Genomic DNA, 54,526 nt, shown 5'->3' with positions numbered 1-54,526 from the left:
GCTGAGCTTCCGGCAGGCAGTGCCGGACGGGGGACCCGTCCGGCTGGGCGACGTGCCGCCCGTGCTGCTGGCGGAGGCCTGCCGCGACCTTCGTGTGGTTGCTGGGTCAGGCCGTCGCCTCCTGGAGTGAGCCGACTCGGCCGGCTGGGCGGGTCAGGCCGTAGTGGTCTCGGAGGGTGGTGCCGGTGTACTCCGTGCGGAAGAGGCCTCGTTGCTGGAGGATCGGGACTACCTGGTCGGTGAAGGTGACCAGGCCTGACGGGAGGACCGGGGGCATGATGTTGAAGCCGTCGGCGGCGTCGGCCTCGAACCAGGACTGGATGGCGTCGGCGACCTGGTCGGGGGTGCCGGTGAAGGTGCGGTGGCCGCGGCCTCCGCCGAGGCGGCCGATGAGTTGGCGGACGGTCAGGTTCTCGCGGCGGGCGAGGGTGACGATGAGGGTGTAGCGGGACTTGGCGCCCTGGATCTCGTCCTCGTCGGGGAGGTCGGCGGGGAGGGGCTGGTCGAAGGGGAGGTCCTCGGGCTCAACCCGCAGGGTGCGCGCCAGCTGCTGGCGGGCGTACTCCGGCTTGATCAGCTCGTCCAGCTCGCGTTCCAGCGCGGCGGCCTCGGACTCGGTGGAGCCGATGACGGGAACGATGCCGGGGAGGATCTTGAGCGTGTCGGGGTCGCGGCCGAGGGCGGCGGCGCGGGACTTGAGGTCGGCGTAGAAGGCCTGGGCGTCCTCGAGGGTCTGCTGGGCGGTGAAGACGGCTTCGGCGTACCGGGCGGCGAGGCCCTTGCCGTCCTCCGACGAGCCGGCCTGGACGATCAGGGGGTATCCCTGCGGGGAGCGCGGCAGGTTGAGCGGGCCGCGGACCTGGAAGTGCCGGCCGACGTGCTCGATCGGCTGCACCTTGTCGTTGTCGCCCCAGACGCCGGACTCCTTGTCGGCCAGCGTCGCGTCGTCCTGCCAGGAGTCCCAGAGCTTGAAGGCCACCTCGAGGAACTCCGCCGCGCGGTCGTAGCGTTCCGCGTGGGCGGGCTGGTCGGCCAGGTTGAAGTTCTTCGCGGCGTCCGGGCCGGCCGTGGTGACGACGTTCCAGCCGGCGCGGCCCGCGCTGACGTGGTCGACGCTCGCGAAGCGGCGGGCCAGGTTGTACGGATCGTTGTACGTCGTACTGGCGGTCGCGATCAGCCCGATCCGCGAGGTCGCGGCGGCGATCGCGGTGAGCAGCACGGTCGGCTCCAGCGACCCCGCCGGGCGCCGGCCGACGTCGCTGAACAGCACCGGCGAGTCGGCGAAGAAGATCGAGTCGAACTTGCCGCGCTCGGCGGTCCGCGCCAGTTCGCGGTAGTGCTCGATGTCGGTGTTCGCGACCGGGTTGCTCTCCGGCAGCCGCCACGACGCCTCGTGGTGCCCGGTACTCATCAAGAACGCGTTCAGGTGCAACTGCCTGCTCACAGCGAGACCCCCAGGGCATCGAGAAGTCGGGTACGGACGGCGGCGAACGACGGATCGGCGGAGTTGCGCGGCGGGTCCAGCTCGATCCGCTCCTCCGCGACCAGCCGGCCCTCGTCCAGCACGATCACCCGGTCGGCGAGCACGATCGCCTCGTCGACGTCGTGGGTGACCAGCAGTACGGCGGGCTGGTGCGCCTCGCAGAGCTTCCGCAGCAGGACGTGCATCTTGATCCGGGTCAGCGCGTCCAGCGCGCCGAACGGCTCGTCCGCGAGCAGCAGCGCGGGCTCCCGGACCAGCGAGCGGGCCAGCGCGACCCGCTGCTGCTCGCCGCCGGACAGCTCGTTCGGCCAGGCCTTCTCGCGACCGGCCAGTCCGACTTCCTCCAGACTCTTCCGGCCCCGATCGTCGGCGTCACCGGACCGCAGTCCCAGGACGACGTTGTCGAGAACACGGGCCCACGGCAACAACCGCGAGTCCTGGAAGACCACCGACACGTTCTCCGGGACGGCCAGCTCGCCGGTCCCGGTCACGTCGTGGTCCAGCCCGGCCAGCGCCCGCAGGAGCGTGCTCTTGCCCGACCCGGACTTCCCCAGCAGGGCAACGAACTCGCCGGGTGCGATGTTCAGGTCGAGGTCGGACAGGACCGCGCGGTCGCCGTACGAACGGATCAGCCCGCGGACCTCGACGGCCTTGCTCGCTACTAGTCCGCCAGTGTGCGTCGCCATGACAGTGCCTTCCTCTGGATCAGCCGGACGGCTCCGTCGGAGAGCAGCCCGAGTACGCCGTACAGGACCAGGCCGACGATGATGATGTCGGTCTGCCCGTAGGTGCGGGCCAGCTCCATCATGTAGCCGATCCCGCTGGTGGAGTTGATCTGCTCGACCACCACGAGCGACAGCCAGGCGCCGGTGACGGCGAACCGCAGACCGAGCAGGAAGCCCGGCAGCGCGCCCGGCAGAACCACCTTGCGGATGAAGGTCCAGCGGGACAGGCCGACGGTCTGCGCCAGTTCGACGTACCGGCTGTCGATCGTGCGCAGGCCGTTGTGGGTGTGGATGTAGATCGGGACGAAGACGCCGAGCGTGATCGTGGTGACCTTCATCGTCTCGCCGATGCCGAGCCAGAGGATCAGCAGCGGCAGCAGGGCCAGCGACGGGATCGCGCGCTTGATCTGGATCGGCCCGTCGAGCACGGCCTCGCCGATCCGGCTCAGACCGGACAGCAGCGCCAGGACCGTGCCGAGGAGGATGCCCAGGCCGAGACCGAGGAACGCCCGCTGGGTCGACGTGAGCAGGTTGGACTGCAACCGGCCGTCGGCGATCAGCTCGCCGGTGGTGGTGACGACGGTCCACGGAGCGGAGAGGATCCGCGGATCGAGCCAGCCGGCCGCCGATCCGATGCTCCAGATCACCAGCAGCAGCACCGGTCCGATCAGCGCACCGAAGCGAATCGGCTTGCCGGGGCCGAGCCGGCGGCGGACCGGCCTGGTCGTGGCGACCTGCTTGCGTTCAGCCCGTACGCCGCTGAGTGTCGCGGCCGAGCCGCTCACTTGGCCGCCGCCTTGATCGCGTCGGTGGCCACGGTCTGGAACCGCAGGTCGAACAGGTCCTCGGCCTTGATCGGGTCGTTCTTCGTCTCCTTGGCGAGCAGGTCGATGGTCTCCTGCTGCCGCTTGATCCCCTCGCTCCAGTCGGCGCTGATGTCGGGGTGCCCGGCGTTGTCGACGAGCCACTGACCGTCGGCCGCGGTGAGGCCCTGGTCCTTGACGTAGTAGCCCTCGATCCACTCCTTCGGGTGCGTGTCGATCCACACCTGCGCGACCGCCCAGGCGGCGACGTACGCACGGATCGCGGCGGCCTTGCCGCTGTCCTCCAGCGAGGAGGTCTGCGTGTACAGGTGCCCGGCGTCGTCCCGGATGCCGTGCTGGATCGTGGTCCCGCCGTCCTTGCCGTACTTGGTCAGGTAGCGCTTGATCGCCACCCCGCCGATCGGCGCGACCTCGACCTGCTTGGCGGCCAGCGCGGTCGGGTAGACGTCCCCGGTGCTCGGCAGCTCGACCAGCTTGACGTCCTCCTTGGTCAGCCCGGCCTTCTGCAGCACCTTCAGGATGAGCGCGCCCTGGGCCTGGCCCGGGCTGTACGCGATCTTCTTGCCCCGCAGGTCCTCCAGCGTCTTCACCTGTACGCCGGGCGCGATGCCCAGCTGGTAGACCGGGTGGTTGAGTGCGTCCTGGCGGTACTTGGCGGCGACGTTCTTGACCTTGAGACCGGTCCAGGTGGCGTGGATCGACGGGATCTCGGCGACCGAGCCGAGGTCGAGCGCCTTGGCGCGGAAGGCTTCGGTGGTCTGCGGACCGCCGCTCAGGTTGGCGAACTGAACGAACTTCGACACCTTGTCGATCTGTCCGGACAGCTCCAGCGCCTTCTGGGTGGCGGGATCGCCGACGACGATCTTGACGCCGTCCGGCACGGTGGTCGGCAGGGCCGCGTCGAGCGCGAGCTTCGGGCCGCCGCCCCCGGCCTCGGCGTCACCACCGCAGCCGGCCAGCAGCGAGATCGCGGCGGCGGCTCCGGCCAGTACGGCGAGTTTGTTCTTCAGCATGGCGATTCCTCTTCAGGGGCAGGGGGTTCAGGCGGTGGTGACGTACTGGCCGTCGTGGTAGAGCAGCGGGTCGTGCTCGCGCCGCTCGGCGTGGACGGCGAGCCGGGCCACGACGATGTGGTTGCCGCCGACGGCGAAGCGGTGCTCGACGAGCGCGCGCAGGTAGCTCGGGGCCTCGTCCAGGACGGGTTCGCCGGTGCGCAGCCGCGACCAGCGGGTCGGCTCGGCGAAGCGGTCGATCCCGCTGGTCGCGAACCGGCCGGCCAGGTCGTGCTGCCCGGCGTCCAGGAAGTTGATCACCAGGCTCTGGGTGGCCTGGATCGTCGGCCAACTGGACGCCGTGGTGGCGATCGAGAACGAGACCAGCGGCGGCAGCGAGCTGACCGAGACCAGTGAGGTGGCGGTGAAGCCGGCCGGGCCGTGGCCCGCGTCCGCGGTGATCACGACGACGCCGGCGGCGTGGCGGCGGAAGACGGAGCGGAACAGGTCGGCGTCGACGGTCCGCTCGTCCAGGTGGTCGGGCACGACGGTGAGCCCGGGACGGTGGTTCTGGGCAGGGTTGATCGCGTGGACGGACATGACACTCCCTCGGGGCAGGGGTGAACCCGGCGGCGGACCTCTTGCGTCGTTACCGCGACCGGTGTGGGTGGTGGTGCGTGGGCCTCGACGGGCCTCTTCGGCGGCGGCCCTGGTGGGCCGGTACGGCGGCTGTCAGCGACAGGTCGCGCTGGCCGTGCGCATCTGGTCGATGACGCGGCGGCGGGTCAGCAGACGGGTGGTCAGCACCGGCAGCGCGAAGGGGAAGTCGTCCCCTCGGCCGCTCGGGTGGTGCTGTCCGGTCGTCGTCATGTCAATTACTGTCTCATCTAAGTCGACTGGAAAACTAGACAATCTCGCCATCCGGGACAGGCGTCCAGGAACAGATTGTGGAGGGAGCGGTGGCTGGGGTCGGCGGCGATGCGGCCGGGAAGGTCGTGGGGGCTGAGGCCGCGGCGGCCGGAAAGAGGAAGAGAGAGGCGAAGGGGGTGTGGGGTTCGGGGGGTGTGGGGTTCGGGGGGTGTGGGGTCGGGGGGTGTGGGGTCGGGGGGTGTGGGGTCGGGGGGTGTGGGGTCGGGGGGTGTGGGGTCGGGGGGTGTGGGGTTCGGGGGGTGTGGGGTCGGGGGGTGTGGGGTCGGGGGGTGTGGGGTCCGGGGAGTGTGGGTCGGGGGGGTGGGGGGTGGGAGGTGGGGGCTGGGGCGGGCTCACATCTTCTGGGGGTGGTGCGTTCTACTGGCGTGATGGTTTCTACTCAGGCTGGTCTGCCGCCGTTTCAGGTGTTGGTGGATGAGCACTGGCGGGACGTGAGTCGGCTGGCTCGGGCGTTGGCGGGGCCGGTGGACGGGGACGATGTTGCGCAGCGGGCTTGGGAGAAGGCGTTCGCGGCGTACCCGAAGCTGACGTCGGCCAAGAACTTGCGGAGTTGGTTGCTGACGATCACGGCTCGGTGTGCGACCGACGTGCATCGGGCGCGCAGGCCGCAGCGGCCGCTGGACGAGGCGCCGCCGGATGCGGTGGACGGGCCCGACGCGGCGGACTGGCCTGATCCCGAGCTCTGGAAGGCGGTGAGCGCGTTGCCCGAGCGGCAGCGGTACGCCGTCACGTTGAAGTACGTCGGCGACCTCGACCACCACGGTGTGGCCGCCGCCCTCGACACCACCCCGGCCGCGTCGCGTCGCCTGGTCAGCGACGCGCTGGCCACCTTGCGCACCACCCTCGGAGTTGATGATGACTGACCTCGAACGACGCCTGAGCCGGCTCGACGAACCGAAGCTCGACCGATCGGCCGCCCGCCCGCCGGTCCTCCCGGCCGCAGACGTGTCCTACACGCTGCACGACACCCCGATCGGCACGCTCCTGCTGGCGACCGCCGCGGGCAAGGTCGTCGCCAGTTCCTTCGGCGACGAGGAGACGCTGACGCACCGGCTCGCGAAAGCGATCTCGCCGCGGGTCCTGCGCCAGCCCGCGCCACTGGACGACGTACGCCGGCAGCTGGACGAATTCCTCGCCGGGCGGCGCCGGACTTTCGATCTCGAGGTCGACCTGACCCTCGCGACGGAATTCCAGCGCCTCGTGCTGACGGACCTGCCACGCTTCACGGCCTACGGCAGCACCACGACGTACGGCGAACTCGCGGGCGACATCGACCGCCCCAAGGCGGCCCGGGCGGTCGGGACCGCGCTCGGCGCGAACCCCTTGTGCGTGGTGCTTCCCTGCCACCGGGTGATCGGGGCGAGCGGCGCGCTGACCGGCTACGCCGGCGGATTGGACGCCAAACGCTTTCTTTTGAATCTTGAATCGAAAAGCTGAGTTTTCCACTCACCGCGGCTAAACATTTACACTCGATGCAGTAAAGGAGCAGGCCCCCATTGTGGAGTGGGGACCTGCTTCTTTACTTTCCTGACGCGTCAGTTGTTCGGCTGGCGAATCTCGAGGATCAGCCGGCGCCGGCCGCCCCACTCGCGCTTGTAGACCGTGTAGTCCTTGATCCCCGCCGCCGCGCAGAGCCGGCCGTAGCTGGCCTCGTCGTGGATGAAGTGGATGCTGCTGGTGCCGTAGTGCTCGGTGGTGACGATCCGGTGCTCCGGCCCCTGCCGCAGGCCGTTCGCGATCTCCGACGCCGTCGCCGGTCCCCACACCGGCCCCTCGATGACGGCCAGGCCGCCCGGCTTGAGCACCCGGGAGATCTCCCAGATCGTCGACAGCTGCTCGTCCTCGCCGAACAGTTCGTGGAACGCCGTCCACAGGCAGATCACCGCGTCGAACGAGTCCGACTTGTACGGCAGGTCGGTCATCGACCCGATCGCCCAGTCGACCTTGAGCTCCTGCTCGGCGGCCTGGGCCTGACCGGCTTCGAGCAGGTTCGGCGAAATGTCGAGGGCGCGGACCACCTTGCCGGCCTTGCTCAGCGGCAGGGCGATCCGGCCGTAGCCGCAACACAGATCGAGCACCGACTCGCGGCCGTCGAGCAGTTCCTCGACGGCCTTCACGACGGCTGCGTCCCGCTCGGGCGTCGTACGCGCGGCCAGGGCCTCGGCGCCGATTTCGGCGTACTCGGCCCGGCTGCGCAGTGCGGAGTTCAGCATTGCGCAAGTATCCCGAAGACTTGTGTCACTGTCTCCTTTTGCGTCCGATCGAGCCGAAAGCGACCGCGGCGACCATCGAGACAACGATCGACGTGTACGTCGCGCCGAGCCAGCCCGGCACCGGGTCGCCGCCGAACACCGTGGCCTGGACGTCCAGCCAGAACGACGACCAGCCGCTGACCGTACCGGGGTTCACCAACTGGTACGCGACGAAACCGAAGACCCACGCGACCGCGGGCTGCCAGCGGAACGGCGCGGTGTCGCCGACGTTCCAGTTCATCCGGCTGACCACGAAGAAGTCCGCGATCGCGACCGCGAACAGCGGGATGAACACCGAACCGATCAGGTAGAGGAACTGCGTGTAGTTGCCCAGATCAACGAACAGCGCGAGACCGGTCGCCAGTACGCCGATGCCGACCGACAGCCAGCGCCGGTCCAGGTGGCCGACCAGGTTGTGCGCGGCCATCGTGGTCGAGTAGACGTTCGCGTAGGCCTCGTCCACCTCGTCGACCAGCAGCACGAACAGCGCGATCGCACCGGCCGGCAGGGTGACGAGCGCGGTGATCACGTCGGTGCTGTTGGTCTGCAGGGTCGCGACGGCCAGGACGCCGAGCGCGTAGTACAGGATCGCGGCCAGGCCGTAGCCGAGCGACGAACCGGCGAACGCGGCCTTGTTCGTGCGCGAGTGCCGGGTGTAGTCGGCGGCCAGCGGCGCGAACGAGACGACACCCGCCGCGGCCAGGTCGACGCCGGGCCAGAAGCCGAAAACGCTGTCCTGCGGGAGATCGTGGACCGGCTTGCTGAGCACCTGGACGAACAGGTAGATCGATGCCAGCAGCACCAACCAGACCATGAACTTGCGCAGCAGCTTCACGCTGCCCAGCGGCCGGACCGCCATCGCGGTCGCGATCACGCCGGCCAGGATCACGAACAGCCAGCGCCAGCGCTCACTCGTCACCGCGACCGCGGCCTGCGAGATCACGATGATCTCCATCGTCGCCCAGCCGATGTTCTGGGCGATGTTGAGCACGGTCGGCGCCATCGACCCGCGACGGCCGAACAGCCCACGCAGGCTGGCCATCGCGGGAGCACCGGTGTGCGAACCGAACACGGCCGCGCCACCGAGCACCAGCGCGCCGATGCCGCAGCCGACGACGACGGCCAGCAGGCCCTGCCACAGCGAGCCGGTGTACGCCGCGACGAGTGCGCCGGTGACCGGGCCGAACAGCGAGATGCCGAGATTTCCCCAGAGCGTGAACTGGTCGAAGAAGCCGAGAGTTCTCGGGGCGTCGGTGGTCAGGACGAGCGGTGCTTCGGTCGTCGTCCTGGGTTTGCGGACAGCAGTCGTGGTCATAGTGACCTGCTCCCTACGCCGGCATTACCCGGTCAGGTTCAGGCGGTCGGCGACCCGGCTGCTGCTTGTCGCCCTCTCAGCCCGCAATTCGGTGCGAGCTCCCGCGGAGGTATGTCGTTATCGCGTCAACTTTAACGCGTCATCCAGCTTTGTATACACCGGCTGCTCGGTGGATGAACGTGGCCAGGTCCCGGCCGTTGGTCAGGACCGGCATGTGCGAGCCGGTCGGCAGCGTCCAGGCCTCGCCGTCGGCCAGGTCGGCGAGCCGCTGGGCCCATGACGCCGGGCAGAGGTGGTCGTGCGGAGAGCGCAGCACAACAGTCGGTACGCCGACCTTCGGCATCGCCGCGGCCAGGTCGTAGTGGCGGGCGACCTGCTCGGCCTGGGCCATCCCGCGGAAGGTGGTCCGGAAGTACTGCTTGGCGAGGGTCGGGATCAGGTCCGGGCGCTCCCAGACGGCCGAGCGGACCCATCGGCCGGCGAGGGTGGGCCAGCCGGAAGCACGGACGTCACCGGTCGGGCCGACCAGGACAAGCGCGGAGACCAGGTCCGGGTAGGCGAGGGCTGTCGCGACGACGGTGTGGCAGCTGGCCGAGTGCCCAACCACGACCGTGCCGGGCTGCAGCTGCTTGGCCAGGCGATCGGCGAGGGCATCGACCTGGAGGTCGTCGTGGTCGATCGGTTCGCCGTACCCGGGGAGGGTGACGATGGTGGACGGGATCTCCAGGTGCCGCTGCGTCGGGGCGTACGACGCCGGCCCGAGCCCCAGTCCGGGAACGAGGACGACGGGCGCGGTCACTCCCACGGCGGCCGGTCCGGGGCCGCCTGGACGACCGGGTTGGACACCTCCGGCTTCAGCTCGCGGTATCCGAGCGCGAAGCCCAGAGCGAGCACGAGCAGGCCGAAGCCACCCCACCCGTACGCCGTCGGCAGGCGGTGCAACGAGTCGTCGATCGCGCCCAGGCCGGTGCTGAGGACCAGGCCGAGCCAGATCAGGATCGGGATCAGCGACAGCGCCACCAGGCCGAGGCCGCCGAGCTCGAACGGGTCCAGCTCGCGGCGCGCCTTCCGGCGTACCTGGAGATCGCGCAGCCACATCGCCAGGGCGGCGGCGCCGACGATGAGGACCAGCAGCTGGCCGATGGTGTCCAGGACGTCGGTGCGCAGCGGGTGGTTGAGCGGAGAGCCGGGTGCCTGGGAGATCTCGCGCAGGGAGACCCGCTGGACCGACACGACGAGCAGGCCGTAGACAGCAGCGATCACCGCGGCCAGCAGGACCACGCGGGCGGCTCTGGGGTCGCGGCGAGGCTCAGGCCCGTACGACGGGAGCTGGTGCGACTGCGGCGCGGAAGCCGCGCCGTACGGATGGCCGGGCCGGTAGGCGGGCGGCTGGTGGTGGTCCTGGGTGTCACCCGGCTGGCCGTACCCGTACGCCGGTGGCTGCTCGGCGGGGGGCTGCGGGTAGTTGTCGTGCCCGTACGGGACCGGCTTGGCGTAGTACTCGCTGCGGTCCGGCTCGTCCGGGTCGTCGCCACGGCCGTACGTGGGGAACTGGGGTGACGACATCAGGGCTCCCTCGGCTCGGTCTTCTCGTCAGACTCTCATGCCGGAGGGTGTTGTTCTAGGTTGCTTTGGTCGTCGGCCAGGCGTTCGGGAGACAGCCGCCGAGGCCCTTGGTCTGCTGCATCATGACCGGGGCCGGCGTGTTCGGCTGGTCGCAGTCGGAGTGGCCGTGGCCGAGCGCGTGGCCGACCTCGTGGTTGACCAGGTAGTTGCGGTAGAGGTCGACGTCGCCGTTGTAGGCGGGCACGGCGTACACCCAGCGCTTGGCGTTCAGCACGACGCGGTCCTCGACCCGGCAGGAGACCTCGCCGCCGGTCTCCAGCGGGAGGCAGAGCTTGTCGGTCAGCGTCGGCGTGGCCAGGATGATCCGCAGGTCGGAGTCGAGGCTGTCGGTCCGCTCGAAGCTGACCGGCTGCAGCGCCTGCCAGCCGCGCGGGTCGGTCAGCGTCTTGTGCACCGCCGTGGCGACCGCGGCCGCGTTCAGCGAGAGACCCTGCTCGATCTCGATCCGGTAGGTGAGCTTGCCGACGTTCCGAGTGGCCTTGGCCGAGCCCGGTACGACGCTGAGCTTGCCGCTCGAGACCGTCACGTTCGGCTTGGAGCCCTTCGGCGGCCGGGTCAGCGTCGGCGCCGGACGCTGCGGCTTGGTCAGCGTCGGCACCGCGGACGGCAGGTGCGTCGGTACGACGACCGGCAGCACCGGCGGCTGGGCGACCGCGTTCTGCTCCGCGAACGACGCCGCGAGACTCTGCCGCCCGGCGTCCGGGTGCACGACCATCACGGTCCCGAGCACCGCCAGCGCGGTCACCGAGAACCACTGCGCCTTGTACGACTTCTTCCGGCTGTGCCGCCCGCTGCTCTTGCGACGCCGCGCGGATCTGGACGCACGCGTGCCCGCGCGCTGGCCAGTCCGCCGGGTGGTCATGGAGCTTCACCCTAGCGACTCCCCGGTAATTCCCGAAAGGCCACCTCATGTCAGCTTCAGGTCAAGACTCCTGCCCTAGGCCGTGCGGGTCCTCAGGAACTTGCCGAAGTGGGGGACGGTGAAGGCGACGGTGCCGCGTTCGGCGGAGAAGACGAGGCCCTTCTTGATCAGGCCGTCGCGGGCCGGGGACAACGACTGGGGTTTGCGTTTGAGGGTGCCGGCCACCTCGGCGGTGGGGACCGAGCCGTCCGCGACGCCGACGCCGAGCTCGGCCATCGCGCGCATGTACTCGCGCTCGGCGGGAGTGGCGCGCTCGTAGCGGGAGCCGAAGAAGCCGACGGTCAGCTCGGCCGAGGCCTCGGGGCCGGCGACGGCGACGTCCTTGACGGTGATCGGGCTGGTGGGAGCGTGGTCCCAGGTGGCGTGCGCGAAGGCCTGGACGAAGTACGGGTAGCCGTCGGTCTGCGCGTACAGCTCGTCGAGGGCCTCCTCCTCGAAGTACACGTCCTCGGTCTCGGCCGGGATCATCAGCGCCCGGTCGCAAGCCTCACGGGCCAGCCGGTCGACCCGGATGTAGCGGAACAGCCGCTCCGAGTACGACTTGCTCGCCGACAGTACGGCGGGCAGGTGCGGCAGCCCGGCGCCGACCACGACCAGCGGCGCGCTCTGCTGGGAGACCTCGTGGCACGCGGCGCACAGCGCGGACAGGTCGTCGGCGGAGATGTCCTGCATCTCGTCGATGAACAGCCCGACCCCGACCGACAGGTCGCCGGCCAGGTCGGCGGCGTCCGCGAACAGCTCGATCAGGTCCATCTCGAGGTCGCCCGAGTCGGCCCGGCCCTTGGCGGCGGCCACGTCGACCGGCGGGTGCCACTTGATGCCCTTGCGGTCGTTCTGCGCGGTCCGCAGCGCGAAGGCCTTCAGGACGGCGCTGAACTGGTCGACCCGCTCGTCGTCGCGGTGCCGGTGGCCCAGCTCGCGCATCGCGGTGTGCATCGCCTGCGCGATCGGCAGCCGGATGCTCTGGTCCGGCCGGGCCTCGATCTTGCCGGTGCCCCAGGCCCGTTTGATGGCCTGGCTGCGCAGGGTGTTCAGCAGCACGGTCTTGCCGACGCCGCGGAGCCCGCTGAGCACCAGGCTCCGCTCCGGCCGGCCCGCCGCGACCCGTTCGAGCACCACTTCGAACTGCCGGACCTCGGTGTCGCGTCCGGCCAGCTCGGGCGGGCGCTGGCCGGCGCCGGGCGCATAGGGATTCCGGATCGGATCCATGCATTTCACTGTATGAGCGTGTCTAGGGTTTTCCTTAGATTTCGCTAGCGAGTCGCAGCGTCTCCTTTCTAGGGAAAACACTAGATTCTGCTAGACGCGCTTAGTGAGGCCTAGCGGACTATGGTCTGCGCATGAAGGGGGACTGGGCCGTGCAGGCGGCAGCGCAGTACGAACGCATGCACCAGCAGTACGTCGGCGGTGCCCGCAAGCTGGAGTCGCTGATCGACGAGCTGATCGGCGACGAGGAAGGCATCAACTACCTCAGCGCGACCGCCCGGGCCAAGGATCCGGAGTCGTTCCTGGCGAAGGCGTCCAAACCGCGGGCCGACGATCCCGACCGGCCGAAGTACGACGACCCGCTGGACCAGATCACCGATCTGGTCGCCGCCCGGATCATCACCTTCCTGGTCGAGGCCGTGGACCGGGTCTGCGAGGTGATCGAGGCCGAGTTCGAGATCGTCGAGCACACCGACATGGGCGCGCACACCCGCGCGCAGGGCGTCTTCGGGTACGCCAGCAAGCACTACCTGGTCCGGCTGAACGCGACCCGCCGCGAGCTGCCCGAGTACGCCGTCCTGCGCAACCTCGTGATGGAGATCCAGGTCCGGACCGCGGTCCAGCACGCGTGGGCCGAGTTCGAGCACGACATCCGGTACAAGCTGGACATCCCGCCGGACCGCAAGCCGGAGTTCGACCGGCGGTTCCTGCTCGCGGCGGCACTGATGGAGCTGGCCGACAACGAGTTCACCGAGATCGACCGGCTGTACCGCGAGCTGGCCGCGGCGGGGGACGACGAGACGCCGCGCGACCTGACCGCGGCGACGCTCACGACGTACCTGACCCGGCGGTACCCGGATGCGCCGCACGCCAAGACCAACCACTACGCGTGGATCCTGGGCATCCTGGCCGATCTCGGCGTGACGACCGAGGAGCAGCTGACCGAGTTGCTGCAGGGCATCGACAGCGCGGCGGTGCAGGCGGCGATGACACACCGCTTCCCGGCCGGCACGGTCCGGCGGCTCGACGACGACCTGCTCGCGGCGAAGGGTTCGGCGTACGTCGAGCTGTTCCCGGAGGAGGAGCGCCGGCAGAAGATCCTCCGCGGGCGGTTGAAGGCACTGGCCCGCGCAGGGATCAGCTGACGTCAGCGGGCCTGAAGGGGCCGGGTGATCCACCTGGCGAAAAGAGTTCGCGGGGGTGCGGCAGCACGCCTAGGCTTGGTCTATTCGCCTGCTCAGGTGCCCAAACCCCCTCCTACGCCTCTTGTGAGACGTCATGTCGTTGCGCCTTGTTCCGTTCGCCGACCCGGGTGTGCCCGACACCCGGTCCGGCCTCCGACTCATCCTCTGGCTCGAGCACCAGCAGCTGCGTGGGCAGTTGGCCGCGCTCGGCTGGGGGCTGCTCTTCTTCGGCGGGATCGCCGCCTCGCCGGTCGCGGTCGGGCTGGCCGTCCAGGCCGTGATCGACAAGTCCTGGTCGAAGCTGGCGCTGGCCGTGCTCCTGCTGCTCGCCTTCGGTGCGGCCAAAGCCGCGGCCGACTCCTTCTTCCACCGCGCGGTGGTGACGAACTGGATCAGTACGGCGTCCCGCCTGCAGCAGCTGCTGATGCGCAAGGCCGCGGAGCTCGGGTCGTTGCTGACCCGCCGGATCGCGGCCGGCGAGGTGGTCGCGGTGAGCAGCGGCGACGTCGAGAAGATCGGCTGGTTCGTCGAGGTGCTGGGCCGGTTCGCCGCCGCCCTGCTGACCTGCTTCGCGGTGGTGATCGGGCTGCTCTTCTACGAGCCGCAGCTCGGCCTGGTGGTCGCGATCGCCGTACCGGTCCTGGCGTTCTCGATCGTGCCGCTGATGGGTCCGGCCGAGCGTCGCGCCGACGCGCAGCGGGCCAAGGGCGGCCGGGCGACCGAGCTGGCCGCGGACACCGTCGCCGGTCTGCGCGTGCTGCGCGGCATCGGCGGGGAGCAGCTGTTCCTGGACCGCTACCGCTCGGCCTCGCAGGAGTACCGGCAGAGCGCGGTGCACAGCGCCCGGATGTGGTCGCTGATCGCGGCGCTGCAGGTGCTGCTGTTCGGGGTGTTCCTGGTCGTCGTCGTGTGGTTCGGCATCCGGCTCGTGGTGGCCGGCCGGATCTCGGTCGGCGAGCTGGTCACGACGTACGGGTTCATCACGTTCATGCTGGTGCCGCTGCACACCTTCGAGGAGACGGCCAGCGCGTTCATCTTCTCCAAGGTCTCCGCGCGCCGCGCGGCCCGTGTGCTCTCGCTGCAGCGGATGGACGACACCCGCGGCACCGGTGTGGCCCAGGTGCCCGAGGGTGACCTGTTCGACCCGGCCTCCGGGCTGGAGGTGCCGGCCGGGAGCTTCACCGCGGTCGTCTGCGGGAACCCGGACGCCGGTGGCCGGCTGGCCGACCACCTGGGCGGTCACAGTCCCGAGGCCGAGCCGGACGACGTCTCGGCGCTGCTGGACGGTGTCGCGCTCGACGACCTGCCGCTGGAGTCCGCCCGTACGGCGGTGCTGGTGCAGGACAAGGACCCGGTGCTGCTGTCCGGGACCGTGCGCGACCTGTTCGACGTACCGTCGAGCGGAGCCGTCACGGCCGAGCAGGCGCTGGAGGCGTCGCAGTGCGCCGACATTCTCGAGGTCCTGCGGCAGTCGCTGCCGGCGGGCGGCACCACCGACCCGATGCAGGCGATCCTGACCGAGCGCGGGCGGTCGCTGTCCGGCGGTCAGCGCCAGCGGATCGCACTGGCCCGCTCGCTGTACGTCGACCCGGCCGTGCTCGTGCTGGACGAGCCGACCAGCGCGGTCGACGCGCACACGGAGGCCCGGATCGCCGACGGCCTGCGGGCCCTGCGGGCCGGTCGCACCACCGTGGTGTTCACGTCGAGCCCGCTGATGCTGGACCGCGCCGATCGGGTCGTGTTCGTGCCGGACGGCCGGGTGGCCGCCGTCGGCGCCCACCACGAACTGGTCCACACCGACCGCGCCTACCGCGCGGTCGTCACCCGTGAAGACGAGCCTCTCGAGGAGATGGCGTGAAGCGCCCCGAGTACGACCCGGCCGCCCCGCAGGAGGCGGCCCGCCTCCCGGTGGCCGGTCCTGCGACGGTCAAGGCCTACCTGAAGATCCTGTTCCGCCGGCACCGCAAGGCGTTCGGCTGGCTGACCGCGGTCAACGCGATCGCGGCGCTGAGCGGCATGGTCGGGCCCTGGCTGCTCGGCAACGTCGTGGAGCAGCTGTCCGTCGGCGACACGGACGTCGACCTTCCGTACGTCGTTCTGGGCTTCGTGGTCGCGCTGCTGGTGCAGACCGTGTTCGTCCGGATCACCCGGCTGCGCGGCGCCGTCCTGGGTGAGGAGATGCTCGCGGACCTGCGCGAGGACTTCCTGGTCCGGTCGGTGGCACTGCCGCCGGGCGTGCTGGAGCGGGCTGGGACCGGTGACCTGCTGTCCCGGATCACCACGGACGTCGACCGGTTGTCGCACGCGATGCGCGACGCCGTACCGCAGCTGACGATCGCCGTGGTCTGGGCGGGCCTGCTGATCGGTGCGCTCGTGGTGACCGCGCCGGAGCTGGCGGTCGCGCTGGTGATCGCCGCGCCGGTGCTGATCGTCGGCGGCCGCTGGTACTTCCGCCGCGCGCCTTCGGCGTACCGGTCGGAGGCCGCCGGGTACGCCGCGGTCGCGTCGGCCCTGGCCGAGACCGTGGACGCCGGCCGCACGGTGGAGTCGCACCGGCTCGGCCGCCGCCGGATCGAGCTCGGTGACACCCGGATCGGGCAGTGGGTCGGCTGGGAGCGGTACACGCTGTTCCTGCGGATGATCCTGTTCCCGGTGATCAACATGACCCACGCGATCGCGCTGGCCGCGGTCCTGATGGTCGGCGGCGCGCTGTCCATCCAGGGCTGGATCACGGTCGGTGCGCTGACCACGGGCGCGCTCTACATCCAGATGCTCGTCGAGCCGGTCAACATGATGATCCGCTGGTACGACGAGCTGCAGGTCGCCCAGGTCTCGCTGGCCCGGCTGGTCGGCGTCCGCGAGATCGAGGCGGCCGCGGCCAGTGAGCAGGACGAGCCGGACGGCCGGACCGTGCTGGCCGACGAGGTCCGCTTCGGCTACCTGGAGGGCCGCGACGTGCTGCACGGCGTCACGCTCACCGTGCAGCCGGGTGCGCGGGTCGCGCTGGTCGGGCCGTCCGGTGCGGGCAAGTCGACACTGGGCCGGCTGCTGGCCGGCATCTACTCGCCACGGGTCGGCGACATCACCCTGGGCGGTGCCGCGCTGGGCGAGATGTCGGCCGAGCAGGTGCGCAGCCACGTCGCCCTGGTCAACCAGGAGCACCACGTCTTCGTCGGCAGCATGCGGGACAACCTGCTGCTGGCCCGGACGGGTGCGACCGACGCGGAGCTCTGGGAAGCACTCCGCTCGGTCGACGCGCACGCCTGGGTCGCCGGGTTCGAGCACGGCCTCGACACCGAGGTGGGCTCAGGCGGTACGACGCTGACGCCTGCGCAGGCGCAGCAGGTCGCCCTGGCCCGGCTGGTCCTGGCTGACCCGCACACGCTGGTGCTGGACGAGGCGACGTCGCTGATGGACCCGCGGGCGGCCCGCCACCTGGAGCGCTCGCTGGCCGGCGTACTGGAGGGCCGGACCGTGGTGGCCATCGCGCACCGGCTGCACACCGCGCACGACGCGGACGTGATCGCGGTGGTCGAGGACGGCAAGATCGTCGAGCTCGGCGGCCACGACGACCTGGTCGACGCCGGCGGTCCGTACGCCGCGCTCTGGCACTCCTGGCACGGCGACAGGTGACGCGGAGGGGTGGGTAGGGTCGGGGCATGCTGCCCGCTCTGCTCTCCCTTCCGTACCTGGTGGCCTTCGACATCGACCAGGAGGGACGGCTGCTGATCGGGTACGACGGCAGCGGCGTGCGCCAGCTCCACGAGGTCGGACCGGATGGCAGCTGGCGCACGCTGACCGCCACTGGCGAGCGGGTCGTCGCAGCTCGCTACGTGCCCGAGAGCCGGCAGGTGGTCGTCGAGCACGACACCGGCGGGGACGAGCGCGGTCAGCTGTCGCTGCTCGACCTGTCCGGCTCGGAGGTGCCGTCGGCCGAGGTGCTCGTGCACGACCCGGCGTACTTCCACCACCTGATCACCGCGCGGGCCGGGCGGGTGCTGTTCACCACCAACCGCCGCAACGAGATCGACTTCGACCTGGTCGCGCGGGACCTCGCGACCGGCGACGAGACCACGCTGTACGACGCCGGCGGGTTCGTCTACGCGGTGAACGCGTCGCCTGACGACCAGTGGGTCGCGGTGAGCCGCGCGGGCGGGCCGGCCAACACTGTCCAGGTGCTGCTGGTCGAGACCGCGACCGGCGAGGTCAGCGACGTCACGGCGTACGACGACGAGACGTCGGTCTACGCGGTGTCCTGGCTGCCGGACTCGAGCGGGTTCCTGCTGTCCGCGGACGTGGACCGGGACCGGATCGCGATCTTCGCGTACGACGTGGGCACGCGGGCCCTGAGTCCGTTGCTGGTGGACGACTCGCAGGACCTGATCGGTTCGGCCAGTCCGGACGGGCAGCACCTGCTCGTTGCCTCTAGCAACGATGGTGAGGTGACGCTGGCGCTGCACGGGAGCGACGGCGAGCTGATCGCGCCGATCGCGTTGCCGCCGGGTGGTTGCGGCGCGGTGCTGAGTGACTCGGCGCCGCACTGGTCTTCTGACGGTAGCCACCTGGTCATCACCTACAGCAGCCCGGTCGAGCCGCCGTACGTGTTCCGCTACTCGGTGGCGACCGGTGCACTCGTTGCTGTGCGGGAGGATCTGGAGCTGCCCCCGCTGCAGCACCCGACGTCGTACCGGGTGGAGTCGTTCGACGGTGAGCAGGTGCCGGTGTACGTGTACCAGCCGGACGGCGGTGGGGACGGCTCGGCGGTAGTGGTCGTGCACGGCGGTCCGGAGTGGCAGCACGGGAAGGTCTGGCACCCAGTGGTCGCCGGACTCGTTGCTGACGGCCACACCGTGCTGGTGCCGAACGTGCGCGGCTCAGCGGGCTACGGCAAGCGCTGGTACTCGCTGGACGACCGGGAGCTGCGGCTGGACTCCGTCCGCGACCTGGCCGCGCTGCACGCCTGGCTGCCGACCATCGGGGTCGACCAGTCGCGGGTGGCGTTGTGGGGCGGCTCGTACGGCGGGTACATGGTGCTGGCCGGGCTCGCCTTCCAGCCTTCGTTGTGGGCGGCTGGAGTCGACATCGTCGGGATCGCGTCGCTGGTCACCTTCCTGGAGAACACGTCGGCGTACCGACGGGTGGCGCGGGAGCGGGAGTACGGGCACCTGGAGACCGACCGGGCGTTCCTGGAGTCCGCTAGCCCGCTGACGCGGGTGGACGCGATCGAGGCGCCGCTGTTCGTGATCCATGGCGCGAACGACCCGCGGGTCCCACTGTCGGAGGCGGAGCAGATCGCGGCGGCGCTGGAGAAGCGGAAGGTGCCGTGCGAGCTGCTCGTGTACGGCGACGAGGGGCACGGGCTGGCGAAGCGCGCGAACAAGCTGGACGCGTACCCGAAGGCGTTCGCGTTCCTGCGGGAGCACCTCAGGCGCGCGTGATCCAGCCGCAGCCGCTCAGTCCGCGGTGATCTTCGCGGCCAGCTCGGTGATGACGCCCTGCCAGTGCTTGCGCTGGTGCTCGCGCTCGTCGGCGTTGGCCAGCCGTTCCTGGTGGACGACCAGGCGGGCCTTGGTGGGGCCTGTCGCGGTGACGGCGAGCTGGATCGTGGTCTCGTGAGGCCAGTCCTCCGGCTGCCAGGTGAGGCGGACGCGGGTGTTCTCACGGAAGCTGCGCAGTTCGCCGCGAGTGCCGTCCTTCGTCTCGTACTTCTCGGTGAGCAGGGAGGCGCCCTCGCCGAGCCAGATCGCGACGCCGGCCGGTGAGGTGACGAAGTCCCACACCTCGCCGACCGGGCGGTTGATCGTCTTCGAGACGCCGATCTGCCAGCCGGCGTCCTTGGTGCGGCCGACGTGCGACGGCTCCGCGGCCTTCTCGTTGTCCGGCGAGCTCACGGCGCGACCGCCGCGATCGCGCTGACCTCCAGCAGGGCGCCGGGGACGGTCAGGCTGGTGACGCGGATGCCCTGCACGGTCGGCGCCGCGCCTTCGAGCCCTTGGGCAGCGACCGGATAAGCCTTGGCCAGGTCGACCTCCTCGGCCAGGTAGATCGTCATCGACACCAGGTCGTGCACGGTCGCGCCGGCGGCGGCCAGCGCCGTCTTCAGGTTCTTCATCACCTGCTCGGTCTGCGCCGCGGCGTCATCGCCGCCGATCAGCTTGCCCTCGCCGTCAACGGCGTTCTGGCCGCCGACGTACAGCGTGGTCATGCCGGGCGGGACGACGGCGACGTGGGTGAACGCCGGGGAGTTCACGAGTCCTTCGGGGCGAAGCAGCGTTTTCTCGGTCATGGATCCAGCATCACGCACTACCCGGTCAGATACTGTCCGGGTTTGGGGGATAGTTGAGCCATGAGTACGACGAGCCGCCGTCTCGAGACGCTCGCGCTGCTGCAGACGCACCCGGGCATCTCCGCGCCCGCGCTGGCCGCCCGGCTCGGGGTGACCGAGCGGACTGCCCGGCGTGACATCGCCCAGCTGCGCGAGCTGGGCTACCGGATCGACGGCGCGGCCGGGCGCGACGGGGGCTACCGGCTGGCGCAGGGGCGAGCCATGCCGCCGCTGCTGCTGGACGCGGACGAGGTGGCCGCGGTGGCGCTGAGTCTACGGACGGCGGTGGGCGTGGAGGGGCTGGAGACCGCCGCGGTCACGGCGCTGGCCAAGCTGACGCAGGTAGTGCCGTCGCAGTGGCAGACGCGGTTGACGGCGTTGACCGACGTACAGGCTTATCCGGGGCGTTCGCCGCGGCGCGCCTCTGGCGACGTACTGGTTCAGCTGGCGCTGGCGTGCCGGGCTGGTGAGGCTGTGCGGTTCCGGCATCGGCGGCTGGGGGCTGCGGACGACCACGCGGTCGAGGTGCAGCCGTACCGGCTGGTGGCGTTGCGGCGGCTTTGGTACCTGGTGGCCTGTGCGCGGGGCGCGGACGAGTGGAGGGTGTACGCCGTCGACCGGATCTCTCAGGCGCAGGCCCTCGGCATCCAGCTGCCCGCGCCGGCGCCGCCTGACGACGCCGCGCAGCTGGTCGCCCAGTCGCTGGCGCACGGGCGGTGGCGGCATCAGGTGCGGGTGGCTGTGCACACGTCGGGCGATCTGGTTCGGGAGCTGGTGGATCCGAGTGTTGCGGCGGTCGTTGAGGTGGGTGACGAGTGCGAGCTGCGGTTCGGTACGGACGATCTGGACTGGGCCGCGCGGTGGCTGGCGTACTTGAACTTGGATCTGGATGTCATCGAGCCCGCTTCGTTGGCCGCGCGGCTGCGCGTCTTCGGCCAGTGGCTCGCTGAGCGCTACTGAAACGCGGGCTCCAGCGGCTGCAGTGATCCGTTGGTGGCGTCGAGTCTGACCGGCAGACCGAGCGGTACGGCGAGGTTGAGGTCCTCGTGCCCGATCGCGGCGCCGGTGACCATCGGGACCTGGAGCGGCTCGAGGCGTTCGTGGACGACATCGGCGACCAGTCCGCCGTCGTCGGCCTCGCTGAAGTCGCCGATCACCAGTCCGGTCACCTGCTCGAACCAGCCCGCGCGCAGGAGTTGGGTGAGCAACCGGTCGACGCGATACCCGTCCTCGCTGACGTCTTCCAGCACCACGATCCCGGCCGGCTTCGCCGCCGTCGGCGATCCGAGGCTGGCCGCGAGCAACGCCAGGTTGCCGCCGAGGAGCCGGCCTTCCGCCGTACCGGCGACGACTGTCTCGGCACCGCGCGGGTCCAGCAGGTCGACGACCTTCTCCGGTTCGAACAACAGGTCGCGCAGTCTTTCGCCGCCGGTCGCCAGCTGCTCGACGCCTGCCGCCATCGGGCCGTGCACGGTCACCAGGCCTCGCGCGTTCAGCGCCTCGTGCAGCGCGGTGATGTCGCTGAACCCGACGAACACCTTCTCCACCGCGGCCAACGCGTCGAGCTCCAGCAACGGCAGCATCCGCTGTACGCCGTACCCGCCCCGGCCGCAGAACACGGCCGCGAACCGGTCGTCCATCCAGGCGTTCGTGAAGTCCTCCGCCCGCGCCGCGTCACTCCCCGCCAGGTAAGGGAACCGCTCATCACGCGCCAGGGCCGAAGGCATCACCTCGACCTCCAGCCCCCACTCCCTCAGCCGCTGAGTACCCGCCTCCAGCCGCTCCCCCTTCAGCGGCCCAGCCGGCGCCACCACAGCCACCCGATCCCCAGCCTTCAACCGCTGCGCTTTCCTCACGTCAGTCACCCCCGAACGCTATCCGCTGTCCACCCTCCGACCAGCGGCGACCGCCCGCTGGGAGACCGTGAAAAGGTGAGGGCATGGCTCTCGAGATTGCGTTGATCGATGTGGTGGCCGGGCAGGAAGAGGCCTTCGAAGCGGCGTACCGGGAGGCCCGCCGGCAACTGACGGCAGCCGGCGCCCTCAGCATCCGAATGACCCGCGGCATCGAAACCCCCACCCGCTTCGTCCTACTCGTCGAGTGGGACTCGGTCGAGACCCACGAGGCTTTCCGCGCCGGCGAAGGCTTCCCAATCTGGCGCGGCCTGATCGGCCCCCACTTCGCCAACGCGCCGCACGTGGAGCACTTCAACGACGTCGAAGGGTGAACCGGCGGACCGCCCGGGTCTTCACCGCGGACAACGGGGCCCACGGCAACGAGGTCGCCGTCGTGCTGGTGGACAGGATGCCCGCGCCGAGCGAGCGGCAACGCCTGGCGACCGCCGCTGCCGAGCCGGCGACGGTGTTCGTGGCGAAGGATCTGCGAACGGTGCGGATTCACAACCGCCTGCTGGAGCGGCGGTTTGCTGGACATCCCCTGCTGGGCACCGCCGCCGTACTGCGTTCCCTCGGCATGCGCCGCCGGCGTTCACCACCGTTGCCGGGGATGTCGAGGTGTGGTCCGAGGACGGCGCCGAATGGCTGTTCGCTCCAGCGGAGTGGTCGCCGAATGCGGCCGAGGTTCGGTGATCCGGGTTCGGGGCGGGGTCAGGCTTGGGGGTCGGTGTGTGGTGACTGCAGCCGACTCAGTACGGCGGTGATGAAGGGGGCCTTGCCTGCGCGGTAGGCGGGGCGGTCCTGGTCGTTGGTGGCGGCTAATTCTTGTTTGAGGCGGGCGTATTCGTCGCGGTCTGTGGGGGTGGTTCTCAGGTGGTCGCGGAAGGCCAGCCAGGTGGGCCAGTTGGGTGAGGACTGTTCGACGATGTGTAGGTGGTGGGTGCGGTACTCGATGGACGGGTAGCACCAGGAGTGTTTGCGGGAGGTGGCGTCGCCTGGTTCGGGGGCGGGAAGCCAGCCGGTGGCTGACAGGGGGTCGAGGTCGACGGTGGCGTGGTCGGTGACCACGGCGAGCATGTCGATGATCGGCTTGGCGGGGAGGCCGGGGACTGCGGTGCTGCCCAGGTGTTCGATCGGGCGGGTCAGGTACGGCGACAAGGCCGCCTGGACTGGCCGGCGCTGCTCTTCGAACAGGGCCGGCCAGCGGGCGTCGTACTCGGTGATGGTGATGCGATCGAGGCGCATCCCACCAGGTTTACCAGTCGATGCGGATCCGTTGGGACTTCGTGGTGCCGTTGACGGTGACGGCCAGGTCGACCGTGCCGGGGCGGAGGGCGGTGAGGGTGCCGGTCTTGGGGTCGTAGGCGGCTGCGGCCCAGAAAGGCGCAGTACGGGCGGGGCCCAGGTGCAGGAAGGTCGAGCCGGTCCAGTCGGCTGAGACTGGGAAAGCTACTGGGACTCGACGGGTGTCCTGGACGACGGTGGCCGAGGCCGCGGCGGTTTGGCCTCGGCGGAGAGTCGCCGGGGCGGTGAGCTCCAGGCCGTCGACGTGGGGGCGGAGCTCGACCTGGAACCAGGAGCGTTCGGGCGCCGACCAGTGGCGTACGCCGGCGTCCGCGGCGCGGGCGTTCGGGTCGATGCCGACCAGCGCCCACCCGGTGAAGCCGCCCGCGTCGGGAGCGGCCGCCGGGCTCTTGCCGGAGTTGCCGGTGAGCGGAAGCAGTACGCCGTCAGTGCGCGTCGCGGCGAAAGTGCCCGCGTGAGCGGCCATGTACGCCGCACCCTTGCCGGTCGACGCACGGAAGTCGGCCAGCCAGCGGACCAGCAGCTCGGCCTCCTTGCGGTCTCCGAGCTGCGAGTTCGCGGTCGGCGACGGGTCGTCGATCGGGTGGTGGGCCATCACCACGACGTTGCGGATCGCCCTGTTCTTGGCCGCGTCGTCGAGCTGCTTGCGCAGGTCGAGGATCTGCGCGAACCCACCGGCCCGCAGCGACCCGAGCGACGAGTCGCGCAGCACGAACCGCGTGCCCTTGTGGTCGAACGTGCTGCTCGGCGCGCCGAACACCTTGGTCCACTCCGACAGGTCACCCGGGCCGTAGCTCTCGTGGTTGCCCGGCACGTAGTGCACCGGCACCTTCCCGGCGACCTCCTCGTCGATGATCCGCTGGGCCAGCGCGATGTCGTTCGCGAAGCCGCGGTCGACGAAGTCGCCGTTGATCACCAGGAACTCGGGCTTCTGCGCGAGCGCCTCGCGGATCGTCCGCCGGGCCTGCTGGACGAAGTCCGACTCCGGGTCGTCCGCGGTGAACTGGGCGTCCGACAGGACGGCGAACTTCCAGCGCTTCCCGTCGAGCTTGCCATCGGCAACCACCATCGGGTCGACCACCTTCGCGGGCGGCTGGACGGTGACCGGCGGAGCGCCGCGGACGGTCAGGTCGTCGACGACGATCCGGCCGGCGTACTGGCGGGTGGGCACGGTCTCGACGACGTAGATCCGCCAGAACTTCAGCGGCATCGTCAGTCCCGGCGGGACGTCGGCCTCGACGTACTTCCAGCCGGTCCAGTCGACGGCGGCCGCGAGGTTGAGCGTCTGCGCCGAACCACCGGCGCCGTCGTACGCGTTGGCCCGTAGCCACGCGCCCTTCCCGTCGCCGTACACCCACGCGCCGACCTTCTGCGGCTGCCCGGGCAGGATCTGCTGCGGGGTCATCGACAGGTACGCCGCGCGCGTGGCGGTGCTGCCGGTCAGCGAGTAGTCGAGCGCGATCGCCTGACCGCCGTCGTGGCCCTCGGCCGTCGACCGGGTCGCGGTCGCGGCACCGGCCGGTACGGCGTTCGCCTGCCAGCGGGTCAGGTCGTCGACCTCGTCGACCACCTCGCTGCTCAGCCCGGCGGTGATGCTGAGCTGGGTGCTGAGCGCGCCGACCTTCGCGGTGACGACCGTCGAGACCGCGTCGGCACCGAGCGCGGTCACCTCGAAGCCATTGCCCTTGGCAACCACGTTGACGAGGGTCTTGTCGTAGGTGAGCTTGACGTCGCGCGGCTCGACCCAGGTGGAGAACCCGTCGGCGTCGTACCCGGTGACGCTGAAGAAGCCGTTGGTGGTGGCGTTGGGCAACGACACCTGCTTGTTCGACGGCGCGAGCCGGGTGGGCTCGCCGAGCACGGTCATCGGGAAGCGGCCGTTCGCGCGGCCCTTGGCGGCGGTGATCACGACGTCGCCGGCGCGGCGGCCGGTGACGACGCCCTGGTGGGTGACGCGCGCGTTGCTGCCGGCCGACCAGTACGGCGTACCGGTGACGGGCGCGTAGGTCTCGTCGTGACCGCGGGCGGTGAGGACCCGGCTGAGGCCGGTCAGGACCTTCGCGCTGCGGGTGAGATCGGCGTCGGCCGGCTCGGCCGTCGTACCGGTGGCTTCGAGCCGGAAGCCCTTGAGCTGGCCGGAGCCCTTGACCGGGAGCAGGCCGAGGCCGTTCGGGGTGAGGCGCTCGGAGCCGTCGGATGGCTTGTTGACGACCTCGGGCGTGGCCTCGCCGGGCGAGCGCTTCAGCATCGTCGAGGAACCGCCGCCGTCGAGGTTGAGCACGTCGTCGGCGCCGAGGTCCAGCATCAGCCGGGCCAGTTCCTTCTCCGTCAAGCCGCGGGAGTCGACCATCCGGCCGTCGACGGTGAGCAGGATCATCCGGCGGCCGTCGGCCGAGAAGCCGATCGCCGTCCGGGGGTGCAGGGCGGTGTCGTCGACGTTGAGGATCTGACCGTCGCGGGCGAGCTGGATGTTGCCACTGAGCGCGACCGCGGCGTCGGCGGCGTCGGCGCGGGGGCCGTACTTCACCTCGACCTTGTCGCCGGGCTCGAACGCCTGGAGGGCGGTCGCGCCGGTCTCGCGGCCGATCAGGGCCTGCTCGTTCGCGGCGAGCGGGGTGGTCGCGGGGGTGGTGTTCGACGAGACGACGACGCCGTCGCGGAGGATGACCTCGCGGACGGTCGGGAGGCCGTCGACAGTCCGGGTGCGGGCGGCCTCGCCCCACTGCGGGGTGTAGAGGCCGATGCCGTTCGCGTTGACGGTCGGGGAGTTGAGGTTGGTCAGGTCGACCTTGCTCGCGTCGTCGTCGGTCGCGGAGCCTTCGAGGAAGACCTGCGCGATCCGGCCGAGGCCGTCGCTGCCGATCACCGCGGTCTCGTTGTGGCCGGTCGCCGGGCCGTTGACGACGCGGCCGGGGCCGCCGTCGGCGTCGCGTTCGATGCCGACGCCGAGCGGGGCGCCGGTGTCGTTGATGTCGAAGAAGTCGCCGTTGACGCCGGCGATCGCCTGCTTGCGCTGCACTTGCTGGCTGAGCACCTCACGGCCGGAGACGGTGCCGGGGTTGAGGTAGTCGACGGTGACACCTTGGCGGTCGAGGTCGGCGACGAGGATGTCACCGCGGAGCCAGCCACGCGCGTCGAGGCGGTCGAAGCTGGTGTAGTTCACGCCGGGTGCGACCGGGCTGTCGGTCCGCCGGGTGACGATGCCTTCCCCGGGCGGCGCGATCGCGACATCGGGGATGTCAGAGGCAGCCGAGGAACCCCGGTGCGCCTCGACGGGCTGGACGGGGTCGGCTGCCGCGGGCTGGATGCTTGTGAACAGCAGACCGCCGGCTGCGAGGCCTACGGCGAGGAGCCTGCCGGCGCGTAGGTGCCCGACCGCACACGCTGCGCGGGCGGCAGGTTCAAACAGGGGGTGCGCGCCCGAAGCGCCTGCGGCGGAGGGTGGCTCGGGGGTGAATCCGGCGCGGGAAGCGCCTGCGGCGGAGGGGGGCTCGGGGGTGACCGCGGCGCGGGACGCGCCTGCGGCGGGGGCCGGTACTGGGTGGCGGGGGTCAGGGGTGGGCGGGACGAGCGTGGACACGGAGCCTCCTGGCGGTGGACGGGCGTGGCCATCCGACGAGGCGTGTCCTGCTGCCGTGTGAGGTGCGGGTGTACGCCGATCGACCGAACGGTGACAAACTAACGTCTCCGTCGGTCGATCGGAAGATTTTCTACTCGATCAGTCCGTGGCGACCGGGCGGCCGAAGGACTGCCAGGCGTGCATGCCGCCGTCGAGGTTGATCGCTTCGCGGCCCTCGGACATCAGGTACTGGGTGGCGACGCCGGAGCGGCCGCCGACCGCGCACACGCAGATCACCTTCTGGCCGAGCGGCACCTCGCCGACCCGCTGCTGCAGCTGGCCGAGCGGGATGTGGGTCGCACCCTCGATGTGACCGCTGTTCCACTCGTCCGGCTCCCGCACGTCGAGCACGAAGGCCTCGGCCAGCAAAGCGTCGTCCACGTCGGCGACGACGACGGCGGGAATCATCGGGTTCTGCGTCATACCCCGATCATTGCAGCCCGGAGGTGAACCATCACACCCGGAGCGGTGGAATGCGGATGCTCAGCCGGTGGATCGCGCGTTGACAGGCCCCCGGGCGACGACGGATGGTCGGACGTACCAGCGAGTGGAGGCGCGACTTGGCGTTGGTCGAGGGGATCCCCGGCGAGTTCGGGCCGCAGCCGTGGGGTGAGGCGATCCTGCGGAACTGCGGAGTGCTGCTGCTCAGGATCACCCGCCGCCCGGCCGACCACGAGGTCCGGTTGCCGGGACTCGCGACCACACCGCGGCATGTCGTCGAGGAGCGGACCGGCAAGGCCCTCACCTGGCGTCGCGACGGCGACGACCTGGTCGTCCGGCTGCCCGGCTCCGACCAGTTCCCGGCGCTGACGGTGGTCAAGGTCGCGCTGCAGGGCAAGCTCAGGATCGTCCCGCCGGACACGACGACCGCCAACGCCGACGGCGTCTGGGACCTCACGCCGACGGCGCTGTCGAGGGCGACGTTCCACCTGGTCGCACGCCGTACGGCGGACGTCGGCGTCCGCCTGATCGGCCCGGCCGAGGCCGGGATGCGGCTGATCGAGGCCCTCGCGCCCGGCGGCGAGTTCCGGGTACAGGTCGGCGGACGCGCGTACGGCGTACCGGTGGCTGATGTCGTCGGCCAGGTCATCGGGCCGTTCCCGGTGCGAGCCGGCCGGGTCGTGCGGCTGTCCGTGGCGGGACTGGTGGCGACGCGCGCGCTGGTCGCACCGGTCGGGACCGTGCTGGCCTCGGTGCACCCGAAGCACGGTGAGCTCGAGGTGCAGGTGACGAACTTCGGCCGGACGGCGACCCGCGGATCGGTGCGCGTGCCGAGGCCCGCGGGATGGCACGGCGCCGAGGACGCGTGGGACTTCGAAGGGCTCGCTCCGGGAGCGACCATCGGCCGGAAGCTTCGGCTACGGCAGGGCGCGGGCGCCGCGCCGCTGGTCGTTCAACTGGACGCCGGGCGCCGGCCCGCTTCGTTGCCTTGGTGAACCCTTCTGGTCAAAATCGGTCAGAACGTTGCGCCGGGGAAACTCTTCCTTTCTACTGTGGGTGATCGGTCATCTCCTGACAGTTACCGCCCCGAACGAGGAGTCACCGCCCATGACCCGACCCGTCCTGCGCCTGCTTGCCGCCGGCGTCCTGCTCACCAGTACGGCGGTCGCGACCGCCACTCCCTCGACGGCGACACCACCCGCCGCCACCACCGCCGTCCAGGCTCCCGCCGTACCGCAGAAGGCCGGCGGGCTGGACGCGACCGGCTACTGGACCGCGGAGAAGCTGAAGAACGCGATCCCCGCCGACCTGCCCGGCACCACCGGAACCCCTTCTCCCCAAGGGAAATCGAGCCAGGCCGGCGGCGTCGCGTCGCATCCGGTCGCGCCGAGGCACAAGGTCGCCAACGACCCGGTGCCGAGCTCGGCGGGCAAGGTGTTCTTCAGCTACAACGGCCTGAACTACGTCTGCTCCGCGTCGACGATCAACAACAGCTACAAGAACCTGATCATCACCGCCGGCCACTGCGTGCACGGCGGCGCGGGTCAGGGCTGGCACAGCAACATCGTGTTCGCGCCGTCGTACTACAACGGCCAGTCCGGCGCCGGGCTGTGGAACTGGAGCCAGGCGCGCGCGTTCAACTCCTGGATCGACAGCAGCGACTTCAGCCACGACCAGGCGTTCGTCACGCTGCAGCAGCGCAACGGGCAGAACCTGATCGACGCGGTCGGCGGCAACGGACTGGTCTGGGGCAACGGCCGCGACCAGGCCGGGACGCGGATCTGGGGCTGGCCGGCCGAGCCGCCGTACAACGGTGAGGTCCCGTACTACTGCGACGGTACGACGTTCGCGTGGGGCAGCACCGACGCGGCGCTGGGCTGCACGATGAACGGCGGCGCGAGCGGCGGTCCGTGGATGAAGGACCGGATCGACGCGAACCTCGGCTACGTGTTCGCGGTGACGTCGCGGCGGACGACCAGCGGTACGCCGTACCTGCTGGCGACGCCGAACTCGGCCGACGTGAAGACCATGTTCGACCAGATGACTACTTGAGCAGCTTGGACAGGCGGCGGTCGGCCAACGGCTTGCCGCCTGTCTGACAGGTCGCGCAGTACTGCAGGGAGGAGTCGGCGAAGCTGACCTCGCGGACGGTGTCGCCGCAGACCGGGCACTTCTCGCCCTTGCGGCCGTGTACGCGCATGCCGCTGCGCTTCTCCGACTTCAGGTCCTGGGCGGCCAGGCCCTTCGACCGCTCGACCGCGTCGCGCAGGGTCTCCTGCATCGCGGTGTAGAGCTCCTGCAGCTCGTCATCGCTCAGGTTGGAGGCCGGCTTGAACGGGCTCATCTTCGCGACGTGCAGGATCTCGTCGGAGTAGGCGTTGCCGATCCCGGCGATCACCGACTGGTTGCGCAGTACGCCCTTGAGCTGGACCCGGCCGGCCTCGTGCAGGATCTCGGCGAAGCCCTCGGGCGAGAGCAGGAACGGGTCGGGGCCGAGCTTGGCGATCCCGGGGACCTCGTTGATGGTGCGGACGACGTACACCGCGAGCTTCTTCTGCGTGCCGGCCTCGGTCAGGTCGAAGCCGGACTCGTCGTCCAGGATCAGCCGGAGCGCGATCGGGCCCTTGCCCGGACGGACCAGACCGGTCGACTGCTGCTCGCGCCAGCGCAGCCAGCCGGCGCGGGCCAGGTGGATCACCAGGTGCACGCCGGAGGCCTCGAGGTCGAGGAACTTGCCGTGCCGGCTGACGTCGTCGATCAGCAGCCCGGTCAGGGCGGAGATCGGCGGGTCGTAGGTCTTCAGCGCGCTGATCGCGGTGATGTCGGCACGCACGATCGCCCGTCCGACGGCGCGCTCCCGCAGGAACCCCGCCAGCGATTCGACTTCCGGCAACTCGGGCACCCCCACAGTGTGCCGTACGCCACCGACAGATCCCAGACTCGCCAGTAGGGGTTTCAGGGGGTGCCCGCGCGGAAACCCGGGGGTCGCTCAGGCGGATTCCCTAGCCGGTTTCTTGGCGTGAACCGCTACCTTCGAGGCAAGAGAGAAGGAGGCCCCCGATGGGTTTCGTGAAGTCACTGCTCAAGGGCGCTGTGGTCGCCAAGCTGGCCCAGGTCGCGCAGCGCGAGCTGAGCAAGCCGGAGAACCAGCGCAAGGCCAAGGAGATGTTCCAGAAGGTCCAGCAGCGGCGTAACGCGCGCTGAGCCCTACCGACTCCGCCCGGCCCGGCGAGCAGGGACGACCCTCGCCGGGTCCGAGGCGTGCGGTTGTCCGCCGTACGCCGGGGTGGAGTCAGAGTTTGACGGCCTGCAGGGTGTAGGTGCAGGGCAGCCGCTCGGGGCGGTCGGTCAGCCGCCACTCGGCGAAGCCGGGGTCCTTGGTCATCTTGCCCGGCAGCGCGATCCAGGGAGCGCTGTCGTGTTCCTCGAAGGCGGTCAGCTGCAGGCCGTGCTTGATCAACGCGGTGATGATCTCGCCCAGGCCGTGGTTCCACTCGTGGGTCACGGTGTGCTGGAACTCCACGTCGGTCTCGACGTAGGTGCCGCCCTCGTCCCAGACCTGCGGCTCCCGCGTCTCGAAGTACGGGAAGCCGACCTCGAGCTTGTCGGTCGCGTCGTCGAGCGTCCAGAGCATCGGGTGCCCCTCGCGGATGAACAGGCGTCCGCCTGGTTTCAGCAGTCCGCTCACCGTCGCCGCCCAGCGGTCGATGCTCGGCAGCCAGCCGATCGCGCCGATCCCGGTGAAGACCAGGTCGTACGCCGCGGCGCCGAGCACCTCGACCGCGTCGTACACGTCGGCCTGGTGGAAGTCGATCTCCAGCCCGAGCTGGTCCGCGAAGCCCTGCGCCTGCTCGACAGCCGGCCCGGAGAAGTCCAGCCCGCTCATCCGCGCGCCCCGCCTGGCCAGGGAAATCGTGTCGGTGCCGATGTGGCACTGCAAGTGCACGCCGCGCAGACCACTGACGTCACCCAGCCGCGGCAGATCGAACCGCACCACGTCGGAGATGAACTCCGGATCCCGCGCGAACTCCGCCAGCTTGTAGTCCGGCGACGCCGCATGCGCGGCCACCCGCTCGTCCCAGCTCTCCCGATTGACCACCCGGTAGTCGTCCATGCGAGTGAGGGTGACACAGCGGCACCGATCCCGCTCGGGGATTTCCCACCCCACGCCCTCCCCCCTGAGCCCGCAGCGTCCGAAGAAGCTCAATGCGTCCGAAGAACCGAGCGCTATAGCCTCGGGTTCTTCGGACGCATTCAGTTTCTTCGGACGCTGGAAGGGGGATCACGCGGCGTGGCGACCGTGCGGGGTGTGGAGGCGCGCGCGGCGGAGGTGAACCACCGCGCTCGGGGTGGTGGCGGGCTTGTGGGTGAAGGGCTTGGCGCTGCCGCCGAGGGCGAGCAGGTCGAGCTTGGTCCTGGCCACGTCGCGGTCGTCGCTCGGGCCGGCCGGGAGGCCGGTGGAGTGGCGGCGGTTGCTGAGCTCGAGGGCGGCGACGATGGCCAGCGCGAGGACTGAGAGAACTACGATTCCGGTCATGGCAGTAATCCTCCTACCGTTCACATCCAGCCACAATTGGCACTACTGACCACCTTCGGCAAATTTCTGCCATACTGGCTGACATGTTGCGCAAGATCGCCGTGGTGCTGATGGAGGACGTCGCACTCTTCGAGTTCGGGGTGCTCTCGGAGGTCTTCGGGATCGACCGGACCGACGACGGGGTGCCCGCGTTCGACTTCAAGGTCTGCTCGACCCGCCCGGGTGAACCGCTGCGGACCAGCAGCCACTCGGCCGTCATCGCGCCGTACGGGCTGGACGAGCTGGAGGACGCCGACCTGGTCGCGCTGCCCGCGACCACCTGGCGCGAGGCGTACGACGAGCGCATCCTGTCCGCCCTGCGCAAAGCCGAGGCCCGTGGCGCGATCCTGCTGACGGTCTGCTCGGGCGCGTTCGTGCTCGGCGCCGCCGGGCTGCTCGACGGGCGCAACTGCGCGACCCACTGGCGGTACGCCGACCTCTTCCGCGAGCGCTACCCGCGCGCCCGGCTCGACCCGGACGTCCTGTTCGTCGACGACGGCAACATCATCACCAGCGCCGGTACGGCGGCCGGCATCGACGCCTGCCTGCACCTGGTCCGCCGCGAGCTCGGCAGCGCCGTCGCGACCCGGATCGCCCGCCGGATGGTCGTCCCGCCGCAGCGCGACGGCGGCCAGCGCCAGTACGTCGAGGTCCCCGTCCCGGAGTCGTCGAGCGAGAGCCTGCAGCCGGTCCTGGACTGGATGGTCGCCAACCTGACCATCGAGCACACCGTGCCCGACCTGGCCCGCCGCGCGCAGATGTCGGAGCGGACGTTCGCCCGCCGCTTCGTCGCCGAAACCGGGACGACGCCGCTCAAGTGGGTCACCACGCAGCGCGTACTGCACGCCCGGACCCTGCTCGAGCAGACCTCGCTGGGCATCGAGCAGATCGCCGCCGAGGCCGGCTTCGGCACGGCGGCACTGCTGCGCCACCACTTCCGTCGCGTCGTCGGCGTCCCGCCGCAGAACTACCGGCGCACGTTCCAGACCGCCTGACGCAACGCCCAGCGTGACAAGTCGCACACAATTTGCGATCGGCCGTCGCCGTCTGCCTAGGATCACAGATGTGTCACAGGGGGAGTCGGTCGAGATGTCTGTGAGTTGTCGAAATTGGAACCGCCCTCACCCCAGGCCGGTTCACGCCGCCTGAGCTGGGATGTTGTCCGAGTAGTCGCCGTTTTCGCTGTCGTCGTCAACCACGCGGCCTTCGAGGGGCCGGTGCTGCACCCCGAGCTGGGCGCACCGCTCGGCCGGACCCCGTTCCAGGTCGGCGCGAGTGTGCTGCTGGTGATCAGCGCGTACTTCGTCTGCGTGACGGTCCGCAAAGGCCCGACGCTGCCCTGGCTGTGGAAGCGGATCTGCCGGGTCCTCCCGCCCTACCTGGTGGCCGTGCTGGCGACGTACAGCCTGCTGGTGCTCTTCGGCCCGGACAACTGGATCCTCCCGACCCCGCGGGACCTGTGGGGCAACCTGACGCTGATCGCGTCACTGGACCCGACCGTGCGGCTGATCGACGGCTCGTACTGGACGCTGCCGCTGCAGCTGATGGCGTTCGTCGCGGCCGCGCTGCTCTGGCCGCGCGGGGTGGGCTCACCGTCGAGGATCACCGTGCTGCTGTGGGTGATGACGATCGCGCCGGTGATCCTGCAGTGGCACGACCGGATCCTGCGCAGTCCCCTGGTGGTGCAGCAACTGTGGAACGGGTTCGGCTTCCACCGGTTGCAGCTGTTCGCGATCGGGATCGCGATCTGGTTGTGGTCGCAGCGCCGGATCACCGCGGTGCACCTCGGCGCACTGCTGGTCGCCACGGTGTTCGCGCAGTACGTGCACACGTCGGACCTGCCGTCGGCGCTCGGGATCGGCGCCCTGCTGGTCCTGGTCGCGTTCGCCGCGCGCGGTCCGGACTGGCTGGTGTTCACGCCGGTCCGGCGACCGATCCAGTTCCTGGCCAAGATCTCGTTCGGCCTCTACCTGCTCAACCAGGAGCTCGGCTACCTGTTCGCCTACCACTTGATGCGCCTCGGCCTCGGCCGCACCGAGCAGGTCGTCGGAGCCGTCGCCGGCGTCGTCGTCCTCGCCTGGCTCCTCACCCGGTACGTCGAGCAACCGGCGTACCGCACGCTGACCCAGCTGGTCGTCCCCCTCCAACGCCTCGGCTTCCGGGCCGTCGCCCGGCTCCGCCCCTGATCACAGCCGCGCTTCGAACGTGTCGCGGTCTCTTGATCTGACGCATGGCTTTCCCTGAGCGGGCAACCAGGACGGTGTTCCCGACCTGAGGAGTCAAGATGTTCGTCCGAGCTGGTCTCGCGATCGCCGCACTCACCGCCCCGCTGGGGCTTCTGGCCACCGCCCCTGCCGGCGCGGCCGAGGCCTTGTCCCAGTGCGACGGCAGCCGCACCGTGGCGGTCGGTGGCGGGTGGGAGGTCACGACACCAGGGCTCTGGGAGAGCACGAGCGTGACCTGCAACCTGGTGTACGGCGACTTCCCGCACCGGAACCCGGCGGAGCCCTTCGGTGATCCGGCGGGGGCGATCAAGGGGCTGCAGCAGACGCTGAACTACTGCTACGGCGCCAAGATCATCGTGAACGGGTACTACGGCGCGACGACCCGCGACGCCGTCACGGCGGTGCAGCGCCGGACCGGCCTCCCCGCGGACGGGATCTACGGTCCGCAGACCCGGTCGGCGATGAACTGGCGGCTGCACGATCCGGCGAAGGGCATCGACAGCACGAACTGCTACAGCCCGGTCTGACCCGCGTCACAGGGGATTCGCCGCGGGGGCGAATCCCCTGTGCTCGTTCAGACCGAGCGCTGGTACGTACGGAACGCCCGGGTCGACAGGTAGGCGACCACCAGTGTGAAGGCCAGCAGGTACAGGCCGTGCCGGCCCGCGGAACCCCAGTCGGGGTTGGCGGACAGGGACTCCCGGGCGGCGATGGTGGCCCAGTCGACGGGGTTGAAGCGCGCCGCGACCTCGACCCAGTGCGGGGCGAGTTTCGGGTCGATCATGATCGACGACATGAACGTCAGCGGCAGTGAGACGAACTGGGAGATGCCGATCAGCGCCTCCTGCTGACGGGTGAGCAGGGCGACCGCGTTCGACAGCGAGCCGAACGCCGTCCCGATCAGCACCGACGCCGCGACCGTGACGAGGAACCCGACTACGCCGCCGTCGTACCGGGCGCCGGCCGCGAGGCCGATGCCGAAGACGAGCAGCGCCTGGATCGCCGTACTGGTGGCGTTGCTGATCAGCTGCCCGGCCATCAGTGCGCCGCGGCGGACCGGCGACGCGAGCATCCGGTCCATCACGCCGCGCTCCATGTCGGTGATGAACGTGGTGCCGTTCCAGCCGCTCGACATCAGCGCGGTCATCATCACGATGCCCGGCGTGAGGAACGCGATGTACGACGTACTGCCGAAGCCAGGCAGGTCGACGATCCCCTTGAACAGCTGCCCGAACAGCAGCAGCCAGATCGCCGGCTGCACGAGCGTGAACGCGATCAGGGCCGGCGAGCGGAACTGCGCCCGCAGCCAGCGGGACGTGATCAACCCGGTGTGCGCCAGGACTGGGGTGCTCATCACGCCACCTGCTCTTCCGCCGCCTGGAACGACCGGCCGGTGTAGCTCAGGTACACGTCGTCCAGGGACGGCCGCGACACCGTCACCGCACCGACCGGAATCGCCTTCTCCTCGAGGGCTCCCAGCACCGCCGGTACGGCGGTCGCGCCGCGGTCGACGCGCGCCCGCAGAACGTTGCCCTCAACAACGATCTCCCGGATCCCCGGCAGACCGGCCAGCAACCCCCGGACCGAGCCGTCGGCATCGGCCTCGACCAGCTCGACCTGCACGGTGTCACCGCGCAGCTCCGCCTTCAGGCCCTCAGGGGTGCCCTCGGCAACGATCTTGCCGTGGTCGACGATCGCCAGCTGGTCCGCCAGCCGGTCGGCCTCCTCCAGGTAGTGCGTCGTGAGCAGCACGGTGAGACCCTCGCCGCCGGCCAGCAGCCGGACCTCGGCCCACAGATCGGCCCGTGCCTCGGGATCGAGGCCGGTGGTCGGCTCGTCGAGGAACAAGACCTTCGGGCGGTGCACCAAGCCGAGCGCGACGTCGAGCCGGCGCTGCTGACCGCCGGAGTACGTCTTGACCTGCCTCGCGGCCTGCTCGGTAAGACTGAAGCGCTCCAGCAGATCCCGTGCGCGACTGGTGGCCGTGGACCGGGACAGCCCGTGGATGCGGCCGCTCAGCACGAGGTTCTCCAGGCCGGTGGCCATCGGGTCCGAGCTCGCCTTCTGCGGCACGTAGCCGATCACGTGCCGGACCTGGTCCTGCTCGCGGTTGACGTCGTACCCGGCGACGAGCGCCGTCCCGGAGTCCGCGCGGGACAACGTGGTGAGGATCTTGACGGTAGTGGACTTGCCGGCGCCGTTCGGTCCGAGCAGACCGAGCACGACTCCTTCCGGCACGCTGAACGTGAGACCGTCGAGGGCCCGGACCCCGGGGCCGCGGCGGGCTCCGGGATAGGTCTTGACCAGGTCGACGGCCGTCAGGGCATGACTGACCATAGGAATGACTCCTTCGTGGGTGAAAGAGCCGGGCCGTCTATCCTGATGATGCGCCTTGGGTCATCAGGTCCTTCGGGACCGGCTCGAGGAACTGACGGCCCTCGACCCAGGTGTTGCCGCACCTCGGGCCGGGGGCCGTTTCTCACTGTGCTTCCGGTGGGACCTCCCGCAACCAGGGGAAGTCGACACCGAAGTACTTGACCGGATCCTTCAGCAGGTCGGCCGGGTGGACGCCGAGCTCGGCGACCAGGTCGTGGGTCCGGCGCCAGAACTCGGTGCCCTCCAGGTCGTCGGTCCGGATCCGCTCCGCGAGCCGGCGCGCGAACGTGATCTCGGTGCGCAGCAGTTCGACCCGGAACTCCGACTCGATCCAGAAGATCTCCGGGAACTTCTTCGAGCGCATCAGGTCGTGCATGCGCTCCAGCCCGGCGGCCTCCTGCTCCAGTACGCCGGCCCGCTGCTCGAGCAGGTCCGCGACCCGGTCCGGCGCGAACGCCGGAAGGTAGGCCAGGCCGGCCTCGAGCTGGCTGAAGTCCTTCTCCGGCGTCCCGAGCAACTCGGCCAGCCAGCCGTCGAACTCCTCCCGCCCGGCGGCGGTGATCGCGTAGATCGTCCGCTCCGGGCGGTTGCCCTCGCGGACGGTCTCGACCGCCTCGACGAAGCCGGCCTTCTCCAGTGCGGTGACGACGGAGTACAGCGAACCGTAATTGAGCTTGATGCTCCCGTCCTTGCCCCGGGCCTTGAGCATCGTCGAGATCTCGTACGGGTGCATCGGCCGCTCGCCGAGACTGCCGAGCACGGCGAACGCCAGCGGATTGCTCACCTTGCGCCGGACCATCACCCGTCCTCGATCTCGATTACTTGAGATCGAGTATTCGCTGACGGGTACCCGATGTCAAGTAATCCAGCACTCGCCCGCCCGGCAGTAGTCGGCGCGGTAGAGGCCGGCCTCGACCACGACCTCGCCGGCGCTGCCGACGCCGACCGACAGGTCGGCCCGTGCTCCGGACGACCAAGTGGACGGCACCGGGACCTGGGTCTTGGTCGAGCACGGCACCGCGTACTGCGTGAAGGAGGTGTTCGCCTCGCTGTGCAGTGCCACGACCACCTGGGCGGAGGTCTCCGCGCAGCGGGCCAGCAGCCAGATGGCATCCCGGGGCTGGGCCTGGCCGATCGGCTGCTGCCTCCACTGGTACAGGACTGGTGTGGTGGGCAGGTCGATCTTCATCGTGGTCTGCTCGATCAGGTACTTGCCGCCGGTCTTCGGCAGCAGCCCCGCCTGGGCTCCGCCGCCGAAGCCCGACACGCTGGTGGCGACCGGCGTGCCAGGGGTCGGCTCGCTCCCGGAGCGGTGGGTGCTGACCAGCGCCGCCGAGGCGACCGCGAGGACGAGCGCACAGGTGGTCGCGGTGACCCGGCGGCGGGCGATGCTGTTGGCCCGTTGCTGGATGGCCGGGGCCGGATCCTCCTGCGCAGCAACCGGTACGACGGCCTGGTGCAAGCGCCGGCGCAGGTCCTCGGGGTTCATCGCCAGGCCTCCTTGCTCAGGGCGGGATCGTCGCGCAGCTTGGCCAGCGCGCGACTCGACTGGCTCTTCACGGTGCCGGTGCTGCAGCCGAGGATCCGCGCGGTCTCGAGCTCCGACAGGTCCTCCAGGTAGCGCAGCACGATCACGGCACACATCCGCCGCGGCAGCCGGCCGAGTGCTTCGAGGAGGACGGCGTTCTCGTGCAGGACGTCGTACCCGCCGTCAGCGACGGCATACGGGACGGAATCGGTGGGGATCTCCCATCGACTCCGCTTCACCCGCCACCAGGCACGGTGGGTGTTCACCAACGATCGACGGACGTAGTAGTGCGGGTTCTCGGCCTTGATCTTCGACCACGACAACCAGCAGCGGGCCAGCGTCGTCTGCAGCAGGTCCTCGGCGAGACCGCGGTCCTGGGTCAGCAGGTACGACATCCGCAGCAGGCCGTCGTACCGCTCGGCGACGTACGCGCTGAACTCGGCGGCGGAGTCGTCCACCCGGCGCGTGGCCGCGCCGATCCACACCCCCGGCTCAGAGAACGTCTCCCCCTGCATGACTCCAAAGAGTCCGAAGACTCCTCAGAGGTTGCATCGGTCAGCCGAGCTCGGCGGCGTACCAGGGTTTGATGACGCCGTCGATGATCGCGAGGCGCTCGTCGAACGGGACGAACGCGGACTTCATCGCGTTGATCGCGAACCAGCGGAAGTCGGCCAGGCCGTAGCCGAAGGCGTCGGCGAGCAGCGCGAGCTCGCGGGTCATCGACGTACCGCTCATCAGGCGGTTGTCGGTGTTGACCGTGACCCGGAAGCGGAGCTTGGTGAGCAGACCGATCGGGTGGTCGGCGATGGACTCGGCCGCGCCGGTCTGCAGGTTGCTGCTCGGGCACATCTCGAGCGGGATCCGGCGGTCGCGCACGTACGCCGCCAGCCGGCCGAGCTCGACGCTGCCGTCGGCATTCTCGGTGATGTCGTCGATGATCCGGACGCCGTGGCCGAGCCGGTCGGCGCCGCACCACTGGATCGCCTGCCAGATCGACGGCAGGCCGAAGGCTTCGCCGGCGTGGATGGTGAAGTGCGCGTTCTCGCGCTGCAGGTACTCGAACGCGTCCAGGTGCCGGGTGGGCGGGTAGCCCGCCTCGGCGCCGGCGATGTCGAAGCCGACGACTCCCGCGTCGCGGTAGGCGACGGACAGCTCGGCGATCTCCATCGAGCGCGCCTGGTGCCGCATCGCGGTCAGCAGCTGGCGGGCGACGATCGGGCGCTCGGCGTTCGCCATGCCGTGCTCGAAGCCTTCGCGGACCGCGTTGACGACCTGCTCCAGGCTGAGCCCGGCGGTCAGGTGCTGCTCGGGCGCGTAGCGGATCTCGGCGTACACGACGCCGTCCGCGGCCAGGTCCTGCACACACTCGCTCGCGACCCGGCTGATCGCGGCGGCGTTCTGCATCACCGCGACGGTGTGGTCGAAGGTCTCCAGGTACCGCTCCAGCGAGCCGGAGTCGGCCGACTCGACGAACCACTCGCCGAGCTCACCGGCATCGGTCCGCGGCAGCCGGTGCCCGATCTCCTGGGCCAGCTCGACGATCGTCGCGGGCCGCAAGCCGCCGTCCAGGTGATCGTGCAGCAGCACCTTCGGCGCCGCGGTCAACTGCTCGGGAGTGATCATCGGCCCATCTTGGCATCCTGGGTGATCTTGAAGACCGGTACGCCGGGCGCGACCTGCAGCAGCGTCTCGAGCGAGGAGTTCTTGTCGACGTCGCCCTCGAAGAAGGCGCCGACCTCCCAGGCCCACTTCTTGAGGTAGACCCGCAGGATCTCGGGCTTGTCGGCGTCGGCCAGCTCGACGGCGTGGAACACCTCGGTCCTGCGACCGATCCGGAGCCGGGCCTCGGGGGTGGCGCGTAGGTTCTTGACCCACTGGACGTGACCGCGCGGGGCGACCAGGTACGGCTGGCCGTCGAGCGTCATCAGGTTGACCGGCGTACTGCGCCACTCGCCGGACTTGCGGCCCTTGACCGACAGGACCCGGCTGCCCATCAGGCTGATCCCGGCCTTGGTCATGGCGGCGACGAGCCGGTTGAAGACCCGCATGCTGCCCTGGCCGGAGGTGATCACGCGGTTCTTGTCGTACGTCTGCTTCATGGCGGTGAGCCTTTCTTGGCGAGAAAGCGAGAGCGGTGCTCTCTGTTGTGACCAGTGAACACTTTCGGGTGATCCTTGTCAAGAGCACTGCTCTCGCTTTAGTGCAGTGATCATGGCAGACTGCGGGTCATGAACGCCGGACGTACCGCACGCGACAGGGCCCGGGCCGAGCTGACCCAGGAGATCAAGGACACCGCGCGCCGCCAGCTCGCCACCGACGGGGCTGAGCGGCTGTCGCTGCGCGCGGTCTCGCGGGAGCTGGGGATGGTGTCGTCGGCGCTGTATCGGTACTTCCCCAGTCGGGACGACCTGCTGACGGCGCTGATCATCGACGCGTACGACGCGCTGGGGAGTGCGGTGGAGAAGGCTGCGGCTGGGGTCCTGGGGGGTGGGGTGCCGGGTGCTGGGGTGGATGGGGTGCCGGGTGCTGGGGTGGAGAGGGCGCCGGCGCGTGCTGGGGCGGAGCGGGCGCCTGCGAGCGCTGGGGCGGGTGCGCCTCGGGAGGCTTGGCTGGCGGCGAGCCGGGCGGTGCGTCGGTGGGCGGTCGAGCATCCGCACGAGTACGCGCTGATCTACGGGTCGCCGGTGCCGGGGTACAGCGCGCCGCAGAGCACGGTCCAGCCCGCGTCGCGGGTGGCGGTGTGCCTGCTCGGCGTACTGCAGCGGGCTCAGGAGGCCGGCGTACTGGTGGTGCCTGGCGAGGCCGCCGAGCCCTCGGATGCGTTGGTGGCTCAGCTGCAGCCGCTCGAGGAGTTCGCGCCCGGCGTACCGAGGGCTGTGTTGCTGCGGACCGGGATGATCTGGGCGCAGCTGTTCGGGCTGGTCAGCTTCGAGCTGTTCGGGCAGTTCGTCGGGACCTTCGATCCCGCGGACGAACTGTTCGAGGCGGCGATCGCTTCGCACGCCGCGTTTCTCGGGCTAGGCGAAGGCGTCCGGGAGCGGTAGCTCGAGGGCGCGCTGGACGCGGCGGACGTACTGCTCGCGCGGGATCTCGGCCGCGCCGAGCGTCGCCAGGTGGTCGGTGACCCACTGGATGTCGAGGACGCGCTCGGCGGCGTACTTGTCGTCGAGCAGCTCGACCAGCCCCGCGACCGCTGCCTTCGAGCCGTCGGTCTTGTGGTGGAACATCGACTCCCCGGCGAACAGGCCGCCGATCGCCACGCCGTACAGACCGCCGGCCAGCTCGTCGCCGTCCCAGGCCTCGACCGAGTGCACCCAGCCCATCCGGTGCAGCCGCGTGTACGACGCGATGATGTCCGCGTCGATCCACGAACCCGGCCGGCTCGGGTCGGCACAGGCACGGATCACGTCGTCGAACGCGGTGTTCACCCGGATCTCGAACCGCTGCCGCGCGCGTCTTAGCGAGCGGGAGGGGCTGAACCCCGCGACGTCGATCACGCCACGCTCCAACGGCGACCACCACAGCAGCGGGCCATGACTGTCCGGCATCGGGAACAGCCCCCGCCGGTACGCCGCGAGCACGGTCCCCGGCTCGAGATCCGCTCCCGCCGCGACCACGTCCCCACTCCCGGCCATCGCGACCGGCGGAAACTCCCAGACGGAGGCAGGCGGTTCAACAGGCACCCCACCATCCTCGCGCACGGCCTGGCAGGACGTACGGCGGGCAGGTGGTCGGCCGGGGCGGGACCGGCGGGCGGCCGGTCGGGCGGGCGGTTGAGCGCAGTACCGGGAACTGCTGGTGCCGGGCGGAGCTCCAGGGCGCGGTCCGGGTTGTTCCGGAGTGGCGTGTTCCAGGTGGGCACGTAGTCTTGAAGATGCGCCGCCCGCGGAGGCCGGGTGGGTGCGTAGTACCCAAGCCTCGAGGAGAACCGTGGCCGGAGTAGCAAGGTTCGTCGCCAGCAGTCTCGCGCCCGCCGCCCAGCGGTTCGCGCCGCAGGCCGCGGCCGGGATCCTCCGGCAGGTCCTGGAGATCGCGATCGACGGGTACCAGCGGTTTCCCGGCGCGGAGAAGATCGCCGAGACCAAGCTGGCCCGGTCCGACGACGATGTCGCGGTCGCGATCGAGGCCGTGATCGACCAGCACATCCGGCTCGCGGGAGTGCAGGGGTTCGTCACGAGCATCGGCGGGCTGGTGACGCTTCCGGTCGCGCTGCCGGCCAACCTGACCGGCCTGGCGATCGTGCAGGCACGGATGGTCGCGGCGATCGCGCACCTGCGGGGGTACGACCTCGGCGATCCGCGGGTGCGGACCGCGGTGATCACCTGCCTGCTCGGTGAGGACGGGGTGACGGACCGGCTGAAGAAGTCGAACCTGCCGACGTCCCCGCTCGGGATCGCGACGGCGCCGGTCTTCGACCCGGAGCTCGACCGGCTGGTCGCCGGTGAGGTGGTCGGCGAGCTGATCGCGCGGGTCAGCGGCAAGCGGATGGCGATCACGGTGACGCGGCGCGTCCCGCTGCTCGGCGGCGTGGTCGGCGGTGGGGTCGACGGCTGGTCGACGTACCGGATCGGCCAGTACGCCGACAAGAGCCTGGTCCGCCGGATCCGGCGCCCGATCGAGCCGTAGGTCCGTTCTTCGGTCCGTGCGAGGTGGCCGCTCCTCGAAACCCGGTGAAACTGTCGGCGGTCGGTGCGACGATCTGGTGGTGAGCAACCGCCGGGCCGAGCTCGGGGAGTTCCTGAAGGCGCGGCGCGCCCAGGTCGCCCCCGGTGCCGTCGGGCTGCCCGCAGGCGGCCGCCGCCGTACTCCAGGACTGCGTCGCGAGGAGCTCGCGCAACTGGCCGGCGTCGGCGTCACTTGGTACACGTGGCTCGAGCAGGGCCGGCCGATCAACGTGAGCGGCCAGGTCCTCGACGCCGTGGCGACGACGCTCGGGCTGAGCGACGTCGAACGCGAACACCTGTACCGGCTGGCCGAGGCGACACCCGCCCGCCCGCCACGCGCCGGCGTCTACGCGAACGAGCTGGTGATGGCCGAGATCGTCACCGCGCTCGACCCGCTGCCCGCGGTGATCACCAACCGGCGCTTCGACATCCTGCAGACCAACGCCGCGTTCGCCGACCTGTTCCACGACTGGCACACGCTGCCGTGCGTCCACAAGAACCTGCTCTGGTGCATCGTCACCGAGCCACTCGCCCGGCAACAGTTGCTGAACTACGACACCGAGGTCCCTTATCTGGTGGGCCGCCTGCGCTCGGCGTACGGCGAACACCTCGGCGACGCGGTGTGGGAGACCGACATCGACCGGCTGCGAGCGGTGAGCCCCGAGTTCGACGAGCTGTGGTCACGCCACGAGGTCGCCGAGTGCGCGCCACGACCACGCCACGTGCTGCACCCCGCCGCCGGCGAGCTCCACTTCACGGTGACCGAGCTCGCCGTACCGGCGCATCCTGATCTGGTGATGTTCGTCGAGACGCCGTCCGACGAGCTCACCCGGGAGCGGTTGCCTCTGACTCGGCTGACTCCGGCTGCTCGATGAAGTAGGCATCGTGACCGCCGCAGCCCCACCCCGCGCTCGCGCTCCGGCAGCCTCGGCGACGCGACCGCGGCCTAGGTGACAGCCCGTCCTTCCCACCACGACAGATCTGCGATCATCGCGGGATGCCCTTTGCTGATGAGCGGTTCGATGCTGTGGTAGTCGACTACCGGGCCTCCTGGCCGGACGAGTTTGCCGCTCTCGCCGACCAGTTGCGCGCGGTTGTCGGGCGGCTCGCTCCGACGATCGATCACGTCGGGTCCACCTCGGTGCCCGGGCTCGCGGCCAAAGGCTGCATCGACGTCCAGCTGCGGGTCGCGTCGCTCGACGAGCTGGTGGATCCGCTGACCGCTGCCGGATACCGGCTGCGGCCCGAGGTGTGGAACCGGGTTGAGGTGTCGACTGGGGTCGAGTCCCGGAAGCTCGTGTTCGCGCCGGCGGTCGGGGCCCGGACGTGCAACGTACATGTGCGGCTCGCGGGTGGGGCCAACGCGCGGTACGCCTTGCTGTTTCGCGACTACCTGCGGGCGGACGAGGCGGCGCGGGCCGGGTGGGGCGCGTTCAAGCAACGGCTGGCGGCGAGTCTGCCACGGCTGACCGACTACGGGCAGATCAAAGCGCCGGCCACTGCCGTACTGATGACCGGCGCCGAACGCTGGGCCGCGCAGACCGGTTGGAGCCCGAGTTAGCCGGCGAAGGCCTCAATCCACCAGGTACCGGCCAGCAGTCCGGTGGCCGGCACCTGTGAGGTGTGAGTAACCAGCTAGCCCGCTAGGGCTTGGACTACTCGGCTGGCGGCGGGTTTGCCCAGTTGCTTCGACATCCAGACGCTCGTGGCGACGAGCTTTTCGAGGTCTACGCCGGTTTCGATGCCCAGGCCGTCGAGTTGCCAGACGAGGTCTTCGGTGGCGAGGTTGCCGGTGGCGGACTCGGCGTACGGGCAACCGCCGAGGCCGCCCGCTGAGCTGTCGACGACGGTGACGCCTTCGCGGAGGGCCGTGAGGGTGTTGGCGAGCGCCTGGCCGTACGTGTCGTGGAAGTGGACGGCGAGCTGGTCGACGCCGACGCCGGCCTTTTGGAGCCCGCTGATCAGGTCGACGACCTGGCCGGGGGTGGCGACGCCGATGGTGTCGCCGAGGGAGAGTTCGTGGCAGCCGAGGTCGGCGAGGCGCTTGGTGACGGCGACGACCTGGCCGACCGGTACGTCGCCCTCCCACGGGTCGCCGTAACACATCGAAACGTAGCCGCGGACCGCGAGACCGGCCGCCAGCGCGCGCTCGACCGTCGGCGTGAACATCGCGAACTGGTCGTCGAGCGTCGAGTTCAGGTTCTTCTGCGCGAACGTCTCGGTCCCACTGGCGAAGATCGCGATCTCCCGGACGCCGGCTTCGAGGGCGCGGTCGAGACCGCGTTCGTTCGGGACCAGAACAGGCGCCCGTACGGCGTCCGGCAGCTCGATCAGCTTCAGCAGCTCCGCCGCGTCGGCCAGCTGGGGAACCCACTGGGGATGCACGAAGCTGGTCGTCTCGATCGTCGTCAGCCCCGCGCCGGCGAGCCGCCGGACGAACTCGGCCTTCACGGCGACGTCCACGATCGCGTCCTCGTTCTGCAACCCGTCCCGCGGCCCGACCTCGTAGATCGTCACCCGCTCCGGCAGCCCGTCGACCGTCGCCCGCTGCGGCTTCCGCACCCTTGCCTCCATCCCGGGCCCGCCGTACGGCGAACCTCTGCTCGGCACGTCCTGGGACTCGTCGTCCGTCCGCTCGTGCCTGTCGTCCGGGCCAACCGGTGGGCCGGCCCTCGCTGCCTCGGGCCCACCGGTCGGCCGGCCTCTGGCGTTGCCCGGGCGCGTCGACCAGGTGGCCGGGTGCTCGGTCCTGCTGCTCGCGCCGGACCGGGAGGGGTTTCCTCCGATGCCGGCGGGTTCTCCCCCAGAATGGCTCGTGATGACAACTCTGGCCGACATTCTGCGCGGGATCGAGCAGGGCGTCTTCCCTGCCCCCGACCTGACCACGTCCGTCGTCCCGGCGCCGTCGGCGCGCGACACCTGCGTGATCGGCCTGACCGGGCACCTCGTCGTCGCCGCGGACGTCCCGCCGGAGTGGATCGCCGAGCACCTCGACCCGACCGACCTGGCCGCGCCGCTCAACCCGCCGTTCCTGCACGCGCTCGAACAGTTCACCGGCCGCGAGGTCAACGGCATCGACGCGATGCTGCTCGCGCCGGCGCTCACCGACGACTCCGAGCGCGCCGAACTGCTCGCGGGACTGACGCCGTTCACCGACGAGTCGCACCCGAGGATCCGGCGGGCTCGGCGTTATCGCGATGAGGTCCGAGCCTACACGACGTCCAGTGGCGGTCTGGTGCTCACCGGTCTCGGCCTGGCCGGTCGGCAGGAGGTCGCCTTGGAGGTGCTCGAGAGCTCCCGAGGGCGAGGCGTCGGGCGCCAACTGGCCCAAGCGGCCCGAGCCCTGGTACCGGCCGGGACGCACATCTGGGCCCAGGTCACACCGGGCAACGCCGCATCCCTACGCATGTTCCTGGCCGCCGGATACGTACCGGTTGGCTCAGAGGCCTTGCTGGTGCGGTGAGTGAGGTTGCTCGTCAGGCCGGGCGTGGGGGGCGGTGGTACGTCGGGGTCGTGCCGCTGTAGAGGTCGCCGCGGTAGACGCCGTGGATGATCTCGGACTCGTAGCCGTTGAGTTCGGGCATGCCGAGGGTGCGGGCGACTTCGAGCTCGGCTGCGGCGTCGTACGGGACGCGGACGAACTGGATCGAGAACGGCGCCGGGCCCGGTGCGTCGGGGACGCCTTCGAGGATGACGTAGACGGGGGTGGTGTCGCCGAGGCTGTTGCCGACGCTGCCGGTGTTGAACAGGGTGCGATCGAGGTCGACCTCGTAGTAGGCGTCGTGGGTGTCGCCGTACCCGACGACGGTCGGTCGTGGGCCGTCACCGGTCGCCGGGGTGTTCTCGAACATGTCGAGGAACTCCTGCTCGTCGTGGTCGAACCTGACCCGGTGGTGGACCGTGCTTGCGGAGGCGTGGAACAAGCGGATCTGGCGACCGCTGAGGGCGAAGTCGTGGCAGAACGGGAGTCCGCGCAGCCACTTCCACTGGTCCTCGCGGAGCTCGTTCTTCCACCAGCGCATGCCCTCGTTGTCGACGGTGCGGTCCGGGTCGGGGAGGAAGTCGTCCCAGTTGCCGAGGATGTTGACCTCGCAGACCTCTTGGCAGCGGTCGACCACGGCTTGCCCGCGCGGGCCTTTGCCGACGTAGTCGCCCAGGTTGAAGATGCGCCGGATCCCGCGCGACTCGATGTCGGCGAGCACTGCCTCCAGTGCGGTGAGGTTGCCGTGGACGTCGGAGATCAGGGCGATACGTTCCAAGGGCATACGGCAATCTTCCGTGGTCTGAAGGGTCGTCGGGCGAGCGGGTCACGGGTTGCTGCCGGTGGGGCCTGCGGGGGCGGGGGTGGACTCGGCGCTGGAGGACTTGGTGGGCTTGGGGCGGCGGGAGGTGCTCCAGCCTCGACCCCCGCCGCCCGTGCCGGAGGTGGGAGTACCGCCGCCTGGTTCGCCTGCTGAGTGGGCCGCAGCGCCGGCCAGTGCGCCGCCGGCCTTCTTCGTACCGCTCATCGCAGCGCCGCCGGCGGCCAGGCCGACGCCGATGGCGCCGGAGGCTGCGCCCTTCAAAGCGCCGCCGCCACCTCCTCCACCGCCCCCACCTCCGCCGCCGCTGCGGCCGCCTCCACCGCCGGACCTGGCGCCCAAGGAGCCTCGGCCGGCGTTGATCGCGCCGGAGGCCAGGCCGCCCGGGTCCGCCAGGGTGGCGCCGCTGCCGGCGGCTCCGCCGGCTACAGCCGCGGTGACCGGTACGACGAGGCGGAGCAGCGCGGGCAGGGCGAACACGGCGAGGAGCATCATCATCAGCCCGCCCATCGCGTTGACGAGGGTGTTGCCGGTCTGCTGCCGCAGGCCCGCGTCGGTCATCTTGATCGCGGCCGCGTAGACGAGTGCGGCGGCGGGTTTGTAGGCGACGAAGGCCAGCACCCAGCCGCAGTACTTGCGGAACCAGGCCTTGCCGACCTCCGTGTTCGTCGCCGCCGCGGCGAGCGGGAACGTTCCGGCGAGGAGGACGAGCATCGCGGAGCGGATCAGTAGCAGGATCACCTGGACGACGGACGCCATGAACACCGCGACGGCGAAGAACATCGCGGCGACCAGCGGGAAGTCGGCGGTCGCCTTGGACAGGCTGATGCCTTGGAACAACGCTTCTCCGACCGCCTTGTCGGAGGCTGAGTCGAAGCGTGCGTCCTTGATGATGGCCAGCGAAACGCCGTCCGAGATCTCCACCAGGAGCTGGATGACCGCCGTACCGGCGCCGGCGACCAGGACGAAGGTCAGGGTCGACTTGAGCAGGTCGCGGAGGGGTTCGGCGCGCTGCTCCCAGGCCGTGCGCATCCCGGCGATGATGACCGCGATCACGAAGACCGTGATCGAGAGGGTCATCGTGTGGCCGTGCAGGAGGGCGACCGGTTCGCTGGGGGTCCAGGTGCTGCCTTGCTGGGTGGCGATCGCGGCGGGCTGGACCTGTTCGTTCGTGATCCAGAACGTCGAGACCGCCTGCAGGCCGGACGTCGCGAGGTCACCGAGCTTGGCGGCGAGGAGATCGAACTGGCTGGTCACCATCGAGGCGAAGCCCTCTTTGATGCCGCACGGCACATCCACTGGGCTGCACATCAGAGTCCCTTCCAGGTGACGAAGTCGTCGAGGTCGCGGTGCTGGGAGAACGGGGCGCCGAACTGGCCGCCCTGTGTGGGCGGGACGACGCGCCAGTCGTCGTCGTGCCAGACGAGGGTGAGGTTGGCGCTCATGTACTCCTCCTCGACGGGGAGGGCGAGTACGACGGTGACGCGGTCTTTCGTTGCGTCGAGGATTCTGTAGCCGGCCAGTTGGGCTGCCGCTCCGTCTGTCGGTTCTTCGGACTTGAGCTTGGTGAGGAGGGCGGTGGTGTCGGGGCCGGGGAGCATGAGTTTCTTGGTGGTGGGGATGGCCTGGCGCTGGTCACCGAGGGCGGCGATCGCGTTGTAGGCGGCGTAGACGGCGCCGGTTGGTGAGTGGGCGAAGCATCTTCTGAAGCCGTCGTTGTCCGTTGTGGTGGGGCCGTAGGTGGTTGAGCGGGGGACTACTACTCGGCGGCTGACTTCCCAGGCGTCTGCTGGTGGGGGCTTGGTGGGGATGGTTTGGTCGCCGTCGGGGAGATCGCAGGTGGCTGAGGTTTGTGGTGGTGCGGCCGGGGAGGTCGCGGGGGTTGAGGCCGCTGCGGCCGGAGGGAAAACAGTCGAAGACGAGTTGCCGGGCTCCGTGGTGACCGAGGTGCTGTCGGCGGGTGGCGAGTAACTGCCACCGGTCGCGTCGGAGGGCTCGCCGGTGAAGATCAGGAGGGCGCCGCAGACGAGGATGGCGCCGATGACGATCGCGGCGGCGACGAAGCCTCGGGTGTAGTGCGAGCTGGCTTCCTGGTCGGTCATCTGGGGCCCCCGGTCGGTGTGGCGGTGCTGGAGGTTCTAGGCTGGCAAAGATCGGGGGACCGCCGCGGAAGTTATCCACAGGCGGGGCAAGTTACGGCGTGGAGCGGTGGCGGTCACGCTCGGAAATCCTTCGATCGTGTCTCGACCTGTAGCCGATAGGTCACCCCGTGTAGCGAAGTGACCTAGTCAGCTAATAGAGTCCGCGCATGACCATCGCGCCTACGCTTAGCTCGCCCCTAGCGCTCGCCGATGCAGAACCCACTCCCGTCGCCGAACCCTGGGACAGCGACGTGATCACCGCGTACGGCCTGCTGCGTGAAGCAGCAGCCGAACTCGATCATCTGATGCGCCATTCCCTGAAGCGCAGTGGTCTGCAAATGGCAATGTTCGAACTGTTGCTGCGGCTTGCCCGTAGCCACGGGGAGAAGCAGCGTCTCACCTCACTCGCCCGGGAGTTGACCGTCACCACCGGCGGCATCACCCGGCTGGTCGACCGCGCCGAGAACCTCGGTCTGGTACGCCGGGAGCCCTGTCCCGACGATGCCCGCGGTTCGTTCGCGGTTCTCACGGAGGAAGGAAAGCGACGGCTGCGCGAAGCGCTGCCCGACCACCTCCTGGAGATCGACAGCCTGTGGATGTCCCAGCTGGCCGACGAGCGCGAGCTCGTGCTCGGCCGGCTCCGGCGGGTGCGGGACAACGCCCGTCGCTGGCCCAACGGCCGACCTGGCCTCCCGCCGGTCGCCCCCAACCGCAACTGACCCGTATTACCCGCTCCTAACGGATGTGGCGCCCGGCTGGTGCCGGGCGCCACCGAGCGGGACAGTTGACCTGTGAACCAGCCTCAGGTCCCGACCGGCCAGCGCGGCACCACCGCCGGCTCGACCGGTCTTCGCACCGGCAGCGCGTCGGAGGCGGTTCCACCGCAGTACCTCCCGCCGCAGCACCCGGGTGACAACTCCCCGCGTCGCAGTGGCTTGCTGATCCGCGCGGCACTCGGCGGCGTTCTCGCCGCCGTCGCAGGCCTCGCCGCCGGTAGCGTCGCCGCCGCCCTGCTCGGCACCCGTCAGACTCCCGTGGTCGCGATCGGCTCGGCCTTCATCGACCGCGTGCCGCCGTGGCTCAAGGACCTGGCGATCTCCCTGTTCGGCACGCACGACAAGACCGCGCTCCGGGCCGGCATCCTGGTCGTGCTGCTCGCCTTCGCCGCCGTCGGCGGCATTCTCGCCGTACGCCGGTACGTCGCGGGCGCGGCCGTGGTCGTCGTCCTGGCCGGCATCGCCGTGATCGCCGCCGCGACCAGGCCCGACTCCGGCCAGACCGGGTTCGTGCCGTCGATGGTCGCCGGGATCACCGCGCTCCTGCTGCTCCGGCTGTTCGCGAACCGCCTGGCCGGTCTCCTCACCGACCCCGACGACGGCGTCAGCCGGCGCGGATTCCTCCAGCTCTCCGCGGGTGTCGCCCTCGGCACCGTCGCGGTCGGTGCCCTGGGCAAGGTTGCCGGCGGCCACCGGGCCGCGGTTGCCGAGGCGCGCGAAGGGCTCGGGATCCCGGCGCCGCCGAGCCTCGACCCGCCGGCCGGCGTACAGGCTCCCGGTGCGGTCGCGTGGGCGACGCCGAACGAGGACTTCTACCGGATCGACACCGCGCTCTCGGTGCCGCTGATCATGCCGTCCGACTGGCGGCTGAAGATCCACGGCATGGTCGATCGCGAGCTCGAGCTGAGCTTCGCCGACCTGCTGGAGCGCAAGGTCGTGCACAAGTGGGTGACGCTGACCTGCGTGAGCAACGAGGTCGGCGGCGACCTGATCGGCAACGCGCTGTGGTCCGGTGTCCTGCTGAAGGACCTGCTCGCCGAGGCCCGCCCCTCGAAGGACGCGGACGCGATCCTCTCGACGTCGAAGGACGGTTTCACCGCCGGTACGCCGATCAGCACGCTCACCGACGACCGGCAGTCGATGCTCGCGTTCGCGATGAACGGCGAGCCGTTGCCGCTGGAGCACGGGTTCCCGGTCCGGATCGTCGTACCGGGCCTGTACGGGTACGTGTCGGCGACGAAGTGGCTGACCGACATCGAGGTGAGCCGGTTCGACCAGTTCGAGGCGTACTGGACGCCGCGCGGCTGGGACGAACTCGGGCCGATCAAGCTGTCGTCGCGGATCGACGTCCCGCGGTCGAAGGCGTCGAGCGGTCAGGTCACCGTCGCCGGTGTCGCGTGGGACCAGCATGTCGGCGTCTCGAAAGTCGAGGTCCGCGTGGACGGCGGCCCGTGGCAGGAGGCGACGCTGGCGGCCGACCCGTCGACCGACACCTGGCGGCAGTGGCACTGGAGCTGGGAGGCCCCGCAGGGCAACCACGTTCTGCAGGTGCGCGCATTCGATGCCAAGGGCAACCCTCAGGTCGAGAGCCAGGCCCCGCCCGCGCCGAACGGCTCGACCGGCCTGCACAGCGTGGACGTCAAGGTCGGCTGACCGCGTCCAGCACCATCGGCAAGAACGTGTGCTCGAGCGAGCCGGCCGGTACGGCGTCCGGTTCGAGCAGGCTCTGGGCGCGCGCGCCCTCGTGCACGGCGATCACCAGGCGCACGAACTGATCGGCGGGCACGCTCAGGCGTAGGTCGCCGGTCCGGGTGATCTCCTCGACCAGCTCGGTCAGACGTTGACGGAAGACCGTGCGCTGCCGGATCAGCGCGTCGGCCGCCTCGGGACTGCGCAGCGCGTGCAGAGTGAACTCCGTGGAGATCAGGTGCCACTGCCGCTGATCGGGCGCGGCGTCGTCCAGCAGGCCGAGTACGGCGTCGAGCAGCGTGCCCGGCTGGGTCGCCAGTTCCGGCAGCAGCGCGGTGATCTGCTCCAGCAGGCGATCGGTCATCGCCTCGAACAGCGCCAGGACCAGCTCGTCCTTGGAGCCGAAGTTCGAGTAGAAGGCGCCGCGGGTGAACCCGGCGCGCTCGCAGATGTCCTCGACCGCGGCGCCGTGGAACCCGCGCTCGGCGAACACCTCCAGCGCGCCCTCGAGCAGGCGGGCCCGGGTGGCTGAACGGCGGCGCTTCGGGGTTTCCATGATCAGTAGGATACAGTTCTGTATTGGATACACAAACGTATTGAGTTTCGGGACGGGGTCACAGCGATGCAGCTCAGGGCTTACGCGATCAGCGTGCGCGGTCCGCACGCGCCACTGCTGGACGCGACGTCGGTCGACGTCAGCGATCACGAGCTGGTGCTGCTGACCGGCTACCCGGGGCCCGGCCACGTCGCGGCGTCGCTTGCGCTCTCCGGGCGGCTCGTGCCCGACGGCGGCGAGGTGAAGCTCGACGGCAAGGGCGATCTCGCCGTACTGCGAAGGCGCGTGGCCGTGGTCGACGCGCCGGGCATCACCGAGCCGGACGACGCACTGCCGGTGAAGTCCGTGGTCGGCGAGGAGCTCGCGATCGCCGGGCGGAAGGCCGGCGGGAAGGCCGTGCAGGCCTGGCTGGAGTCGCACGAGGCGGCCGAGCACGCGGACACGCGGTTCGAGCACCTGCCGGTCGACGTACGGACGCGGCTGCTGGCGGAGCTGACGGTCGCACGGCCCGAGGTCAACGTGGTGATCCTGACGATGCCGGACCGGTTCGGCGGGGATCCGCACAGCTGGTACGGCGTGGGGAAGGAGCTGGCGTCGCGCGGTTACGCGGTGCTGGTGACGTGTGCGGACGCGTCGGCGCGGTTGCTCGGCGTACCGGCTGCGCAGATGGGTGCGGTGAACCAGCCCGACCCGGTGAAGGTCGAGCCGTTGAAGGTCGCACCCGAGACGATCGAGGAAGACGAGGACCAGGCATGACCGCCGTCCGGATGGCCCTGAGCGAACTGCGTCGGCTGACCGCGGGGCGGTTGCCGAAGCTCGCGGTGGTGGCGCTGCTGTGCGTCCCGATGCTGTACGGCGGGCTGTACCTGTACGCGAACCACGACCCGTACGGGCGGCTCGACAAGGTCCCGACCGCGGTCGTCGTCGAGGACACGGGCACGAAGCTGTCGACTGGCGAGAAGCTCGCGGTCGGGCCGCAGGTCGCCGACGAACTGGTGAACTCGAAGAGCTTCGACTGGCACCGGGTCGACCGGGCGGAGGCGACGGCGGGGGTGTCGGACGGGCGGTACGAGTTCGCGCTGGTGCTGCCGAAGACGTTCTCGGCGGATCTCGCGTCGAGCGCGGAGTTCACGCCGCGGCAGGCGATGCTCGAGCTGACCACGAACGACGCGAACAACTACCTCGCGCACACGATCGCGAACCAGGTCGTCGCGCAGGTGACCAAGACCGTCGCGGCGCAGGTGAGCGAGACGGCGGCCTCGAAACTCCTGGCCGGGTTCAGCACGATCCACGGGCAGATCAGCCAGGCGGCGACCGGCGCGGGCCAGCTCCAGAGCGGGCTGACGTCGGCGAACACCGGTGTGATCAAGCTGCAGACCGGGGCGACGCAGCTGAACACCGCGCAGAAGCAGCTGTCGGCCGGAGCGACCAAGCTGTCGACCGGGCTGACCTCTGCGGGTAAGGGCGCCGGCGAGCTGGCAACGGGCGCTGGGCAGCTGAGCAGCGGGCTCGGGACCTTGAAGACGAAGACGGCCGGCTTGCCGGCGCAGACCAAGCAGCTGGCCACCGGTGCGGATCAAGTTGCCGATGGCAACGAGAAGATCGCGGACGTCGGCCGGCAGGTGGCGACCGCGTCGAGCACGCTGCTGACCGACCTGACCACGCTCGACGCCGGGCTCGCGCAGCGGCTGAAGCAGCAGGGGTTCACGCAGGCGCAGATCAACCAGGTCCTGGCCGAGACCGCCAAGCTGCGGACGCCGGTCGTCACGGCGAACACCAAGATCCAGTCGACCTCGAAGCAGCTCAACCAGCTGGCGACCGGTGCGCGGAAGGTGTCCAACGGCGCGGCGGCGCTGAGCTCCGCGACGCCGGCGCTCACGTCGGGCATCAGCAGCGCGGCTGCTGGCGCTGCGAAGGTCAACACCGGTGCCACACAGCTGAAGACGGGCGTCGGCCAGCTGCAGACGGGCGCCGCGCAGCTCGCGACCGGTGAGCAGCAGGCCGTGACCGGGCAGGGACAGCTGCTGACCGGTGTCAACGGCCTGGCGACGGGCGTCAACAAGCTGAAGACCGGGGCGACCCAGCTCAACACCGCACTCACCAACGGCGCGAAGCAGATTCCCGACCCGTCGCCTGAGGCTCGCAAGGCCGTCGCCGAAACGCTCGGCGCGCCGGTCGGCCTGAAGAACACCTCGCAGGCGACCGCCGACAGCTACGGCGCCGGACTCGCGCCGTTCTTCCTCAGCCTGTCCTGCTGGATCGGCGCGTACGTGCTGTTCCTGCTCGTCCGGCCGCTGTCGCCGCGCGGCCTGGCCGCGCTGCAGTCCCCGCTCCGCGTCGCGCTCGGCGGCTGGCTCCCGCCCGCCCTCTTCGGCGCGATCCAGGCCGCCCTGGTCTTCACCGTCGTGATCATCGGCCTCGGCATCGACGCCACCCACCCGTGGCTCACCGCCGGGTTCCTGATGCTGACGTCGATCACGTTCGTCGCGATCCTGCACGCCCTGTCGGCCTGGTTCGGTGCCATCGGCAAGTTCCTCGGCCTGGTCCTGATGGTCATCCAGCTCGTCAGCGCCGGCGGCACGTTCCCGTGGCAGACGATCCCCGCACCTCTGTACGTCTTCCACCACGTGCTACCGATGAGCTACGCGAT

Annotated in this window: 59 protein-coding genes and 1 riboswitch (2 of these 60 only partly in view); of the genes, 25 read left to right on the top strand and 34 right to left on the bottom strand. The window is 70.2% G+C overall.

Annotated elements, in window-relative coordinates:
* Positions 1-130 carry the final stretch of a DUF4132 domain-containing protein gene (locus HDA39_RS43890; RefSeq protein ID WP_184801120.1) on the top strand. It extends 1,760 nt beyond the left edge of the window, so only the last 130 of its 1,890 coding nucleotides appear in the window; the start codon falls outside the window, past its left edge; the stop codon is at positions 128-130.
* On the opposite strand, the gene HDA39_RS30720 is transcribed toward HDA39_RS43890, so the two are convergent.
* From HDA39_RS30720 to HDA39_RS30695, 6 genes are all read right to left on the bottom strand, one after another.
* Positions 107-1,444, bottom strand: a complete 1,338-nt coding sequence (locus HDA39_RS30720; RefSeq protein WP_337925959.1) for an LLM class flavin-dependent oxidoreductase — start codon at positions 1,442-1,444, stop codon at positions 107-109. The two genes, HDA39_RS43890 and HDA39_RS30720, sit on opposite strands and share 24 nt — an antisense overlap.
* Positions 1,441-2,169, bottom strand: a complete 729-nt coding sequence (locus HDA39_RS30715) for an ABC transporter ATP-binding protein (protein ID WP_184801118.1) — start codon at positions 2,167-2,169, stop codon at positions 1,441-1,443. The genes HDA39_RS30720 and HDA39_RS30715 overlap by 4 nt, the downstream gene beginning before the upstream one ends.
* Positions 2,145-2,993, bottom strand: coding sequence for an ABC transporter permease subunit (locus tag HDA39_RS30710; RefSeq protein ID WP_184801116.1), 849 nt, complete (start codon positions 2,991-2,993; stop codon positions 2,145-2,147). Before HDA39_RS30710 ends, HDA39_RS30715 begins: the two co-directional genes overlap by 25 nt.
* Positions 2,990-4,045 carry an ABC transporter substrate-binding protein gene (locus HDA39_RS30705; RefSeq protein WP_184801114.1) on the bottom strand — a complete coding sequence of 352 codons (1,056 nt, stop codon included), beginning with the start codon at positions 4,043-4,045 and terminating at the stop codon, positions 2,990-2,992. Before HDA39_RS30705 ends, HDA39_RS30710 begins: the two co-directional genes overlap by 4 nt.
* A 27-nt stretch (positions 4,046-4,072) precedes the next feature.
* Entirely contained in the window at positions 4,073-4,624 is a 552-nt protein-coding gene (locus HDA39_RS30700) for a flavin reductase family protein (RefSeq protein WP_184801112.1), read from the bottom strand.
* A 132-nt stretch (positions 4,625-4,756) separates the two neighbouring features.
* Complete coding sequence (locus HDA39_RS30695; protein ID WP_184801111.1) at positions 4,757-4,894, bottom strand: hypothetical protein; 138 nt, start codon at positions 4,892-4,894, stop codon at positions 4,757-4,759.
* A 428-nt stretch (positions 4,895-5,322) separates the two neighbouring features.
* Here HDA39_RS30695 and HDA39_RS30690 point away from each other — a divergent pair, with 428 nt between their 5' ends.
* Complete coding sequence (locus tag HDA39_RS30690) at positions 5,323-5,817, top strand: RNA polymerase sigma factor (RefSeq protein WP_184801109.1); 495 nt, start codon at positions 5,323-5,325, stop codon at positions 5,815-5,817.
* Positions 5,810-6,391, top strand: a complete 582-nt coding sequence (locus tag HDA39_RS30685) for a methylated-DNA--[protein]-cysteine S-methyltransferase (protein WP_184801107.1) — start codon at positions 5,810-5,812, stop codon at positions 6,389-6,391. The genes HDA39_RS30690 and HDA39_RS30685 overlap by 8 nt, the downstream gene beginning before the upstream one ends.
* A 98-nt stretch (positions 6,392-6,489) precedes the next feature.
* On the opposite strand, the gene HDA39_RS30680 is transcribed toward HDA39_RS30685, so the two are convergent.
* From HDA39_RS30680 to HDA39_RS30655, 6 genes are all read right to left on the bottom strand, one after another.
* On the bottom strand, positions 6,490-7,167 hold the full coding sequence (locus tag HDA39_RS30680; RefSeq protein ID WP_184801105.1) for a class I SAM-dependent methyltransferase: 678 nt from the start codon (positions 7,165-7,167) through the stop codon (positions 6,490-6,492).
* A gap of 25 nt (positions 7,168-7,192) precedes the next feature.
* Positions 7,193-8,521 carry a purine-cytosine permease family protein gene (locus HDA39_RS30675; protein WP_184801103.1) on the bottom strand — a complete coding sequence of 443 codons (1,329 nt, stop codon included), beginning with the start codon at positions 8,519-8,521 and terminating at the stop codon, positions 7,193-7,195.
* Positions 8,515-8,636, bottom strand: a riboswitch (TPP riboswitch). (Overlaps the previous gene by 7 nt.)
* 24 nt (positions 8,637-8,660) lie before the next feature.
* A complete protein-coding gene (locus HDA39_RS30670) occupies positions 8,661-9,326 on the bottom strand; it encodes an alpha/beta hydrolase (protein ID WP_184801101.1) in 666 nt (221 codons plus the stop codon).
* Positions 9,317-10,087 carry an MntP/YtaF family protein gene (locus tag HDA39_RS30665; protein ID WP_184801099.1) on the bottom strand — a complete coding sequence of 257 codons (771 nt, stop codon included), beginning with the start codon at positions 10,085-10,087 and terminating at the stop codon, positions 9,317-9,319. Before HDA39_RS30665 ends, HDA39_RS30670 begins: the two co-directional genes overlap by 10 nt.
* 55 nt (positions 10,088-10,142) lie before the next feature.
* Positions 10,143-11,009 (bottom strand): DUF3152 domain-containing protein, encoded by an 867-nt coding sequence (locus HDA39_RS30660; RefSeq protein WP_184801097.1) that lies wholly within the window; start codon positions 11,007-11,009, stop codon positions 10,143-10,145.
* A gap of 75 nt (positions 11,010-11,084) precedes the next feature.
* On the bottom strand, positions 11,085-12,278 hold the full coding sequence (locus tag HDA39_RS30655) for an ATP-binding protein (protein ID WP_184801095.1): 1,194 nt from the start codon (positions 12,276-12,278) through the stop codon (positions 11,085-11,087).
* A gap of 131 nt (positions 12,279-12,409) precedes the next feature.
* Here HDA39_RS30655 and HDA39_RS30650 point away from each other — a divergent pair, with 131 nt between their 5' ends.
* The 4 genes from HDA39_RS30650 (at position 12,410) to HDA39_RS30635 (ending at position 18,897) form a co-directional block, all read left to right on the top strand.
* Positions 12,410-13,420 carry a GTP pyrophosphokinase gene (locus HDA39_RS30650; protein WP_184801093.1) on the top strand — a complete coding sequence of 337 codons (1,011 nt, stop codon included), beginning with the start codon at positions 12,410-12,412 and terminating at the stop codon, positions 13,418-13,420.
* Positions 13,421-13,553: 133 nt separating this feature from the next.
* Entirely contained in the window at positions 13,554-15,317 is a 1,764-nt protein-coding gene (locus HDA39_RS30645; RefSeq protein ID WP_184801091.1) for an ABC transporter transmembrane domain-containing protein, read from the top strand.
* The gene (locus tag HDA39_RS30640) at positions 15,314-17,092 is read left to right on the top strand and encodes an ABC transporter transmembrane domain-containing protein (RefSeq protein WP_184801090.1); all 1,779 of its coding nucleotides are present in this window, start codon (positions 15,314-15,316) and stop codon (positions 17,090-17,092) included. Before HDA39_RS30645 ends, HDA39_RS30640 begins: the two co-directional genes overlap by 4 nt.
* Before the next feature lie 26 nt (positions 17,093-17,118).
* Positions 17,119-18,897, top strand: a complete 1,779-nt coding sequence (locus tag HDA39_RS30635) for a S9 family peptidase (RefSeq protein WP_184801088.1) — start codon at positions 17,119-17,121, stop codon at positions 18,895-18,897.
* A 15-nt stretch (positions 18,898-18,912) separates the two neighbouring features.
* On the opposite strand, the gene HDA39_RS30630 is transcribed toward HDA39_RS30635, so the two are convergent.
* Complete coding sequence (locus tag HDA39_RS30630) at positions 18,913-19,350, bottom strand: SRPBCC domain-containing protein (protein ID WP_184801086.1); 438 nt, start codon at positions 19,348-19,350, stop codon at positions 18,913-18,915.
* A complete protein-coding gene (locus tag HDA39_RS30625) occupies positions 19,347-19,745 on the bottom strand; it encodes a RidA family protein (protein ID WP_184801084.1) in 399 nt (132 codons plus the stop codon). The genes HDA39_RS30630 and HDA39_RS30625 overlap by 4 nt, the downstream gene beginning before the upstream one ends.
* A 60-nt stretch (positions 19,746-19,805) precedes the next feature.
* On the opposite strand from HDA39_RS30625, the gene HDA39_RS30620 reads away from it, so the two are divergent.
* Positions 19,806-20,744 carry a helix-turn-helix transcriptional regulator gene (locus HDA39_RS30620; protein ID WP_184801082.1) on the top strand — a complete coding sequence of 313 codons (939 nt, stop codon included), beginning with the start codon at positions 19,806-19,808 and terminating at the stop codon, positions 20,742-20,744.
* Here the strand turns inward: HDA39_RS30620 and HDA39_RS30615 are convergent.
* Positions 20,738-21,649 (bottom strand): LD-carboxypeptidase, encoded by a 912-nt coding sequence (locus HDA39_RS30615; protein WP_184801080.1) that lies wholly within the window; start codon positions 21,647-21,649, stop codon positions 20,738-20,740. The two genes, HDA39_RS30620 and HDA39_RS30615, sit on opposite strands and share 7 nt — an antisense overlap.
* Positions 21,650-21,723: 74 nt before the next feature.
* Here HDA39_RS30615 and HDA39_RS30610 point away from each other — a divergent pair, with 74 nt between their 5' ends.
* Together HDA39_RS30610 and HDA39_RS44155 are read left to right on the top strand one after the other, a co-directional pair.
* Complete coding sequence (locus HDA39_RS30610; RefSeq protein ID WP_184801078.1) at positions 21,724-22,011, top strand: antibiotic biosynthesis monooxygenase family protein; 288 nt, start codon at positions 21,724-21,726, stop codon at positions 22,009-22,011.
* Positions 22,008-22,469: a PhzF family phenazine biosynthesis protein gene (locus HDA39_RS44155; RefSeq protein ID WP_184801076.1), complete on the top strand. Its 462-nt coding sequence runs from the start codon at positions 22,008-22,010 to the stop codon at positions 22,467-22,469. The genes HDA39_RS30610 and HDA39_RS44155 overlap by 4 nt, the downstream gene beginning before the upstream one ends.
* On the opposite strand, the gene HDA39_RS30600 is transcribed toward HDA39_RS44155, so the two are convergent.
* The 3 genes from HDA39_RS30600 to HDA39_RS30590 form a co-directional block, all read right to left on the bottom strand.
* A complete protein-coding gene (locus HDA39_RS30600; RefSeq protein ID WP_184801074.1) occupies positions 22,391-22,924 on the bottom strand; it encodes a GrpB family protein in 534 nt (177 codons plus the stop codon). The genes HDA39_RS44155 and HDA39_RS30600 overlap by 79 nt on opposite strands.
* A 10-nt stretch (positions 22,925-22,934) precedes the next feature.
* A complete protein-coding gene (locus HDA39_RS30595) occupies positions 22,935-26,147 on the bottom strand; it encodes a phosphodiester glycosidase family protein (protein WP_337925958.1) in 3,213 nt (1,070 codons plus the stop codon).
* Between the two features lie 555 nt (positions 26,148-26,702).
* Positions 26,703-27,026, bottom strand: a complete 324-nt coding sequence (locus HDA39_RS30590) for a rhodanese-like domain-containing protein (protein ID WP_184801072.1) — start codon at positions 27,024-27,026, stop codon at positions 26,703-26,705.
* A 137-nt stretch (positions 27,027-27,163) separates the two neighbouring features.
* Here HDA39_RS30590 and HDA39_RS30585 point away from each other — a divergent pair, with 137 nt between their 5' ends.
* Positions 27,164-28,039: a hypothetical protein gene (locus HDA39_RS30585; RefSeq protein WP_184801070.1), complete on the top strand. Its 876-nt coding sequence runs from the start codon at positions 27,164-27,166 to the stop codon at positions 28,037-28,039.
* 112 nt (positions 28,040-28,151) lie between these two features.
* Positions 28,152-29,096: a trypsin-like serine peptidase gene (locus tag HDA39_RS30580; RefSeq protein WP_184801069.1), complete on the top strand. Its 945-nt coding sequence runs from the start codon at positions 28,152-28,154 to the stop codon at positions 29,094-29,096.
* Here the strand turns inward: HDA39_RS30580 and HDA39_RS30575 are convergent.
* Entirely contained in the window at positions 29,089-29,946 is an 858-nt protein-coding gene (locus HDA39_RS30575; RefSeq protein WP_184801067.1) for an Fpg/Nei family DNA glycosylase, read from the bottom strand. The genes HDA39_RS30580 and HDA39_RS30575 overlap by 8 nt on opposite strands.
* Positions 29,947-30,104: 158 nt before the next feature.
* On the opposite strand from HDA39_RS30575, the gene HDA39_RS30570 reads away from it, so the two are divergent.
* Positions 30,105-30,248: a hypothetical protein gene (locus HDA39_RS30570; protein WP_184801065.1), complete on the top strand. Its 144-nt coding sequence runs from the start codon at positions 30,105-30,107 to the stop codon at positions 30,246-30,248.
* 88 nt (positions 30,249-30,336) lie between these two features.
* Here the strand turns inward: HDA39_RS30570 and HDA39_RS30565 are convergent, their stop codons facing one another.
* Together HDA39_RS30565 and HDA39_RS30560 are read right to left on the bottom strand one after the other, a co-directional pair.
* Positions 30,337-31,158, bottom strand: coding sequence for a class I SAM-dependent methyltransferase (locus tag HDA39_RS30565; protein ID WP_184801063.1), 822 nt, complete (start codon positions 31,156-31,158; stop codon positions 30,337-30,339).
* Positions 31,159-31,326: 168 nt separating this feature from the next.
* The gene (locus HDA39_RS30560; protein WP_184801061.1) at positions 31,327-31,581 is read right to left on the bottom strand and encodes a hypothetical protein; all 255 of its coding nucleotides are present in this window, start codon (positions 31,579-31,581) and stop codon (positions 31,327-31,329) included.
* Between the two features lie 83 nt (positions 31,582-31,664).
* Here HDA39_RS30560 and HDA39_RS30555 point away from each other — a divergent pair, with 83 nt between their 5' ends.
* From HDA39_RS30555 to HDA39_RS30545, 3 genes are all read left to right on the top strand, one after another.
* Complete coding sequence (locus tag HDA39_RS30555) at positions 31,665-32,615, top strand: helix-turn-helix domain-containing protein (protein WP_184801059.1); 951 nt, start codon at positions 31,665-31,667, stop codon at positions 32,613-32,615.
* Positions 32,616-32,720: 105 nt separating this feature from the next.
* A complete protein-coding gene (locus HDA39_RS30550) occupies positions 32,721-33,806 on the top strand; it encodes an acyltransferase family protein (RefSeq protein ID WP_184801057.1) in 1,086 nt (361 codons plus the stop codon).
* A gap of 98 nt (positions 33,807-33,904) precedes the next feature.
* Complete coding sequence (locus tag HDA39_RS30545; protein ID WP_184801055.1) at positions 33,905-34,372, top strand: peptidoglycan-binding domain-containing protein; 468 nt, start codon at positions 33,905-33,907, stop codon at positions 34,370-34,372.
* 47 nt (positions 34,373-34,419) lie between these two features.
* On the opposite strand, the gene HDA39_RS30540 is transcribed toward HDA39_RS30545, so the two are convergent.
* From HDA39_RS30540 to HDA39_RS30510, 7 genes are all read right to left on the bottom strand, one after another.
* On the bottom strand, positions 34,420-35,199 hold the full coding sequence (locus tag HDA39_RS30540) for an ABC transporter permease (protein ID WP_184801053.1): 780 nt from the start codon (positions 35,197-35,199) through the stop codon (positions 34,420-34,422).
* On the bottom strand, positions 35,199-36,182 hold the full coding sequence (locus HDA39_RS30535; protein ID WP_184801051.1) for an ATP-binding cassette domain-containing protein: 984 nt from the start codon (positions 36,180-36,182) through the stop codon (positions 35,199-35,201). The genes HDA39_RS30540 and HDA39_RS30535 overlap by 1 nt, the downstream gene beginning before the upstream one ends.
* A 142-nt stretch (positions 36,183-36,324) precedes the next feature.
* Positions 36,325-37,020, bottom strand: a complete 696-nt coding sequence (locus tag HDA39_RS30530; RefSeq protein WP_184801049.1) for a PadR family transcriptional regulator — start codon at positions 37,018-37,020, stop codon at positions 36,325-36,327.
* A 57-nt stretch (positions 37,021-37,077) separates the two neighbouring features.
* A complete protein-coding gene (locus tag HDA39_RS30525; RefSeq protein WP_184801047.1) occupies positions 37,078-37,710 on the bottom strand; it encodes a hypothetical protein in 633 nt (210 codons plus the stop codon).
* Positions 37,707-38,264 (bottom strand): SigE family RNA polymerase sigma factor, encoded by a 558-nt coding sequence (locus tag HDA39_RS30520; RefSeq protein WP_184801045.1) that lies wholly within the window; start codon positions 38,262-38,264, stop codon positions 37,707-37,709. The genes HDA39_RS30525 and HDA39_RS30520 overlap by 4 nt, the downstream gene beginning before the upstream one ends.
* A 40-nt stretch (positions 38,265-38,304) precedes the next feature.
* Positions 38,305-39,372, bottom strand: coding sequence for an adenosine deaminase (locus HDA39_RS30515; protein WP_184801043.1), 1,068 nt, complete (start codon positions 39,370-39,372; stop codon positions 38,305-38,307).
* On the bottom strand, positions 39,369-39,848 hold the full coding sequence (locus HDA39_RS30510; RefSeq protein WP_184801041.1) for a nitroreductase family deazaflavin-dependent oxidoreductase: 480 nt from the start codon (positions 39,846-39,848) through the stop codon (positions 39,369-39,371). Before HDA39_RS30510 ends, HDA39_RS30515 begins: the two co-directional genes overlap by 4 nt.
* 129 nt (positions 39,849-39,977) lie before the next feature.
* Between HDA39_RS30510 and HDA39_RS30505 the strand changes: the two genes are divergently transcribed.
* Entirely contained in the window at positions 39,978-40,793 is an 816-nt protein-coding gene (locus HDA39_RS30505; RefSeq protein ID WP_184801039.1) for a TetR/AcrR family transcriptional regulator, read from the top strand.
* Here the strand turns inward: HDA39_RS30505 and aat are convergent.
* Positions 40,767-41,432: a leucyl/phenylalanyl-tRNA--protein transferase gene (aat, locus tag HDA39_RS30500; protein ID WP_184801037.1), complete on the bottom strand. Its 666-nt coding sequence runs from the start codon at positions 41,430-41,432 to the stop codon at positions 40,767-40,769. The two genes, HDA39_RS30505 and aat, sit on opposite strands and share 27 nt — an antisense overlap.
* 247 nt (positions 41,433-41,679) lie before the next feature.
* Here aat and HDA39_RS30495 point away from each other — a divergent pair, with 247 nt between their 5' ends.
* The 3 genes from HDA39_RS30495 to HDA39_RS30485 all read left to right on the top strand — a co-directional run bounded on the left by HDA39_RS30495 (position 41,680) and on the right by HDA39_RS30485 (position 43,974).
* Entirely contained in the window at positions 41,680-42,375 is a 696-nt protein-coding gene (locus HDA39_RS30495) for an EcsC family protein (protein ID WP_184801035.1), read from the top strand.
* A 79-nt stretch (positions 42,376-42,454) separates the two neighbouring features.
* Positions 42,455-43,288, top strand: coding sequence for an MmyB family transcriptional regulator (locus HDA39_RS30490; protein ID WP_202893166.1), 834 nt, complete (start codon positions 42,455-42,457; stop codon positions 43,286-43,288).
* A gap of 122 nt (positions 43,289-43,410) precedes the next feature.
* Positions 43,411-43,974, top strand: coding sequence for a GrpB family protein (locus tag HDA39_RS30485; RefSeq protein WP_184801033.1), 564 nt, complete (start codon positions 43,411-43,413; stop codon positions 43,972-43,974).
* Between the two features lie 74 nt (positions 43,975-44,048).
* Here HDA39_RS30485 and HDA39_RS30480 read toward each other — a convergent pair whose 3' ends face one another.
* Entirely contained in the window at positions 44,049-44,975 is a 927-nt protein-coding gene (locus HDA39_RS30480) for a hydroxymethylglutaryl-CoA lyase (RefSeq protein ID WP_460658525.1), read from the bottom strand.
* Between the two features lie 256 nt (positions 44,976-45,231).
* Between HDA39_RS30480 and HDA39_RS30475 the strand changes: the two genes are divergently transcribed.
* A complete protein-coding gene (locus tag HDA39_RS30475) occupies positions 45,232-45,876 on the top strand; it encodes a GNAT family N-acetyltransferase (RefSeq protein ID WP_184801031.1) in 645 nt (214 codons plus the stop codon).
* A 13-nt stretch (positions 45,877-45,889) separates the two neighbouring features.
* Here HDA39_RS30475 and HDA39_RS30470 read toward each other — a convergent pair whose 3' ends face one another.
* From HDA39_RS30470 to HDA39_RS30460, 3 genes are read right to left on the bottom strand one after another with little or no spacing between them, the layout of a single operon-like run.
* On the bottom strand, positions 45,890-46,678 hold the full coding sequence (locus tag HDA39_RS30470) for a metallophosphoesterase family protein (RefSeq protein WP_184801029.1): 789 nt from the start codon (positions 46,676-46,678) through the stop codon (positions 45,890-45,892).
* 42 nt (positions 46,679-46,720) lie between these two features.
* Positions 46,721-48,025 carry a TrbL/VirB6 family protein gene (locus HDA39_RS43475; protein ID WP_184801027.1) on the bottom strand — a complete coding sequence of 435 codons (1,305 nt, stop codon included), beginning with the start codon at positions 48,023-48,025 and terminating at the stop codon, positions 46,721-46,723.
* Complete coding sequence (locus tag HDA39_RS30460) at positions 48,025-48,816, bottom strand: DUF8175 domain-containg protein (protein WP_184801025.1); 792 nt, start codon at positions 48,814-48,816, stop codon at positions 48,025-48,027. The genes HDA39_RS43475 and HDA39_RS30460 overlap by 1 nt, the downstream gene beginning before the upstream one ends.
* A gap of 206 nt (positions 48,817-49,022) precedes the next feature.
* Here HDA39_RS30460 and HDA39_RS30455 point away from each other — a divergent pair, with 206 nt between their 5' ends.
* Together HDA39_RS30455 and HDA39_RS30450 are read left to right on the top strand one after the other, a co-directional pair.
* Positions 49,023-49,574, top strand: coding sequence for a MarR family winged helix-turn-helix transcriptional regulator (locus tag HDA39_RS30455; protein WP_202893165.1), 552 nt, complete (start codon positions 49,023-49,025; stop codon positions 49,572-49,574).
* Positions 49,575-49,646: 72 nt separating this feature from the next.
* Entirely contained in the window at positions 49,647-51,284 is a 1,638-nt protein-coding gene (locus HDA39_RS30450; RefSeq protein WP_337925957.1) for a molybdopterin-dependent oxidoreductase, read from the top strand.
* On the opposite strand, the gene HDA39_RS30445 is transcribed toward HDA39_RS30450, so the two are convergent.
* A complete protein-coding gene (locus HDA39_RS30445; RefSeq protein WP_184801023.1) occupies positions 51,271-51,876 on the bottom strand; it encodes a TetR/AcrR family transcriptional regulator in 606 nt (201 codons plus the stop codon). The two genes, HDA39_RS30450 and HDA39_RS30445, sit on opposite strands and share 14 nt — an antisense overlap.
* Before the next feature lie 66 nt (positions 51,877-51,942).
* Here HDA39_RS30445 and HDA39_RS30440 point away from each other — a divergent pair, with 66 nt between their 5' ends.
* Both HDA39_RS30440 and HDA39_RS30435 read left to right on the top strand, forming a co-directional pair.
* The gene (locus tag HDA39_RS30440; protein ID WP_184801021.1) at positions 51,943-52,632 is read left to right on the top strand and encodes a P-loop NTPase family protein; all 690 of its coding nucleotides are present in this window, start codon (positions 51,943-51,945) and stop codon (positions 52,630-52,632) included.
* Positions 52,629-54,526 carry the 5' portion of a YhgE/Pip domain-containing protein gene (locus tag HDA39_RS30435; protein ID WP_184801019.1) on the top strand. 166 nt of this gene lie beyond the right edge of the window, so only the first 1,898 of its 2,064 coding nucleotides appear in the window; it begins with the start codon at positions 52,629-52,631; its stop codon lies beyond the right edge, outside the window. Before HDA39_RS30440 ends, HDA39_RS30435 begins: the two co-directional genes overlap by 4 nt.

The organism is Kribbella italica, assembly GCF_014205135.1.
GTDB lineage: Bacteria > Actinomycetota > Actinomycetes > Propionibacteriales > Kribbellaceae > Kribbella > Kribbella italica.
This window is presented reverse-complemented; position numbering and strand designations above follow the sequence as displayed.

Excerpts from the sequence above, each read along its gene's own strand:
- HDA39_RS30510 (WP_184801041.1), bottom strand. The coding sequence starts at position 39,848 with ATGAAGCAGACGTACGACAAGAACCGCGTGATCACCTCCGGCCAGGGC.
- HDA39_RS30475 (WP_184801031.1), top strand. The coding sequence starts at position 45,232 with ATGACAACTCTGGCCGACATTCTGCGCGGGATCGAGCAGGGCGTCTTC.
- HDA39_RS30660 (WP_184801097.1), bottom strand. The coding sequence starts at position 11,009 with ATGACCACCCGGCGGACTGGCCAGCGCGCGGGCACGCGTGCGTCCAGA.
- HDA39_RS30665 (WP_184801099.1), bottom strand. The coding sequence starts at position 10,087 with ATGTCGTCACCCCAGTTCCCCACGTACGGCCGTGGCGACGACCCGGAC.
- HDA39_RS30620 (WP_184801082.1), top strand. The coding sequence starts at position 19,806 with ATGAGTACGACGAGCCGCCGTCTCGAGACGCTCGCGCTGCTGCAGACG.
- HDA39_RS30685 (WP_184801107.1), top strand. The coding sequence starts at position 5,810 with ATGACTGACCTCGAACGACGCCTGAGCCGGCTCGACGAACCGAAGCTC.
- HDA39_RS30565 (WP_184801063.1), bottom strand. The coding sequence starts at position 31,158 with ATGGACGACTACCGGGTGGTCAATCGGGAGAGCTGGGACGAGCGGGTG.
- HDA39_RS30580 (WP_184801069.1), top strand. The coding sequence starts at position 28,152 with ATGACCCGACCCGTCCTGCGCCTGCTTGCCGCCGGCGTCCTGCTCACC.
- HDA39_RS30650 (WP_184801093.1), top strand. The coding sequence starts at position 12,410 with ATGAAGGGGGACTGGGCCGTGCAGGCGGCAGCGCAGTACGAACGCATG.
- HDA39_RS30645 (WP_184801091.1), top strand. The coding sequence starts at position 13,554 with ATGTCGTTGCGCCTTGTTCCGTTCGCCGACCCGGGTGTGCCCGACACC.
- HDA39_RS30445 (WP_184801023.1), bottom strand. The coding sequence starts at position 51,876 with ATGGAAACCCCGAAGCGCCGCCGTTCAGCCACCCGGGCCCGCCTGCTC.
- HDA39_RS30485 (WP_184801033.1), top strand. The coding sequence starts at position 43,411 with ATGCCCTTTGCTGATGAGCGGTTCGATGCTGTGGTAGTCGACTACCGG.
- HDA39_RS30560 (WP_184801061.1), bottom strand. The coding sequence starts at position 31,581 with ATGACCGGAATCGTAGTTCTCTCAGTCCTCGCGCTGGCCATCGTCGCC.
- HDA39_RS30715 (WP_184801118.1), bottom strand. The coding sequence starts at position 2,169 with ATGGCGACGCACACTGGCGGACTAGTAGCGAGCAAGGCCGTCGAGGTC.
- HDA39_RS30610 (WP_184801078.1), top strand. The coding sequence starts at position 21,724 with ATGGCTCTCGAGATTGCGTTGATCGATGTGGTGGCCGGGCAGGAAGAG.
- HDA39_RS30625 (WP_184801084.1), bottom strand. The coding sequence starts at position 19,745 with ATGACCGAGAAAACGCTGCTTCGCCCCGAAGGACTCGTGAACTCCCCG.
- HDA39_RS30470 (WP_184801029.1), bottom strand. The coding sequence starts at position 46,678 with ATGCCCTTGGAACGTATCGCCCTGATCTCCGACGTCCACGGCAACCTC.
- HDA39_RS30535 (WP_184801051.1), bottom strand. The coding sequence starts at position 36,182 with ATGGTCAGTCATGCCCTGACGGCCGTCGACCTGGTCAAGACCTATCCC.
- HDA39_RS30455 (WP_202893165.1), top strand. The coding sequence starts at position 49,023 with ATGACCATCGCGCCTACGCTTAGCTCGCCCCTAGCGCTCGCCGATGCA.
- HDA39_RS30590 (WP_184801072.1), bottom strand. The coding sequence starts at position 27,026 with ATGACGCAGAACCCGATGATTCCCGCCGTCGTCGTCGCCGACGTGGAC.
- HDA39_RS30705 (WP_184801114.1), bottom strand. The coding sequence starts at position 4,045 with ATGCTGAAGAACAAACTCGCCGTACTGGCCGGAGCCGCCGCCGCGATC.
- HDA39_RS30600 (WP_184801074.1), bottom strand. The coding sequence starts at position 22,924 with ATGCGCCTCGATCGCATCACCATCACCGAGTACGACGCCCGCTGGCCG.
- HDA39_RS30680 (WP_184801105.1), bottom strand. The coding sequence starts at position 7,167 with ATGCTGAACTCCGCACTGCGCAGCCGGGCCGAGTACGCCGAAATCGGC.
- HDA39_RS30440 (WP_184801021.1), top strand. The coding sequence starts at position 51,943 with ATGCAGCTCAGGGCTTACGCGATCAGCGTGCGCGGTCCGCACGCGCCA.
- HDA39_RS30700 (WP_184801112.1), bottom strand. The coding sequence starts at position 4,624 with ATGTCCGTCCACGCGATCAACCCTGCCCAGAACCACCGTCCCGGGCTC.
- HDA39_RS30655 (WP_184801095.1), bottom strand. The coding sequence starts at position 12,278 with ATGGATCCGATCCGGAATCCCTATGCGCCCGGCGCCGGCCAGCGCCCG.
- HDA39_RS30555 (WP_184801059.1), top strand. The coding sequence starts at position 31,665 with ATGTTGCGCAAGATCGCCGTGGTGCTGATGGAGGACGTCGCACTCTTC.
- HDA39_RS43475 (WP_184801027.1), bottom strand. The coding sequence starts at position 48,025 with ATGTGCAGCCCAGTGGATGTGCCGTGCGGCATCAAAGAGGGCTTCGCC.
- HDA39_RS30515 (WP_184801043.1), bottom strand. The coding sequence starts at position 39,372 with ATGATCACTCCCGAGCAGTTGACCGCGGCGCCGAAGGTGCTGCTGCAC.
- HDA39_RS30460 (WP_184801025.1), bottom strand. The coding sequence starts at position 48,816 with ATGACCGACCAGGAAGCCAGCTCGCACTACACCCGAGGCTTCGTCGCC.
- HDA39_RS30675 (WP_184801103.1), bottom strand. The coding sequence starts at position 8,521 with ATGACCACGACTGCTGTCCGCAAACCCAGGACGACGACCGAAGCACCG.
- HDA39_RS30540 (WP_184801053.1), bottom strand. The coding sequence starts at position 35,199 with ATGAGCACCCCAGTCCTGGCGCACACCGGGTTGATCACGTCCCGCTGG.
- HDA39_RS30695 (WP_184801111.1), bottom strand. The coding sequence starts at position 4,894 with ATGACGACGACCGGACAGCACCACCCGAGCGGCCGAGGGGACGACTTC.
- HDA39_RS30505 (WP_184801039.1), top strand. The coding sequence starts at position 39,978 with ATGAACGCCGGACGTACCGCACGCGACAGGGCCCGGGCCGAGCTGACC.
- HDA39_RS30570 (WP_184801065.1), top strand. The coding sequence starts at position 30,105 with ATGGGTTTCGTGAAGTCACTGCTCAAGGGCGCTGTGGTCGCCAAGCTG.
- HDA39_RS30525 (WP_184801047.1), bottom strand. The coding sequence starts at position 37,710 with ATGAACCCCGAGGACCTGCGCCGGCGCTTGCACCAGGCCGTCGTACCG.
- HDA39_RS30520 (WP_184801045.1), bottom strand. The coding sequence starts at position 38,264 with ATGCAGGGGGAGACGTTCTCTGAGCCGGGGGTGTGGATCGGCGCGGCC.
- HDA39_RS30545 (WP_184801055.1), top strand. The coding sequence starts at position 33,905 with ATGTTCGTCCGAGCTGGTCTCGCGATCGCCGCACTCACCGCCCCGCTG.
- HDA39_RS30635 (WP_184801088.1), top strand. The coding sequence starts at position 17,119 with ATGCTGCCCGCTCTGCTCTCCCTTCCGTACCTGGTGGCCTTCGACATC.
- HDA39_RS30530 (WP_184801049.1), bottom strand. The coding sequence starts at position 37,020 with ATGGTCCGGCGCAAGGTGAGCAATCCGCTGGCGTTCGCCGTGCTCGGC.
- HDA39_RS30690 (WP_184801109.1), top strand. The coding sequence starts at position 5,323 with ATGGTTTCTACTCAGGCTGGTCTGCCGCCGTTTCAGGTGTTGGTGGAT.